Here is a 57,671-nt window from a genome sequence, read left to right on the forward strand (position 1 = left end):
CAAGTTCATCACACAAGAACAACTCAAACCACGAGGAACACCAGATGTTCTCAGCATTGAAGCCAGTGATCGCAGCGGTAGGGATCGCACTCTTTTCAACCAGTTTGCCGGCCCTTGGCGACGCACCAAAGATCAAGACCGTCAACGGCGTCGCGTCATACCCGGAAGGGTATCAGGGCACTCCGGTTCGGGCAGCGGATGAAGATCCATTTCTGTCCCCCTCAAACTCTGCACTCATCCTCATCGACTACCAACCGCCAATTCTGGCAGGGGTAAAGAACATTGATCATGAAACGCTGATCAACAACACAACCGGCCTCATCAAAACCGCCGTCATTTACGATATCCCGATCATCTTCAGCCACGTTGCCGTGGGGTTGAACGGGTATGACCCGATGATTGAAGAGCTGCAGAAGCTTGCTCCGAATGCCGTTTTTATTGACCGCACAAGCGTCAACGCCTGGGAAGAGCCAGAATTTATTGAAGCGGTGAAATCAACCGGACGCAAAAAGCTCATCATGGGCGGTCTCTGGACGGATGTCTGCCTCGCCTATCCGGCAATTGAAGCGGAAGCAGCTGGCTATGATGTGTATGTGCCAGAAGACGCCGTCGGTTCCATCACCCAGCTCAGCCACGAAAACGGCATGCGCCGCATGATTGAAGCCGGCGTTGAGCCAATCACCTGGAACGTTGTTCCTGCTGAACTGCAGCGCGACCATGCCCGCACCGACAAGCTGCAAGCTGTCACCCGCGTTTTCATGGAGCACCTGTTCAAGGTGGATCCTGATCAGACCTGGTGACCGGCAGTATTGGGGAGCAGAGGCTCCCCTTCCAACCCCATAGTTAAAGCGAGAGATCCCATGAAACTCTATTCAGCCCCTGGCACTTGCGCCACCGCCATGCACATCGCTCTTGAATGGATCGGCAAGCCTTATGAGGTCGAGCACGTCGATTTCCCGACCATGAAGTCTGAAGAGTATCTCAAACTAAACCCGTCTGGTGTTGTGCCAACACTGGTGGATGGTGACCTTGCTCTGCCAGAAGGCATGGCAATCCTCCTGCATCTGGTGGATCAGAACCCGCAAGCGAACATTGGACCAGCCGCAGGCACCACAGACAGAGTGCATCTGCACCGTTGGCTTGCCTACCTTTCCGGCACGCTGCACCCGTATTTCTGGCCAGTGTTCATGCCAATGCGCTTTACCACAGATGCAAATGGCTATGACGACGTGAAAGCCGCTGCAAAGCAGCTGGTCGACAAAGCTCTGACGCAGATTGACCAGCACCTTGAAGGCCGGGACTGGATGGTTGGCGAGACAAAATCCGTTGCAGATGCCTTCCTCTACGCCATGGCAAGCTGGGCCTATGGGTTTGAAAAGCCAACATCTGAGTACAAGAACATCGATGCTCTGGTGCGCAAACTGGCCGCTGATCCCGCTGTTCAACAAGTTCACGCAGCACAAGGGACATCCCCAAAAGTCCCTGTTGCTGCCTGATGGCCCCCCAATAACGACATATGGGCCGAAGCGCCCTCGGGTGGTGACAGTTTCTCCACCTGGGGGCGTCTGATCCGACCTTGCATGCCATCCCAAGCCAGTGAGTGAACCCATGAACACGCATTCCAACCCCATGATGGAAGTACCCGTCAACACAATGCTTTTGCGCATGGCAGCCCCCATCAGCCTTGGCAAGCTTTCCACCTTCCTGTTCCAGATCGTCGACAGCTATTTTATCGGCAAGCTGGGGTCCAATGAACTGGCGGCTCTGGCATTCTCTTCCAGTGCTTTCTTTCTGTTTGCCGCAGTGTTCATGGGGTTTTCAGTTGGCGTTTCCTCTGTCATCGCCAGGGCGGTGGGTTCCGGTGAACGCCAGAAAGCCAAAATGCTGACCATGGTGTCTCTGGCGCTTGTGGTCCTTGTCGCCGTCTCTCTCAGCTTGGCCGGGCGCGCGTTTGTTGGCCCGACATTTTCCGCGCTTGGTGCTTCAAAGGACATCCTTCCTTTGCTTGATGCGTACATGGGCGCGCTTTATCTGGGTCTCCCACTGCTGATGCTTGGCATTGTTGGCAGTGGCGCAGCGCGGGCTGTTGGCATCACCAAGCAAACGGAAGTGGTTTTTGGCATTGCCGGTGTGATCAATCTGGTCTTTGACTATCTACTCATCTTTGGCATTGGCCCGTTTCCTGAGCTGGGTCTGGCAGGGGCGGCCTGGGCTACGGTGCTGTCCTTTGGCTTCATTCTTCTGGGTGTGATGTTCATCCTCACCCGGCAAAACCTGATTGGCTTGAGCAAACTTGACGGCGCGCTGTCTGGTCTTGCGGAAATCCTGAAGTTCTCCCTTTCAACAATCTCCATGCAGATGCTTGTGCCAACCACCGGCATTTTTACAACCTTCCTGCTGGCTGATTATGGATCGCAGGCTGTTGCTGCCTTTGGGATTGTTGGGCGAATTGAATCTCTCGCCCTGATCGGCATCTTCGCCGTTTCCATGGCCGTCACCCCGTTCATTGCGCAAAACTTTGGGGCGAAGGAACATGAACGTATCGACCAGGCGATCATCTTTGCAGGCAAAGCCTCGTTTTATCTCGGCATCCTTCTGTTCGCCGTCCTCGCTCTGCTTGGCCCTTCCATCGCGGCCATTTTCTCTGATGATCCAGCAGTCATCAATTTCGTGAGCATCTACTTCAAGATTGTTGCAGTCTCCTACGCATTTCAGGGTCTTATCGCAGTCACCGTCGCCATCTTCAACGGCCTGCAGATGCCGCGCATTGCACTGAAGATTATGCTGGTGCGCACCTTCGTGCTGGTCTTCCCGTTGCTCTTCATAGGTTCAAAGCTCGGGCTCTGGTGGATCCTCGCAGGTCTCGCAGTCGGCAACATCCTCGCCGCCACCTATGCCGCTAACCTGATGCGCCAGTCCGAACGAAAATGGAACCGCCCCACCGCAAAGGCAAAACCGTGGTTGGAGTTTGGGCAGGATCTGAGGAAGCTAATTTCAATTGCAAAGAGCTAAAAGCAAAAAAGGCCTCTCGCGATGAGAGGCCTTTTGGTTTTTGTCTCAGATAACCGAGTAACGCTTAGAGCGTGTTGCGTTCATTTGCATTCACGCCTCACGCTCTAATTTCTTTACTTTCAGCGAATTCTTGTCGTTTGATTGAATTCAATCAAACGGAACGCGCTCTAGTCGTAGAGGACTGCTGCGATTTCTGGGTCGTCTATGTTGGAGGCGTCGTAGTAGTAGAAGCCGGTGTCGATGTTGGATGGGACGTCTTTGCCCTGTGAGGCCATGACGGCGGCTTTGACGGTTTCATATCCGATGCCGACCGGGTTCTGGGTGATCGCACCTGCCATCAGGCCGCTGCGGACGGCGTCTTTCTGGGCACGGCCAGAATCGTAGCCGATGATCACAACATCTTTGCTGCCCATTTCACGTACGCCGTTGGCAACACCGATGGCAGACCCTTCGTTGGTGCCAAAGACGCCTTTGATGTCCGGGTTGGCTGTCAGGATCGCTTTGGTCAGCTCGGTGGACTTGAGCTGGTCGCCGCCGCCGTATTGAACGGTGACAACTTCGATATCCGGATAGTTCTTCATCTGGTTGAGGAAGCCATCGCGGCGGTCGATGCCGGTGCGGCTGGTCTGGTCGTGCGCAACCACGGCCACCTTACCGCTTTTGCCGATCAGCTCTGCCATTTTGTCAGCTGCAAGGCTTGCTGCTGCCACGTTGTCAGTTGCGGCCAGCGCCACAGGGATTTCGCTTTCCACGCCGCTGTCGAATGCGATGATCGGAATGCCAGCGGATTGGGCCTGACGCAGCAGTGGAATAGCGGCCTGACTGTCCAGCGCGGCAAAGCCGATTGCTGCCGGATTCTTGGCCAGTGCTGCGGCCAGCATGTCGATCTGGCGATCAACCATAGCTTCACTGTCCGGGCCCTCAAAGGTGATTTCAACGTTCAGCTCAGCGGCTGCATTATCCGCACCTGCCTTCACAGCTTGCCAGAACTGGTGCTGGAAGCCCTTGGAGATCAACGGGATGTAAACCTTATCCGCTGCGAATGAAAGCGAGCTGGTTGCAAGCAATGTTGCTGAGGCCAAGGCCCCAATCAAAGTACGACGTGTAAACATAATATTTCCTCCCAATGAAATAATTTAGAGCGTGTTCCGTTGGATTGGATTCAATCAAACGATAAGAATTCGCTCCACTAAAGATGCTGGGACAAAAGCGCCCCAACCGCTTTTAAGCATGAGCTTTTTTCTTGCGGGCCATATCCGCATAGACGGCCAGAATGATGATCGCGCCGGTCACCACGGTCTGCCATTCCTGAGCAACAGAAAGCACACGCAGACCGTTGGTCAGCACCGCCATGATCAGTGCCCCGATCAGCGTTCCCATGATGGTGCCGCGACCACCGGCCAGAGACGTTCCGCCAATCACCACAGCAGCGATTGCTTCCAACTCATAGCCAAGGCCAAGGGCTGGCTGAGCGGAATTGAGGCGGGACGCGATGAGAATTCCCGCAATGCCGCAGATCCCACCTGTAAGCGCGTAAATTCCCATTTTCCAGGCATCCGTGTTGACGCCGGACAGGCGCACGGATTCCTCGTTGGACCCAAGTGCGAAGGTGTAGCGGCCCAAAACAGTTCTTCCCAGAACGTAGGAAGCTGCAATCGCAACAAGGAACAGGATCAACACACCATTCGGGATTTGAAAGCCCGGAAAGACAGCCCCGATCACGGAGCCACGGGAAATGAGATCAAACCCCGGCGTGTCGTTGAAGTAGATTGGGCGTGTGCCGGAGATGACGAGGGACAGGCCCTTCAAAATCAGCATCATGCCAAGCGTTGCGATGAAGGGTGGCACCTTCATTTTGGCAACGAATGTGCCGGAACACAGACCGCAGAGTGCGCCAGCGCCAATGGCAGCGACAACGCCAAGCGGCAGGGGCAGGCCCCAGTATGTGAGCACCACTCCGGCGATCACCGCACAGAAGGTCATCATGGTGCCGATGGACAGATCAATACCGCCGGTGATGATGATAAGCGTTGCTGCAATGGCCAGAACGCCGTTGACCGATGTCGCCTGCAAAATGGCGATCATGTTGGACATCTGCATGAAGTTTGGCGAGGCCAGACCAAAGCCGATGAGCAGCACAATCAAGCTGGCAAAGGCGAGCAGCTTCTGGTGTGCGCCGGAGCTTACAAAACGACCGATGAGGTTCTTTTGCGGGGTTAAGGTGGTGTCTGTCATTGTACTTCACTCACAATTTGCGCAGCTGGGTCGCGTTGTGTTGCAAGGCGCATAATGTCTTCTTGCGATGTTGAACTGCCACCCGGCAAAATGCCTGTCAGGCGGCCTTCGCACATCACCGCGATGCGATGGCTGAGGCGCATAACCTCTGGCAGCTCGGAGGAGATGACGATGATCGCGCAGCCCTGCTCTGCCAGTGAGTTCAACAGCTTATAAATTTCGGATTTTGCCCCCACATCAATGCCGCGTGTGGGCTCATCAAAAATGAGGATGTCGCAGTCGCGTAACAGCCACTTGGCAATGACCACCTTTTGCTGGTTGCCGCCAGACAGGAACTGAAGCTCCTGCTTGTCAGAAGGTGTTCTGATTTCCAGCTGCTTGATGTACTTAGCCGCGACCTCTGCCATGCCAGCTTCATTCAGCACGCCAAGGCGATTGCAAAACTGGTCCAAACTGGCCATAGCCACATTGGCGCGTACATCCATGCCTGTTGCCAGACCGAAGTGCTTGCGGTCCTCTGACAAATAACCAATGCCAACCTGCACGGCGTCCGACGGGCTGTTGATTTTGCATTTGTGGCCATCAACCCAGACTTCACCTGAATCCAGCGGATCAGCGCCAAAGATTGCACGGGCCACTTCTGTGCGCCCTGCCCCCATCAGGCCAGCAAAGCCGAGGATCTCGCCTTTTTTGAGCGCGAAACTGACATCGCGGATTTCGGTGCCGCGGTTCAGGCCTTTCACTTCCAGCGCAACGTCTGCCGCTGAAAGGTCCGGCACGTCCACAGCTTCCTCTTTCACCTCGCGGCCAACCATCATGGAGATGATCTCGTTGACCGGCGTATCAGCGGCAGGGACAGTGCCCACATACTCACCATCGCGCATGACGGTGACGCGATCGGAGATCTGTTTCAACTCGTCCATCTTGTGGCTGATATAGATGATACCCACACCTTCCGCTTTCAGACGGCGGATGATGGTGAACAGCTCGGCGATTTCCTTATCGTTCAGCGCGGCGGTCGGCTCATCCATGATCAGCACCTGCGAGCGATAGGAGAGTGCCTTGGCGATCTCCACCATCTGCTGTTTGGCGATGGTCAGGTTGCCAACCAGCACGTCAGGCTGCAAATCCAGCGCCATGCTCTGAAAGATGTCGCGGGTCTTCTGGTTGAGTGCAGCCTCATCGAGACGTCCAAATCTCAGGCGCGGCTCGCGGCCAATGAAGATGTTCTGCGCTGCTGTCAGATCGTTCATCAGGCTGAGTTCCTGATGGATGATGCCTATTCCGAGGTCTTGCGCTTCTCGCGGCTCTTTTGGGTCAGCCGCTGTACCGTTGATTTCAATCTTGCCGTCGTCACGGGTGTAAACACCGGAAAGAACTTTCATCAAGGTGGATTTGCCAGCACCGTTCTCTCCCATCAGGGCGTGAACTTCACCGGCACGCAAGTCAAACTGCACATTCTTCAGGGCGTGCACACCCGGAAACGTCTTTTCAATACCCGTCATCCTGACGATGGTATTCATTTTTTTCTCCCCCCAATACTGGCCTGCAAACCTCAGTGAGAACGCACAGATCCCGACTGGTGCTGCGACTGCAGATCAGCAATTTGAAATGGCTGAGGCATCCGGTTGATACCTGACTGCTTGCAGCACTCCTCCCAGAGTTCTGCCGCAGCCCCCGTTGCCTCATTTGCACGCCTCCCCCCAATCCGAAAACCGGACCCACTTGGCGGGGAAGCGCTTTAGCTCTGGATCACGCCCTTCTTGATAATGACGTTGCCATACTTGCGTGTCGTGCCTGTCACCACAACGCAGGTGGCTTTCTTTGCTTTTTCATAGAACGCAAACCGCTCAACAAAGGTGATTTCAGCTCCTGCAGGCAGAGCGCTCTGGTAGTCGTCCACCAGTCCATCCGGCAGTTGGTCGCCTTCCACGGCGGCCATCATCATCACGTTTTCGGGGTCATACTGGTCCAGCTCCCAAAGCGGCATGACGGCTTTGAGCAAATCTGTCGCTTCGCACCCATCAGCGCGCAGCACGGTGTCGCAAACGGAATAGGCCGGGAAATGCGCATCGCTGAACACGATCTCATCTCCATGTCCCATCTCGTGCAGGATCTTTAACAGGTCCGGGAAAATGATCAGGTTGATCCCTTTAAGCACTTAAGCCCCCACTCACACCATGTGCCCGCCACCGCGGGCGGGTCAAACAAACACCCAGACTTCCAGCAGGGTTGAAGAAAGCTCAGAAGTCCGCCGCGAATAAATGTACTATGAAGAACCAGAGAGGCTGTTCGCCTCGTGATTCCGTCTTCAGGCTGATGCCGTCGCATTCCGACAAACGCTCTCAGGGCCAGCCCTTTGATTTCCCGGAAAAGGCAACATCAATCCATTGCTAATTCGTGTTAGCAAACTAGCAAAGCTCGCCGTTTAATCAAGAACAATTTTCTATTTTGCCGATTTTGAGCGCATTTTAAGACACGGCCCTTGCGTCAGATTCACTTGAATTTTTGGTTGGTCAAAAGCCGGTAGTAACGCCTTCAGGCAAGCGCTCTATAATGCACGAACGACAATGATCTGGCTCCCGTGACACCCAAAGTTTATGGTCTGCCGCCGGTCAGAAACCTTTGATTCAGGAACAAAAAACAGATGCCAAAAGCCTATTGGATTGCCCGCGTCAATATCAAAAATCCTGATATCTATCGGTTCTATATCGAGGCCGCCCCGAGTGTTCTGCGAAAACACACTGGCCGCATCCTTGCGCGCGGCGAAAGGGCGGAGCAACTCGAGGGTCAAGAATACCATCGTCATGTCATCGTGGAGTTTGACAGCATGGAAGACGCGTTGAACTGCTACAACTCCCCCGAATACCAAACCGCCCGCGAGTTTCGAATTGGCATCGCTGATGTGGAAACCGTGATCGTCGAAGGCGTGGACTAACCGCATATTGGCACGAAAAAACGGGCAGGTCTTGCGACTCACCCGTTCTCATTTCAATGCTCAGATTGCGTCTGCTCAGCCCAGTTTTGGCGCCTTGAAAGCAGATTCGGTCAAGTGCTCCAGCAGCAAGCCAGATTGCTTGACGGCTTCGTCCTCATTGCCCATGGCAACCGCGCGCATGATAGCTTCATGATGATACGAGCATAACAGGTTGTCTGATTTGTCTTTGTTGGCAAACCAGAACCGGCGTGACTGGCTCTGCACGCGAGCGAGGCTATGATGGAAGTATGGGTTGTTGGTCGCTTCCGTCACGATGCGGTGGATGTCCTGCAGATTGGACAGCAGCGACTTCTCATCCTCATCCTTCGCGCTTTGCACGATGAGTGACCCGAGCGCCAGCATCTCGCGGCGCTGGTCAGTTGAGGCGCGCATGGCTGCAAATCTCAGGCAGATCGGCTCAATCTGCTTGCGCACTTCCAGCAGCTGCAATTGCTGCTCTGCGGTGATGGAGAGGAATTGAACCCCTTTGCGCGGATGGATGGCCAGCATCTCATCCTGCTCCAGCGCCTGAAGCGCCTCACGAACGGGCGTTCGGCCCAGATCCAACAGAGAGGCGAGTTTGTTTTCAGAGTACAGAGCTGAAACATCAAGCTCGTTGAAAAACAACTTTCTCTCAATTTCCGTGCGCGCAAGCTCAGCCTGAGTTTTCTGGTGAGCCACGGTTACCCCCTGTTTTAAAAGCATTATTTCTGCGTCAGTTGTATCACAGTGTAGCACAGTGCATTCCCGATTTGCCAGCGGTCTCTTCTTTTCTTTTGCTGCTATGTCAGCCGATTGGATCTTGTTTGGCGGTTTTTCACTCGGCTGCCATATCAGTTCTGGGCCCCTCCTAGATAATGTAACCTATCAGTCTTCGGCATTGTGTCATTCTGTCACGCAAAAACCACTTAGATTTCATGGGTTCTCTGTGCTTTGCAGATTTTAGATAAACTAAAAAGGCTAAAGTAATTAGGGCTTTATCATGAACTGATACTCTAAAATTCACCGAAACCCTCTGGCATGTCAGCACATCATTATTGGCATGCCAGGAGCCAATATTTCATGATATTTATCGATTTCTAAGGGTTATTACCATTGCTCTAGCTGCAAGTTTTTGCTTTTAAGGTTGCTAATATGTCAGTTTTGAGGATATGTTTCCGAAAACTGTCCTCATGGACTCAGAACTAAAGCAAACAGCCATAAATTGTGGCATACAAGGTAAGCACCCATGAAAAACTGGAAAGAGACTGCCCTAGCAGAAACCGCATCTCCTGTTCTTGCTGAAGCAGATGTTGTTGTTTGCGGTGGTGGCCCATCTGGTGTTGCTGCGGCTGTTATGAGTGCCCGCAGCGGTTTGAAGACAATCCTCATCGAGAAAAACGGGTTTTGTGGCGGCGGTGCAGTTGCCGGCCTGTCAGGTACTATCTGCGGTCTGTTCCTCACCCAGGACGACATCGAAAACAAAGACGCCAAGCAAATTGTTTTCGGTTTTGCAGAAGAGTTTCGTGCTCGCCTGCTGGCCAAAGGCGGTGCCACCACCCCACAAATCTACGGCAACACCCACGTGGTGACCTTTGATCCGCTGATCTGGCGCGAAGCTGCGGACGATCTGCTTGAGGAATCCGGCGTTCAGTGCCTCTACCACACCTATATGACCGAGGTGGTCCGCGATGGCGATGAGATCACCGCGATCCGTGTAGACTCCAAGGCAGGCAGCACTTTCCTCAAAGCAAAAGCATTCATTGATACGTCAGGAGATGCGGCTCTCGTGACGAAAGCGGGGTGTGAGTACAGCTTCGGCGATAAGGGTGCCATTCAGAACCCGACCATGATCTTCCGTCTGTCGGACGTGGTGGAAAGCGATTTCTACGATTACTTCGGCAAGAACACCATCTGCCCGCCTGACATGATCGAACAGCTGAAAACAGCTTTTGAGAGCAGAGAGTACGACACACCCCGCAACAAAGTCTGGGTGTTCCCAACCCCGCAAAAGGGCGTGTTCCTGATGAACTGCACCCGTCTGGCAGGTCAGGACAACCGGTTGCTGAACGTGGTGGACCCTGCTGACTTCACATACGCGGAAGTCTATGGCCGTCGTCAGGCACGCGAGTATCACCGCTTCTTCAAAGACAAGATCAAAGGCTTTGAAGAATCCCAGCTGATTGACATGCCACCGGAAGTGGGCATTCGCCAGACACGGACCATCAGCGGCGAAACCACACTGACAAACGACCATGTCGCAAACTGTGACAAGCCTGAGGACGGCGTGGTCCGCTCCTCCTGGCCGATTGAGATGCACGCCGGTGAGAAGAGCAAACTGCACTGGCTGATGGAAGATTACTATGAGGTTCCATACGGCACGCTGGTGCCGAAGGAGCTGGACAACGTGATTGTCGCGGGACGGTGCCTGAGTGCCGAACACGAAGCGCTCGCGTCTGCCCGCGTTACTGCCCAGTGCTTTGAGCTGGGACATGCGGCGGCTGTGGCGACAAAACAGAAAATCGACAAAGCGATCAACTACAGAGATGTCGACACAAAAGAGCTGCGCGAGGCGATGCGTGCGGCTGGCAGCGCTCTGTAAAAAGTCGGGCAATAAGGAAGGTGCCTCAAGGCACACTGGGAGTTAAAAATGGAAGACTGCAGAATTAGCCGGGTCGAGCTTTATGCTTTGGCTGATGAGAATGCGCCCCCTATTCCCTGGGCGGATAATCAGGAACCTCTGCTGTACACCAACAACATTGTACGCCTGTTCACCGAGGATGGAACCGAGGGTCTTGGCGCAACTATGAGCTACACAGAGAACTTCTTTGATCGGTGCATCATTGAATCTCTGCGTACCATCGTTCCCGGCCTCATCGGCAAAAATCCGCTGATGACTCAGGAACTCAACAACTGGCTTGGAGCACGCTGCACCTGGGGTGGACTGCCAGCGAAGTCTCCAATCGACGTTGCAGCATGGGACATTAAGGCCAAAAAGGCAGGAATGCCGCTTTACATGCTGCTTGGCGGCGCCCGGACCAAAATCAAGTCCTACGCCTCCACGCCAATGTTCGACACTGTAGAGGAATACTTCCCTTACATTGACGATTGCATTGCGCACGGCTTCACAGCAATCAAACTGCACTGCTACTGCATCTATGAAAAGGATGTGGCGCTGGTGGAAGCTGTGCAGGCCAAATACGGCTCTACCGGCATCCGTTTCATGCTGGACACAGCGACGTTCTACACACCCGCACAAGCCATGAAGATGGCCAAGTGGATGGAACGTCATGACTGGGAATGGCTTGAAGCGCCAGTTTCCGACTACGACTACAAGACCTATCAGCGCCTTGTCGCCAATACGGATCTTGAAATTTCCAGCCATGGCAACTGCCTGCTCACATTGCAGGAAGTTACGCACGCGCTGAGCACTGGGATGTGGTCAGACGTGCGTCAGGACGCGACTGTTTGCGGCGGCATTACTCAGCTGAACAAATGCTTCGCGATCGCGGCCGGCCACAGCAAAAACCTGGAAATCCAGAGCATGGGATACACCCTGACACAGGCTGCCAACCTGCACGTCGCTCTGGCTCACGACAACTGCAATTACTTCGAGCAGTTCTACCCTTACGAGGCGTTTGAACTGGCAAGTAAAACCCAAATCCGCACAGACAAAGAGGGATATGTGCACGCGCCGGCGGGCAACGGGCTCGGCGTGGAAATGGATTGGGACGCAGTGAAAGAAGCATCTTTCGCTTCTTTCGTCTTCGAATAATAAATGGGGGCATCCATGGCTAAACTACAACTGGATAAGACGAACTTCTTCGTCGGGGGCATTGCGGTACTCCTACCGACAATGGGCATTCTGGCAGCAGACATTGCTGCACCGGGCTCCGGTAAAGAAGTTATCTCTTCTTTGAAGAGCTATCTGACAAACGAATTTGGCGCGTTCTACATGTGGGCAGCGATCTTGTCGCTGATCTTCTGCCTGAGCGTTTCTTTCAGCAAGTACGGCAACATCGTACTTGGTGAGCCTGATGAAAAGCCTGAGTACAACACGATCTCCTGGGTCGCGATGATCTTCAGTGCAGGCATCGGCGCCGGCATCCTCTGGGGTGGCGCCAGCGAGTGGATCTACTACATGTCCACGCCGCCACTGGGTCTTGAGCCAGGCACAGAGCTGGCCAAAGAATGGGCGATCACCACGGGCATGTTCCACTGGGGTCCTAGTGCATGGGCACTCTACTCCGTGTGCTCCATCACCATCGGCTACTACTATTATGTCCGCAAAGACCCGGTTCTGAAAGTTTCAGAATCCTGTAAGGGCGTTTTGGGTACACGTGCAAAAGGCCCACTGGGCAACGTGGTCGACATCTTCATCATGATCGGTCTGGTGACTGCAAGTGCAACCAGCCTTGGTCTGGGCACTCCGGTTGTTGCCGCTGGCTTCTCTAAAGTGCTTGGCATTGAGCACGGTACTTCCATGAACCTTGCAGCCCTTGCAATCGTGGTTGCGCTGTTCGCTGCAAGTTCCGCACTTGGCCTGAAAAAAGGCATGGCGAAGCTGTCCAACTTCAACATCTTCCTGGCGGTTGGCCTGCTGATCTTCGTGCTGTTCTTCGGCGGCTACTTCCTGACCACCATCAAGTCCTTCACCACGTCTGTTGGTGCGCTCGTGACAAACTTCGTCCGTCTGAGCACCTACATGGAGCCATACGCAGAGAACTCCACCTTTGTGTCTGACTGGACAATCTTCTACTGGGCATGGTGGGTTTCCTACGGTCCGTTCCAGGGTCTCTTCTTCGCGAAGATCTCCCGTGGCCGTACTATCCGTGAGATGGTTCTGGGCACCCTGTTGTTCGGTTCTCTGGGCACTGCAGTGTTCTTCGCAATCTTCGGCAACTACGGTATCGGTCTTCTGGATGCAGGCATCTTTGATGCACCTGCAGCACTGGCAGCTGGTCAGAGCTCCTTCACCGTGATCATCGACATGTTTGCGAACCTGCCACTGGGCACTCTGTTCATCATTGGCCTGTGTGTTTCCGCGATCGTGTTTATGGCAACCACCTTTGATGCGGCATCCTTCTCTCTTGCAGCGATGACCACTAAAGAGCTGCCAGATGGTGCGGATCCAGCACTTTGGAACCGCCTTGTATGGGCCCTGTTCCTGGGCATCATCCCGGTGGTGATCAACCTGATCGGCGGAGACTTGGGAACTATCCAGATCTCAACGGTTGTTGGCGGATTGCTGATGGTCATCATCCTCGGCATTGTTGCGGTCTCGTTCCTCAGAGAACTGCACCGCGACATTGCCAACGGTGTCGAACTTCCAATGCGCAAAAAATAATAAAGCACATGAGGGCGCCAGCAAAAACTGGCGCCTTTCTCTTAGGAGCACATCATGTCACTGGCACTTAATCCAGCAGTCGCACCCATCAAGTCCGTCGAGTTTATTCCGGTCAATTACAAAGCCAGCAACTGGAGCCAGAACACGGTTGTCGTCAAGATTACAGACGAAAACGGTGTCTACGGCCTCGGCGAAGCTGACGGCTCTCCGGACGCAATTCTCGCTTATTCCAATATTGAAACAGAACATAAGTGGCTGACGAACCTGACCGAAAGAGTCATTGGTCGTTTGCCGATTGAAATCAATGCTATCTGGAATGCCATGTATGACGCCACGCAGTGGCAGGGCATGCGCGGCCTGGGCATGTTCGCCCTCTCCGGCATCGACATGGCGCTTTATGACCTTGCGGGCAAACAGCTCGGCGTGCCTGCCTACCAGCTACTTGGCGGCACCAACAAAGACAAGGTCCATCCGTATCTGACGCTATATCCGGCCATTCCGGTGGATGCGTCTTTGGACGTTGCTATCAAGGGCTACGCCCCACTGCTTGAAAAAGCTAAGGCACACAACATCCGCGCGGTGAAAGTGTGCGTGCCGATCAAAGCAGACTGGAACATCAAAGAAGTCGGCTATTATCTACGCGAGCTGCGCGGCATCTTGGGCTACGACACCGATATGATGGTCGACTACCTCTACCGCTTTACAGATTGGTATGACGTTGCCCGCCTACTCAATTCCATTGAGGATCTGGAGCTGTACTTCGCAGAAGCGACTTTGCAGCACGATGATCTGAGCGGCCACGCCAAACTGGTAGAAAACACCCGCTCCCGCATTTGCGGTGCGGAGATGAGCACCACCCGCTTTGAAGCCGAAGAATGGATCTCCAAAGGCAAGGTGCATCTGCTGCAGTCTGACTATAACCGTTGCGGCGGCCTGACAGAGCTGCGCCGGATCACCGAGATGGCAACTGCTCACAACGTGCAGGTAATGCCGCACAACTGGAAGACAGGCATCACCTCGGCAGCGGCGATCCATTATCAGTTCGCAGTCGGCAACGCACCTTACTTTGAGTATGTGCATCCGGACTTCTGTGACGGGGAGCTGCGCAAGTATCTGGTGACGCCGGAAGCCGAGTTGGTGGATGGGGGCTTTGAAAAGCCAACCGCACCGGGCTACGGAATCGACCTGAACCAGCAATTTATGGCGAACCTGTGATGACACTCTTCACTCAGCACCCCTCTGCGGGCTGAAGATACACACAGGAACGTTCTCCGCCCCGCCTCCATCTCGCTTTCCAGCCTCGCGTATCTGCAAAGCGTACCCAGGGGCGGAGAATCTCCTCCTGAGCCATTCAGGAAAATATTTCCCCTGGGTAGAGACGTACCCTGCCCACAACTCACCCTGGTCAAGCCCCATTGACCGGGGTGTTTTATGAGCTCACTTCAGCATACACACTTCCCTATAGGTCAACTTGCCGGATTAGCCCCGTTAATTTGATAAAACGTTCCACCAAAATCACGCATTTTCACGTATATACAGGCATCTCGCCATCAATCTCACAGTTTCGTGAATTGATAAATTCTTCGAATCAACAAATATAATTAAGTATTAAACATCTCTTTATTAGAATAAATCAGAAGAAAAACATACTACAATTATTTGATCAACTGGTCAGTTTTTAGAATTATTTATCAGTAGGTAAACTTATTTTACCCAAATATATTAATATTTTGAATTGATATATTTGAAAGATTCAGATGTTTTATACCTAAAATAATATATTTTGCATTCTATTCACACATCGAGAGTTCGTCAATGATTCAACCAGTAGATGTGTTGATACTACTTTCTTCTGTGAATCCAAAGATCATTTATATTGCCTTTCAGTGCATCCCTCATACGTTTAGATGGTTTACTACTACTATTACTCTAGGGGAGATAATATGTTTAGAGATAATCACGTTGAAGAGGCAAGAGTTATTGAAGGGGGTGACGCGCCATATAGCACGACGACCCCATACTCTATTTCATCGGGTGACACTTTTGAGGGAACGCTGAGTTTTTCTGGCGATAAAGACGCAATTAAACTCGAGGTACAGGCTGGAGTAACTTACACAATTTCAATGGAAGGCATCGGAAGTGGGGGCGTTTCCGATACATACCTTTACCTTTACGATTCCAACACAAACGAAATCGCGACAGACGATGATGGCGGCAGCGGACGCAACTCCGAAATCACCTTCACCGCAACATCCAGCGGCACTTACTACATCGGTGCAGCATCCTATCAGGACCGTTACACCGGAGACTACAGACTCTCCGTTGACGCAGACGGCGGCCCAACTGACCCACCGACTGATCCAAACGCATTTACCAACGACCAGATTGCAAGCCAGCTGACCGATGGGTACTGGAACAACTCAGGTCGTGGCCGTCGTGCGTTTGACGTGAGCCCGGGCGAGTCTCTCACCGTCAACCTCAATGGTCTGAACTCTTCTGGCCGTGAGCTTGCAACCAAAGCTCTGGAAGCCTGGACAAAAGTCACCGGTATCGACTTCCAGACTGTCAACTCCGGCGCTCAGATCACATTTGACGACAACGACAGCGGCGCTTACGCAAACTCGACAACACGCGGCAGCACCATCGTTTCTTCAACCGTGAATGTGAGCACTGACTGGGTTGCGCGTTATGGCACCGGCCTGGACGGTTATGCTTTCCAGACCTACGTGCACGAAATCGGTCACGCTCTCGGTCTGGGTCATGCTGGCAACTACAACGGCAGCGCGACTTACGGCGTGGACAACCACTACTCCAACGATTCCTGGCAGGGCACAATCATGTCCTACTTCGATCAGGTGGAGAACACCAACGTAGACGCTAGCCGTGCCTACGTCGTCACGCCAATGATTGCAGACATCCTTGCTATGCAGGACCTGTACGGCACAGCAACCGACCTGCGCACTGGGTCCACCGTTTACGGTGAAAACTCCACCGCTGGCGGTTACTATGACGACATTGCAGACCTGAACCCAGCCACGTTCACCATCATGGACAATGGCGGCAACGACAGCATCAACTTCAGCTCTGTCCGCGCTGACCAGAAAATCTCTTTGGTGGCAGAGACTTACTCTGACGTGAACGGCCTGACCGGCAACATGACCATCATGCGTGATACCGTTATCGAGAATGCTTATTCTGGCTCAGGTAATGATGAGCTGATTGGGAACGATGCCGACAACGGTCTCTATGCCAATGCTGGTAACGATACTCTCGAAGGTGGTCTCGGTGATGACACCCTTTCCGGTGGTTCTGGTCGTGATACCTTCGTGTTCAACATCAACTGCGGTGCAGACACGATCGTTGACTTCTCCAATGGCCTTGACTTTATGAGATTTGAAAGCGGTGCAGACAGCTTTGCAGACCTTACGATTCAAGACACTGGTGCAGACACACTCGTCAGCTACGACGGTGGTTCCATCACCCTTTCAGGTGTTGATTCCAGCCTCATCAATGCAGACGATTTCACGTTTGTATAAGAGGTAGAAAAATGTGCGACCTGCCGCAATGGCAGGTTGCATAATTATTTAATCAAATCATAAGTTTGCGGTATTTCCCTCATTTTCAATGCATGAGCAAAATTAAGCGTCTTACCCCTTTCAAATAGTGTGCGATTTACATACTATGGAGACCACAATTTTTGTTGGGGCATAACCACGAGTTTTGTAGCGTAACAGGCGTCCTATCGTTCGTTGGGAGGACGTGCCGCGCACTGAAGTTTGGGGCCAGGTGGTTTCGGGAGTATCTATGAGTACATCGAAGAGTGGGCAGCCAAAGCGCCCTATGGTGGCTGAGGCGTTTGCGGCGTCTCGGTCCGGGTATGCGGGCGTTGGGGTCTTGAGTCTGGTCATCAACCTGTTGATGCTGACGGGTCCGATGTTCATGCTGCAGATCTATGATCGCGTGCTCGCCAGCCACAGCGTGCCAACACTGGTGATCATCGCCAGTTTTGCCGGTATCCTTTATCTGTTCTTCGCCCTGCTGGAAGGCATCCGTGCCCGTGGCCTGTCGCGTATTTCTCAGGAAATTGACGCCCGCCTGTCGCGCACCGCGTTCCTTGCCAACCTGCGCGTACCACTGCGCATGGGCAACAGCGGCAAAAACGTAGACCCGATCCGCGATCTGGAAACCATGCGCCAGTTCTGGGGTGGTCAGGGTCCAGCCGCGCTCTTTGATATTCCATGGATGCCTATTTATCTGGGTCTGGTGTTCGTGCTGCATTTCTGGCTCGGCATGCTGGCACTGGCTGGCGCAGTCATCATCCTCTCTCTGGTCCTTGCCAACGAGTTCATGAGCCGCGATCCCTCCAGGGAGCTGGCCTCACAAAACGCACAGCGCAGCAACACCCGCTCCGGTGCTCGCCGCAATGCGGAAGTGGTGCGCGCCCTTGGCATGAGTTCCACACTCACCAACAAGTGGGATGAAACCAACGCCCGCTTTTATGATGCCCAGACCAAGGCAGGCGACCGTGCCTCCTTGTTCGCCACTGCCATCAAAGCCTTCCGCTTTCTGCTCGGCTCTGCCGTTCTGGCAGTGGGTGCATGGCTTGCGATCCTTCAGGAAGTCTCCCCTGGTGTTATGATCGCAGCTTCCATCATCACCTCCCGTGCTCTGTCTCCTGTGGAGCAGGCTGTTGGCCAGTGGCGCGTGTTCATCGCAGCCCGTCAGGCCCGCACCCGTTTGGAGAAATCGCTGGAAGGTCTGGATGAGACCCCGCCAGAAACCGAACTGCCACTGCCAAGCAAGACCCTCAATGTACAGCAGATCGCAACAGCCCCTCCCGGTGCTCGCGCAGTCACACTGGCTGGCGTCAACTTTGAGCTTAAAGCAGGCGATGGCATGGGCATTATCGGCCCGTCTGGATCTGGCAAAACCAGTCTGGTCCGTGCACTTGTGGGCGTTTGGCCAATCTTGCGCGGTGCCGTTCGTCTGGATGGCGCTGAGCTGGGCCAGTGGTCGGAAGATCGTCTGGGCACAGCAGTTGGCTACCTGCCGCAGGATGTGGAACTGTTTGACGGCACCATTGCCGAAAACATATCCCGCTTTGCGCCAGAACGCGATGACGAGAAGATTTTGGAAGCCGCCCAGCTTGCCAACGTACATGAGCTGGTCACCAGTCTGGCTGACGGTTATGACACGCAGGTTGGCGAAGGCGGGGCACTGCTTTCTGCCGGACAGCGCCAGCGTGTGGGTCTGGCTCGTGCGCTTTATGACAGCCCGTTCCTGATCGTGCTCGATGAGCCCAACTCCAATCTGGATTCAGAAGGCGAAGCTGCGTTAACCCGCGCTATCAAGCTGATGCGTGAGACCGGCAGCATTGTCATTGTCGTTGCCCACCGTCCAAGCGCGATCTCAGCTGTTGATCTGTTGCTTGTTGTGAAGGATGGCCAGCAGGCCGCCTTTGGCCCGAAAGACGAAGTCCTGCCAAAAATCAGCGCCCCTGCTGGTGTGCCAGCACCCGGTGCAAAACCGGCCCCCGGCGCACAACCAGCCCCAGCTGCTGCAAAAACAGGACCATTGAGCGTGGTGCCACATGCCTGAGCAAACAACCCTTTCCACCATTCAGACCTCTCGTAAGAAACACATGCGCTGGGGCCTCGTCCTTGTGGGTGTTCTTGTGCTCGGCCTTGGCGGCTGGTCCTCCGTTGCCAAGATCAACAGCGCAGTGATCACCTCCGGCTCCATCGCTGTCGATGGACAGGCCAAGAAGGTGCAGCATCAGGAAGGCGGCATTGTTGGCGAAATCCTTGTCAAAGACGGCGATGAAGTCAAAGCCGGTGACGTGCTGTTCCGTTTAGATGAAACGGTAGTGAAAGCCAATCTGGCCATCACCCGCAAGCGTCTTCATCAGATGCAGGCGCAGGAAGCCCGCCTTTCTGCCGAATGGCGCAATGACGCTCAGGTCACCTTCCCGGAAGTTCTGGTTGAGCTGGCAAAGACCGACAAGATTGCCGCCACCGCTCTGGACGGTGAGCAAGCCCTGTTTGCTGCCCGTCAGCAAGGCATCAAGGGCCGCAAGAAGCAGCTTGGCGAGCAGATTGCTCAGCTGGAGCAGCAGATTGAAGGTCTGCAGGTGCAGCGCGATGCTAAAGCTGAAAGCATTGATCTTGTCACGCAGCAACTCGCCGACTTTGCTTCTCTTTTGGAAAAGCGCCTGATCAACGCCTCTCAGGTCACCGCCATCAAGCGGGAACGGGCCGAGCTGGTTGGTGATCGTGGCGGGCTGATCTCTCAGGTCGCCCAGACCAAGGAAGCCATCAGCGAAAAGCGCGTGCAGATCCTGCAGCTGGACGAAGAGTTTTTGGAAAAAGTTCTGTCTGACCTGCAAAACATCCGCTCGCAGATTGCCGAGCTGGAAGAGCAGGAAGTGGCTGCGCAGGACCGCCTCAAGCGCATTGACATCCGCGCGCCACAATCTGGTTATGTGCATCAGCTCAACGTTCACACTGTTGGCGGCGTGATCGCACCGGGTGACACGCTCATGCTGGTGGTGCCGGAAGACAGTGATCTGGTGATTGAAAGCCGTGTTCAACCGGTCGATGTGGATCAGCTGCAAGTGGGACAGGACGCTTATGTGCGCCTTGCTGCTTTCGACCAACGCACCACACCAGAGCTGGGCGCAGCCGTGCTCAATGTCTCCCCGGATCTGACCCGTGATGAAGTCACCGGCGAGCCGTTCTATCTGGCACGCCTGAAGATCCTGGAAAGCGAAATGCCAAAGCTGAACGGCCAGACCCTCGTCCCCGGCATGCCCGTCGAAGGCTTCATCCAAACCGGCGAACGCACCGTCCTCTCCTACTTCATAAAACCAATGCAAGACCAAATCGCCCATGCACTGAAAGAGAAGTAAGGAACCCCTTACTTCCTCGGAAGGCGGCTTCATTGATTTTTGAGGTCGTGAGGACTAGAATATGCACCGGAGTGGAAAGGGAGCTTACGCCCCCTTCCCTTTTCTTATTTGAAAGAGACTCGGAGTTGCATTAGCCAGCTGTTCCGAGTCTTTTTCATTTTAAGCGTGAGTGAAATGGGGAATAACCTCATCCCATCACCTCCGGTTTAAAGGCATGGCTGTTGCCTCAGTCGGATAAGCCTATCTTGTCCGATGCATTGGCTGGCACAACACAGCTGCTTTCGCCCTCAAAGAGCTTCCAGCTTAGCATCGAACATTGCGAACTTTATCTCCCTGATTTTGGGGGTTATTTCCAATCGCCTAGTAATTGAGAAACATTTAGAGTTTCGCCTGAGGGAAAGGAAGTGGCACTCAAAATTGAGTTCTATTTCTTGAGCTCACATTTAACTCTATTATTTTTGCGGAGACACTCAGATTTTCTCTGCTTGGCAGTGACGATTTTAAAACCCTTAACTCGCTCACCAAAAGCCTGCTCTAGAGCTTTTTTAAGTTTATTCTGCCAGCTCTTCTGAAAAGACGTGCCGTACCCACCATGTGGGATTACTGTAATAGTGCCGGGGGCAAAACTTCCCGCAAATGTAGCATCACCAATAGTGAGCGTGCGAGTTCTATTAGCAAACCTGCCATAAGATTCGAAAAGCGCATAACGACCTCTGCGAGGCTCCGCCGCAGGTCGCATTATGTAATACTCACCTTCATATTCAAATGAGACACCGAACCCCCTAAAATACAGTTTACTTGGATCAGAGGTTTTTTTTCGGGTGCAATCTTCGAAAAACTTACCACCCTCAATACGACAAAATGTATCATTCATTATAAGATCGGTATCGGCATAGCGCCAAATAACATAGCTATTTTTCTTTTCTAATGGAAAAGCATCAAGAGCAAATTTGTAACTCGTAACAGTGCCACATGCACCTAGTAGCAAGGCTACTAATCCAATAGCGAACCATTTCCGCATGCCATTCTCCTTTTAACTTTAAGCTAAAAGGCACATAACTAACAAATTCGACTCAATCAACAAAACCCAAACGCTTAACACAACTTACTCAATACAATTCCAATATACACATATCATAAATTGATATTTATTATACTTCTACTTATAGTACTTAAAATTAATCTATCCTATACAGCTTACAAAAGCATAAAATTTAGAAAACACTGACACCAACACAACTGAGATCTATCTTCATAACGATTATTAGATGCTCAATGAAGGTCGATGATCGTCAAGCAAAACGGTGCGACTTACTTTTTTAGTACAAAAAAAAGCGGCTCTAGGAGTCGCTTTTTCTGTTCTTGTGAAGGCCCTCGCAAACTCGCGAGAGCCTTCTTTTTGCTTAAACGAGCATTTCGCTTGGGCTGCTGAGGTCCAGGCCGATGACGAGTGGGTCATGGTCGGACGCGCCGTACTGGTCGTCAGTGTAGAAACCAGCGTCGGTGAAGCGGCTGTCGTAGCTGAGCAGGTCTGGCTCATCAGCATTGATGTGCCACTCAGCAAGGCCGGTCACCTGATCAGCAAGGCTGTCGGATGCCAGAGCATGGTCCAGAGAACCGCGCTGACCATCAAACACGAAGCTGTACGCTTCATCGCCCAGGTACTGAGACAGAAGATCGGTCATGTCGCCGCCCTCTACCAGTTCCTGTACGGAGTCGCCTTTGCCGTAGGTGTTCAAGTCACCGATCACGAGGATGTCCGGATCAAGACCTGCACCTGCATATTCCGTTCTCAGCCACTCATGCAGCTCTTTTGCTGCATCTTCACGTGCCTGAGCCCAGAAGGCCTGCCCATCGCCCTGATCGTAGTTTGGATCAGCGATCAAGGCATCCAGATCTGCCTGTACCTGGTCAACATCAGCTGCCGGAATGGTACCTGCATCCAGTTTACCCTGAATGTCTTCCACCAGATCGCTCAGGCCGCTTGGACCCTTGGACTTGTAGTGGTTAACCGCGAGGGTAAAGCGCTCGCCGTTTGCATCCTCAAAAGTGGTTGCAACGGTTGGGCGGTTACGCTGGAAGTCACCTACATATGAACGATCAGCAAAGTCCTGCAGACGATCCGCAATCGCGTATGTCGCATCCGCACTTGTTTCCTGATAGGTGTAGGTTTCTGTCTCAATGACAGTCAGCTTGCCTGGACGGTAGATCATACCGGTGGTGATGGCATCAGACCCAATCGGAGCCCCGTCAGTCGGGTTCACGAAGGTGTAAAGCTCATCAGTCCGGCCCTGAGCGGTCAGTTCCGCATTCAGTGCATCAACAAGAGCGCTGATTGCAGAGGCATCATCAAAGCCGTTGTTCTCCAGTTCCTGAAGACCAAAGACATCCGCATCGATATCAAGCATTGCCTTGACGATCTTGTCGGTCTGACGGGCAAGATCTGCCTCAGAGCTCGCACCGCGCTGACCAAGACTGGTGAAGTAGTTCAGCACGTTGAAGCTGGACACTTTCAGATCACCGCCCACATCAGCAGGCTGGTCAGGACGGGCACCGGAGTTGGTGCTTTCATCGATGGAAATCTGGCCGTCAACGATCAGAGTATGACCATCAAAGCCTTCGGTGAGAATGCCTTCGATCGGCGCGTCGATCTCTGTGCCAAGACGCAGAGTTGCCCCTTCAGAGAAGTCATCACCACTATCCAGATACCCATTGCCATTGTCGCCGTTTTCTTCGGTAACTGGCACGTAGGTGAACTCGTCAGGGTTCTGCTCAGAAGAACCATCATCGATAAGGATGCGGTTGTTCTGGTTCATTTCCTGATGTTCGATGATCTGGTCAAGCTCATCCTGCGGATCGTACAGATGGGTTGCCTGATACTGGGCGCCAGCGGAAACTGTTATCTGACCGTAGCGGTCAAAATTGAAGTTTTCGATGACTGTCAGGGCATCGTCTGTACCGGAGCCAACGCTGACGCGCATGCCTTCCAGAGCTTCCAGGTTCTGCTGGCTTGTTGGAGACAGAAGTACCTGCATGTATTCTGGCAGATCATTGCCGGAAGACAGGATGCTCAAATCACCAATGTTTGTCAGCTGTGTCTGGCCACCAAACTCTGCAACAGTACCACCGAAGGACACTTCATCACCAACTGCAACGGTTGGAGCCGCGCCGGTGTAAACGAAGATACCTTCTGAGGTAGCGGAGTTGCCGTCGCTGTCAGTTGTTTCTTCCTGCAGATAGAAACCACTGCTGGTCACACTTGTTACAAGCGCGCTGACGTAAACGAACTCACCAACCATGCCGGATTCTGCACCGTCACCCTGAATGGTGGAGATGAGCGTAGGCGCGGTATCGTCGTTCACAACAGTGCTGGTTACGCTCTTGGTTGTGATCTTGCCACCCGTTGGGTTGCTCAAGGTCACAGACAGGGCTTCGCTCAGCTCGGTTGTTTCATCGCCAGTGATGTTGACTGTGATGGTCTTGGTGGTTTCGCCAGCTGCAAACTCGATGCTGCCAGATGGCAGAGTGCCACCGAAGTCAGCTGCATCAACATCGCCGCCAACAGCAAAGTCAACAGTGCCAGCCTCAGACAGATCACCATCACGGGTCACTGTGAACTCGAAGGAGGTTACGCCGCTGTCGCCTTCAGCTTTGGAGTCAGCTTCTGCTGCAATAGCGTAGGTTGTGGACGTACCGCCGCCACCTGTGGTGTCGCCTTCCAGCTGCAGGTTCTGCAGAACGAATGCTTCATTACTGCCGTTTGCAGAGCCTTCAACGATGATGGTCAGCTCGGAGCCTGAACCTTCCAGATCAGCAACAAGTGTTTGCAGCTGGTTGGTAAGAACAAGGCCAGAGTTGGTTTCAACCATTGGATCATTCAGATCAACAACCTTACCGCTGGCAAGAGTGTAAGACTGAGCACCGTCATTGTCAGAGGTGAAGGCGAACAAAGTTTGCTCTTCGCCACCATCAATGGAGTAGCGGATGGAGATGGTGTCATCAGACTCGAAGTCACCCATTGCACCAGCATCCAGAGACAGGCTGATATTGCTGTAATCTGAGATGTCGAAGCGCCAGGTCGCGACCAGTGGGTCGCCATTAGGATTATCGTCGTTGACGGTATCGGTCAGACCGAAGAACTCACCAGTGTTGGAGACTTCATCGATAACGCCGATTGCATCATTCTCGAAGCTGCCATTGGTGGAATCGACCAGCGAGAACGGAGCGTCGGCAGCGGTGTACTTGCCAAAGCCGTCTGCAGGACTGGTGAAGTCTGGTGCAGTGCTGGTGTACTCGATCAGACGATCATTCTGTGAGTCCACCATGTCAAACGCGAAGGTTTCGCGCACAACAGCCGGGTTGCCCAGGATCTTCAGGTTTTGCAACGCAAACGCTTCAGAACTTCCGTCTGACTTGCCTTCAACGCTGATGGTCAGCTCAGAGCCAGTGCCTTCCAGATCAGACACGAGGGTCTGCAGCTGGTTGGTCAGCACAACGCCTGCGTCTGCATCAGTGAGCGGATCATCCAGATCAACAGTCTTGCCGCTGGCGAGGGTGTAGGTCTGTGCACCGTCATTGTCAGAGGTGAAGGAGTACAGAACCTGCTCTTCACCACCATCAATGGAGTAGCGGATCACAAAGGTGTCTGTGCCTTCAAAATCACCCATTGCACCAAGATCAAGGGAAAGACCCAGATCTTTGTAGCCTGCAATGTCGAAGGTCCAAGACGCTGTCAGTTCACCATCATTGTCATTGTTGATGCTGTCGGTTACGCCGAAGAACTCACCAGAGTTGGTGGCTTCATCGATGATACCCAGAACGTCATTCTCAAAGCCGCCATTGGTGGAATCGACCAGTGAGAACGGCGCGCTGTCTGCAGTGAACTTGCCGAAGCCATCAGCAACGCTGGAGAAATCAGGCGCAGTGTTGGTGAAGCTCACCAGGCCCTGATTTTGAGAGTCGACCATGTCGAACGCGATTACGTCACGCACAACTTCGTTTTCGTCTTCAACAGTGACGGCAACACTCTGCGTGTCGGTGCCGCCATCAGCGTCGGTGACAGTGACTTCAACCTGATAAACGTTGTCGCCATCAGCATCTGCTGGGGCTTCAAAATCAGGTGCTGTCTTGAAGCTCAGCTGACCGGTTTCAGCGTCGATTTCAAACAGCTCTGCATCAGTACCAGAAACGGAATAGGACAGATCTGTGTTGTCTACGTCGGTTGCAGATGCAGTCGCCACCTCAGTGGTGTTTTCTGCAACGGAAACGTCAGAAGCGACAGATAGAACCGGAGCCTGATTGGAACCAGTCACGGTCACAGTAACGGTGACGTCTTTGGTGCTGCCATTGCCGTCGGTGACTGTGTAAGTAAAGGTATCTTCTGCAGTCTCGCCTTCACGCAGGCTGTCAAAAACATTGCCTGGGTTGTAGGAGACCTGACCGTTCTCAAGAGAGACGGTTGCGCCAGAAGCGCTGCTTGCGGAAACTTCAGTGATTGTCAGCGTGTCGCCGTCATAATCCTTGTCGTTTTCCAGCAGAGTGGCAGCCTCAATCACAAGACCCTCATCGCCGGATGCAACAGCATCTTCACCAGCGCGGATCTCGTTGTTGCGACCATCCAAATAGTAAGTGTAGTCATCAGCTGCGAAGTGAACTGCCTCGACATTCATCAAGGTGTCTTTTTCAGAGCCGTCATTTGCAATGACTTTGGTCTTTGGATTCCACCAGCCACCACGCTGCTGGAATGAATAGTCATCGATTGAGCCTTCATAAACGGCTGTATCGAAACCACGACCACCATTGATGCTGTCATTGCCTGCACCACCATGGATGACATCGTCGCCACCAGCTGCGCTGATGCGATCGTTGCCTTCGCCAGCAAAGATAAGGTCATTGCCCTTACCTGCCCGGATCCAGTCATTTCCAGCATATGTGGAGATGGTATCGTTACCGTTGAAACCCCAGACCCAATCAATACCGTCGGTACCCGTGATGACGTCATCCCACCACGTGCCAAAGTTTACGCTGATCGAGTAGAAGTTAAATCGAGGAAAGAAATTGAACATGTATCAACCCCGTTACAGTTCATCTTATCCGAGTCCGTCACTCTCCTCCCAGTTTTGAGCCGGGAGCCAAGACGAACGATTATTTTTTGCTAGATGCCCGAAAGATTTTCTGGAGCATGCATCGACAGTTTTCTCGATGTGGAGGGTGACGTAAAGGACGTATTGATCAATTTTTCACTTTTCGCATATTATTTCGAATAATATTTTCTTTTGTGAATTTTTTTTCAACTTCGCGTTGCATATCAATGTCAAGGCGACAGGAAGTTACCCAGTGCTGTGCATAACTCGGGATGCTTTTAAACACAGTTTGGCTCCTGCGCGACTCATATTTCACAAAGGCGCACTGCGAATCCATAGATACAATTAAAATTTAATTATCAAAATCACGATTTTTGCGGGTTCATGGCGAGGGGCAGGCACCTGCTTGAGCAAAATCATACCAATTCTATATTTTATCTCATTTAGAGTATCATTTTCTAACTTGACTTATCTTTGTAGTATGTAGTTTCTTATATTCAATCTTTTCAGCAAACTAGGCGAATTTAGAGTGTGTTCGCCATAACAAAAATCTGATGAGACGGAATAAAGGGACGGGGCAAGCATGTGTAATTTGATCGATAAAATCAGAAAATCAGTGATCGGTGAAGACGCAGCCATTGCCACGGCATTTGGTCGTAAGCCATTGGTTTATGCGGATTACACAGCCTCAGGTCGTTCGCTGAGCATGATTGAGGATTACATCCGCGATCACGTTCTGCCTTACTATGCCAACACCCATACAGAGACCTCCTACACAGGTGCACAAACCACAGCGCTGCGCGAGCAGGCCCGTCAGCAGATCCGTTCGTCAGTTAACGCCACCGACGATCATTCCGTGATCTTTTGCGGCTCCGGTGCAACCTCCGCGATCCATAAACTGATCGATATTCTCAACCTGAAACTGCCTGCAGACCTGAGCGCACGCTACAAGTTTGAACAGCAGATACCGGCGAAAGAACGCCCCGTCGTCTTCATCGGCCCTTATGAACATCATTCCAACGAACTGCCATGGCGCGAGAGCATCGCGGACGTGGTTTCCATTCCCCTTTGCGAAGGCGGTCAGGTCTGTCTGGATGATCTTGAGAAACAGCTGATCAAATACGCAGATCGGCCCCTCAAGATTGGCAGCTTCTCGGCGGCCTCAAATGTCACCGGCGTCAAAACCGACGTCGACGCCGTCGCCCGCCTGCTTCATAAGCACGGCGCGCTCTCCTTTTGGGACTACGCCGCGGCGGCTCCATATGTAGGCATTGATATGGCTGGTGCTCAGGATGAACACGGCGACTGCGCCAAAGACGCTATCTTCCTGTCACCACACAAATTTGTCGGCGGACCGGGCACACCGGGCGTTTTGATCGTCAACGACGCAATTCTAAAGAACCGAGTGCCAGCAATGCCGGGCGGCGGCACCGTCATGTACGTAACACCGGAAGACCATCGTTATGTGGCTGACGCAGAACGCCGCGAAGAAGGTGGTACACCAGCTATCATTGAATCTGTGCGGGCGGGACTGGTGTTTAAGCTTCAGCAAGCCGTTGGTACCGATGAGATTGAACGTCGGGAAGAGAGCTTTGTCTCCAGAGCTGTGGCACGTTGGTCAAACTGCGAGAACATCGAGATACTCGGCAACACTGCGGCGCCACGCCTGTCTATCACCTCGCTGAAGATCACCCATAAAGGCAAAGACCTGCACTACAGCTTCATTGTGGCGCTGCTCAACGACCTGTTCGGCATTCAGGCTCGTGGTGGTTGCTCCTGCGCAGGTCCATACGGTCACACCTTGCTTGGCATGGACATGCACTACAGCAAAGCACTGGAGGAGCAACTGGTGGAAGGACACATGATCCTGCGTCCGGGTTGGATCCGCCTCAACTTCAACTACTTTATTGATGAAGACACCTTCGAATATCTGGTGCGGGCTATTGAGTTGGTTGCGGAGCATGGCTGGAAGTTGCTGCCATTCTATCGCTTCGACCAAAACGGCGCTGTCTGGCGCTACCAAAACCGAAAAACAGAACTCGCAGCATCTCTCGAAACACTCGATTTCAACGCACTGCCAGAAGCCGCAGAAAAATCAGAGCGCCCTTCTCTGGCTGAGACAATGAAAGCAGCTGAAGCCGAACTTCTGCGTAACCACAGCACTGAGGAACGCTACAACGTCATTCAGCCGCAAAAAGTAGAAGAACTCCGCTGGTTCGTCCGCCCACAAGACGTTGCCGTCGCATAAGAGTAAGTCAAGGCGGCGGAGACAACCCGTCGCCAGTTACCTCTCACAAATACTTCACCCAGTCTTCGTAGCGGCGGTCTACATTTGGGGTGCTCATGGCCCTGGTCCAGGCGATGCCAGCGGAGTTTCGGGCTTCGGATGGGGTCATGGAGAAGCGTTTTTTGAAAGCGCGGCTGAAGGTGCTCTCGTAGGTAAAACCGAAGGAAAACGCGATTTCCGAGTTGGAGCGGTGGGCATTGCTGTTGCTGATGAGTGCCATCATTGCGCCCTTGAGACGTTGCTCCAGAATGAAACTTTTCACACCGCCGTAATTGCGGAACATCTCATATAGCTTTGAACGTGAGATACCTGCTTTTATGGCCACAGTTTCTGGTGACAGATCCGGGTTCGACAGGTGCTCACTGATTGTTCGTTTTGCCAGCATAATTTGTGCGGCATGGCTGTTTGCCTCCATCAGAACCACACCTTCAGACGTGCTGTTCAAACAGGCCGTAACGAGTGAAATCGTTGCCGGGTTAATATCTGCAGCTTGTGACAAGCTCAGTTGACCCGACAACTCTTTCAACGTTTTAATATGACTATAAAGAAGCTGAACCATGGGCTGCGCGGCAGGCAATCTCCGCATATGCTGCCCATCTGGATAAACCAGCTTAGGTTCGAGCAACTCCCTGGGAATAATCAGGGATAGGTTTGAAAATGTATTGGTCCAGGATTTTGATGTCCTGGCTAAATCAAAAATGATGAGGCCATCCTGTGCGACAGAATGTTGTGCACCGTCATGCTCGAAAATCATGTCTCCTGTTTCAAACAGTTGGATCATGAAGTGGTCCATCCCATCTTTTGCGATAGTCAGCTCACTCCTTTCCCAAAACTGCTTTCTGCTTTTTGTCCGGGCCAGAATAATTTGCCCGAACATATGCGCATCTACTTCTGCAGTGAATTCATCAGACCTGACGGCATGGTCTGCTTCCACCTGAAACATGAAGGAGATACTTTCCTTCCAGAGAGGGAAGCGCTCATCTGGCGCAACGCCATCAACGGAAAACACAGCCTGAGGAATAGGCTGAGAAATCTCCGCTCTTGGCGCTCCGTCAATGAGATCCACCTCACTCAAAATATGTCCTCGTAAAATCAACTCAATTTATACGTGCTTTTACTAAAACCTTATAGCAATTATATACATCTCCAAGAGCCCCCCGAACAATGACGTGGCGTCCAGATCATTGTGCATTTTGTTTGGAACTTCCTGAAAACTGAGTTTTTTCCTGAGAATCTTGCATTGATGCATGAAGCGAGCACAACGTGCGGGGAAGACGACGGCATTAGTTTCCGGCCCAATGGCTCTCATTCAGGTGAACGTAATGTGATTAAACTGGGAACGGAGCTGTCTTGTATTCCCCTTTCCAAACTCACACCTAAAGAAGTGCTCACTGCACATATCTCGATTTGTGCGTTTCCCCATCGAGCTTCTTAAGGATCTCCCAATGGCCCTGGATACATCTGTTCCTCCTGCCTCCTCGTTCGTAACCGTATTGCCCACACTGCTGCTGGCCGGTGTCATTGGCGAAACCGCCTTTGAAGCTTATGCCTGGTTTGTCTCACCGCTTCTGTTTGGGCCTGTTCTGGAACCTGCGTATCTCGTTACAGCACTGGCGAACAAGTTATTCGGGCTCTCCATTCCATACGGCCTTGCCTTCCTGATCCACTTTTCCGTTGGCGCAATTGTCTTTCCGCTTGCTGTGCTTGCAGTGCATCAAGTGACCAGACTTCGGTTTTGGATTTCTGGCGTGGTTGCTGGTGTGCTCCTCTGGTACATCGCGCAAGGTATGCTCGCGCCCTTTATTGGCAGAAGCTTCATGATGGACTTTGGCGCTTATACGCAGTCCTCATTCCTCGGACATGTGGGCATGGCCGTTGTGATGGCTTTGGTTTTTATGAAGGTGTCTGAAGGCCGCAAAAACCATCGCTAACACCAAGACTTGGAGAGAGTGCAAGGCACCCTCTCCTTCTGCTCCACCTAAACCGCGGCGGAGTACTTCAGCCGGATGACCAACTGCTGCGTATCCTCATTAAAGTCTTCATGCATTTCCTCAAAGCCGTAGCGAGCATAAAAGCCACGCCCGATTGGATTGTGCTTAAAGACTTCCAGTTCAACGCTGTCATGAAGCGAGGTGGCCTTGTCCATCAAAGCCTTCCCGAGCTTGCGCCCGTGAAAGTCAGGATGCACAAACAGTCCGCCCACTTCATTGCCAAGCAATGAAATAAATCCGACGACAGCGCCGTTCATTTCAGCAACCCATGTCTCTGCATTAGGCAGATACATGTTTCGGATGTTGTCGGTTTCATGAGCTAAAAAGCTATCGTTCAGAAAAGGGTGAGCGAGTTTGCTGGCCTTGAGCCAGACGTCAACAATGGACTCGGTGTCGCGAGTTTCAAATTTGCGGATCATTTCTATGTCCTGAAGAGTGCCGTTAATCGGCGCTTGATGTTCGGAAAAAGAAGGCGTGCAGAACCAGCCGTACAAATGGCACGGTCTTAAGGTTGAAAGCATGCATAGGGGTTCTTCGTTTGAACCCTCAGATCCGGGACATCAAATCTCCTCTGAAACACATTAGGAATACGCAGCCTAAACCTCAGGGGCTCAATGTCAAGGCAACTCAGATTTCCAAGTTCGACGTGCTGCTAAGGGTGCAAATATCTGCGCCTTACCATCTCATGATTTCCGGAAAATATTAGCCGGCTTCGGGACTTGATGGTGAAGACGCAACCGTTGCCCGTATCCCATTCCGGACGCGCCTTCGCCACCGAACAGGCTCGTTTCACCGTCAAAAACGGGTAAAAAACATTCCAGAGGACAGTTTTAAACATATTATTGAGCCAAAAAGGCAAGTTTATTCGCTCAGTGAACTGAGTGAAAACCTTCCCTATAGTGGACCCTAATCCTCTGAGTTCTCTACTTCCTTGATTTTCGTTAGGTCCTTTTTGCTTTCAAAAGGACAACTGCAAGGTGCCAATTGCGCAAAAACACTTGCGTTAGATCAACGTCCTTCATCTACGCAACAGTACGATTGGGTTGATCGTGGGAGAGGTCTGTAAAAATGTCTACTACAATAGTTAGCAGTGAAGTGGAGAAGCTCGCTGAAATTCCCTTGCTTAAACGGTTGAGTACCGAGGCAAGAGAACAGCTGCTTCGGGGTGCCACCAAAAAATCTGTCTCGCGCGGTGAGATGATTTTTTTTCAGGATGATAAGGCAGACGCGTTCTTTATCGTGCTGGAAGGATGGGTCAAAGTTTTTCGCGCGACAAGCAGCGGTGATGAAGCCGTTGTAGGGGTCTTCACCCGTGGGCAAACCTTCGCTGAAGGAGCTGCCTTTACAAACTCAAACTATCCAGCCTCTGGTGAAGCGGTTACGGATAGTGTGGTGCTTTGCATTCCAGTGGCCCACCTGGCCAACTCAATCGCAGCAGATCCGAACATCGCGCTGGCAATGATGTCGTCTTTGTCCATGCATCTGCATCAACTTGTGTTGCAGATTGAAGGACTGAAGACGCATACCGGTGCACAGCGTGTTGCCGAATTCTTGCTGAACCTCAGCACAGAACCTGCTGGTTCCTGCACATTGGTGTTGCCCTACGACAAAGCACTCATCGCGGGTCGTCTGGGTATGAAACCGGAAAGCCTGTCTCGCGCGTTCCAGAAGCTGAAAAGCTATGGCGTCGAGGTCAAACAGAACCGGGCAATCATTTCCAACGTTCAGGTTCTGCGCACATTGGTAGAGCAGGAACGCACAGTGGTCATGCATTCAAGCCACGGCTAAGATATTGCGCTAAAATGATTTTATTCGCTTGTCCACGCCTGGGTTTTCATCCCTCATAGGCTTGTTTGATGAACTCGCCAAGATGTTGTAGTTCCTCTCCCCGTGGTGAGCTTTTTCGCCATACAAGCGCTATTTCTCTTGGCAGTGCCTTATCTACATCGATGAGGCACACATCATAGTTATCCGTCAGTCCTGCAGTAATCGCGACGTCTGGCAGAAGTGTAGTTCCCAGCCCTTCTGCCACCATACCCACCAGAGTGGAGAGGCTAGTCGCCTCAAATGAACTGTCTTGAACCGGGCCGTCGGGTAAAAATGCAGACAGGGCATGCTGTTGTAAACAATGCCCTTTTTCCAGCAACATCATCTTGGTATCTGTCAGGTCCTGCCCTTCTACATGTTGCCGGTTTGCAAGCGGATGTTGAGGTGTGACAGCCAGTTTGTATCCATCTTCAAACAATGGAAAATGAACAAGGTCGCCAATCTCAAATGGGAGTGCCAGCAAAACGGCATCCAGATGCCCGCTCTGTAATGCAGCCAACAGGTCATGGGTGATGCCCTCTTTGATAAAGAGGCGAAGTTCCGGAAACTTCTTCCGAAGCTGCGGCATAATCCCAGGAAGCAGATAAGGTCCAACTGTAGAAATCACCCCCAGTTTCATGTCTCCAGACAGGAACTTAGAGTTTGCCGCAGCAAAATCTACAAAGGCTTTTGTATCGAGCAGGATGTGACGTGCGCGATCAGCCAGTGAGTTGCCCAGAGGTGTAATCGTGACAGAACGCTTGGTTCGTTCCGCCAGATGAACACCAAGATTCTGTTCCAGCTCTTTGAGCGCTGTGCTCAGAGCTGACTGGCTCACATTACATTTTTCTGCTGCCTTCCCAAAATGTTGCTCTTCAACAAGTGCCACCAGAAATTCCAGCTGGCGAAGGCTTGGTAGATGACTCATATGCTTTATAGATCACTGTATTATCATTAATCAATTTCACTAATTAATGTAGATCGATATTGTGCATTTATCAAATCAATTGAGCCCGAGGAAAATAAATGTCAGAAGAAACTATCATCACATTGCCGCAGCTGAACACACCAGCACCAGATTTTACTGCTCCGACGACTGATGGCACCAAATCATTGAGTGATTACAAAGGCCAATGGCTGGTTCTCTTTTCACATCCAGCTGATTTTACGCCTGTCTGCACAACCGAATTCATTGCTTTTGCGAATGCAGCAGAAGACTTTGGCAAGCTCAATACAGCATTGCTTGGCCTGTCTATCGACAGTCACTACTCACACATCGCGTGGATGCGAAACATCGAGGAGAAGTTTGGCGTTCACATACCCTTCCCGATCATTGCCGACCTCTCAATGGAAGTCGCCAAAGCCTACGGCATGATCCAGCCTGGAGCCTCAGACACTTCTGCTGTTCGCGCAACTTTCATTATTGATCCTGAAGGAATTCTGCGGGCGATGGTTTACTACCCAATGACCAACGGGCGTTCAGTTGATGAGTTCCTACGCTTGATCAAAGCCTTGCAAACATCTACCGAACACGGTGTTGCAACTCCAGAAAACTGGCAGCCTGGTGACAAAGTAATCGTGCCACCGCCAGCAACAGCGGATCTGGCTGAAACACGTAAATCAACTGGTTATGAATACGTTGACTGGTACTTCTCTAAGAAAGATGTGCCTGCTTAATACGAAATCTGTGACGGAGTTCAGGCGATCAAATTGCCTGAACATCTCACTCAAAAATCAGAGTTATCTCAGAACAGCCCTTGTAGGCTGTGCGGGCAAATCTCGTAGCACTGAAACTCTTTGGTTAGCGAAGCCACGAGTTAAGCCAATTTCTTGCAGATAGCTGACCAGGTGCTGAGCCAATGCATGCTCGCAGCCAATTACCGGTGCAAGTTTACATCCCGCAGGAGCGCTCCCCATAATTTTGGAGATATCTTCCTGGCCGTGTAGGCCTCCACTGGCAAACAGCGGAACAACGGTTGCATCTTCGGAAAGCGTCAGGACAGCCTTTTCGACGAAAGGTTCCTCGGAGAGGAATACCACGCGAAGTTGCTTGTAACCGTAACGAGCTTCCAGACGCTCTTTGAGTTGAAGCGCGCAAAGCCGTGATTCCGGTCCGACAGTCGAGCCATGAGCAACAATTAGCACTTCCCGGTCGAGTTCCGGCTTTAACAACGTGCTTTTGCTGTTTGGTGCCAGAGTACTTTGAATACTCTGTGAAACCAGATCAGGTAGGAAGGGCAATACACCAAGCGGGGCTAACAGCTTGATATACTGCCCATCTCGGTTCAGATTTTGCCATGCACCTTCTTTCTGTTGTTGCAGGTTTGGGTCCAGCCCCAATCGGCGAGGCAGGACTGTTTTGCAGAAGTAGCCGTTACTTAAGAGGAGAGGAAGCACAAGCACGCGCTCGTGCGGGAGGCTTTCGACTACTTCCTGTAGCGGCGGGGTTCCTTTCATCACCCCACTCACCACATCCAGTTCGGGCAGTAAGGGCGCGAGAGCATTTTTCAGGCGAACGTGGCCTGGTGTATTGTCGGCGCCCTTGCCGCCCAAATCTCCATGAGCAGCAAGAACAAGTGCCAGGTCGCTAGTGGCTTGTACCAGCGGAGAACGTGATCTTGTTCCAGACATTGTACTTTCCAGATGGCTTACTCATTGGAATGCGCTTCACTTCTTCAAGCGTTTTCGCATCATAAATGATGATCATGCCGTCATTTTCCCAGATAGAGAGAATGGCGTGGCTGCCATCACGGTCAAACTCGATATGAGCAGCGGTTTTACCCGGGAGCGGTTTCAGCGTCTTTACGATCTCAAGCGTTTCTTTATCGATCACGTACATCTGGTCCTTGTTTGGACCAAAGAACACGTCCGCCCAAGCGTACTTGGAGTTTTCGTGAGATCGCATGAAGAAGCCCGGACCCGCCGTATCAAGTGTCTTCAATACGGACCAGTTGGACATGTCGATCACAGAAATCTTGCTCTCGCTCAGATGCGGCGTCACCATCACTGGTTTCCCCTGCCACTCCCAGCTGATGCCGGAGCCTAGATGCGGGAAGCCGGGTAGATCGATTTTGGCAATGGTCGCGCCTTCATCCATGTCCACCACGACACCGCTCTTCCCGTCCCGAGACGATCCCATCAGGTGTTTGTAGGACTGGTCGAAGAAGAAATCGTCCATCGGCGCATCAACCTGAATACGGCGCAGAGCGAACAAACCTTCGGAGGTTGGCTTCGCACCATCCTTGCCGTAGTTTTCGGCATCGACATAGGCATCAAACTCAGGCTCTGCCTTTGGATTGGTTGCCACTTCCCAGACTTCAGGCACATCCTTCATGGCAACAACGAAGCTGTCACGTTCTGGTGCCTGATAAACTGCAGAAACACGTGTGGTTTCGCCGCCCAAAGACTCTGCATCAAAGATCTTCTCAACGGTGAGGTCCTCAGCAGACAACATCACCAGAGAATGTGGCAGGTAGTTCGCCAGTGCAATGTGCTTGCCATCGCGGGAGAGCGCGATGTTGCGGGCATTGATGCCGCCGCGCACTTCGCCAACCACTTTCAGCGCCCACATATCGTACTTGGTGATCCAGCCATCACGGGACATGAAGAACACGTAGTGTCCGTCCGGTGTGAACTTAGGGCCGCCATGCAGTGCAAACTGGGTTTTGAAGCGGGTGAGCGGCTCAAACGTATCGCCATCCATGACAGTGGCGTAGTGATCCCCGGTCTCCACAACCACAAACAGGTTCAGCGGATCGGATTCATAGACCGGCTTTTCAACGGGCTTGTAGTCCTCGTTGAACACGCGGGTCGCGTTGATTTCCTTTTCACCCCACACCGGCATCGCGCCCAATGGGGTCTTTACTAGGTTCACCAGATCAGCAACCTGCTGATCGTTGAGCTGATCACCGAAGGCTGGCATCTGGGTGTGAACACGACCATCCTTGATGGTCGACGTCGCAGCACTTACGCGCAGACGCTTCAGGCTTTCCGGAATGAGCGCAGGGCCGATGCCGCCTAAGCGGTCGCCACCATGACACTCTGCACAAAGCTCCTGATAGGTGCCCTTTGTGGCATCAGAGACCGGATAGAGCTCAAGCTTTTTACCGCGTGCTTCCGCAGCGCCTGCCAACATGCAGGTTGCCAGCAAAACTCCGGCGAGTTTAGGCATAAACGTGTTTGGCTTCATGACGAGCTCCCCGGAATGGTGTTGTTTCAACGCGCTGGTGGTTTGCATCCCCAAGGCCGATCTCTTCATCCGTCAGGTAACAGGATGGATCTTCCGCCCAAGGGTCGCCCGTCAGCTGCAGCGCGCGTACGCGCGTGTTGCCATTACAGATGTTGAAGTATTGGCAAGATCCGCAGCGGCCTTTGATCTGGCGCGGGGTCTGCTTCAAACCAGCCATGACCGGATCGGATACATCCTGCCAAATCTCCGAGAACTTGCGTTCTTTCACGTTGCCGATTGTGTAGTGCCACCAGAAGCTGTCCGGATGCACTTTGCCGGTGTTATCGATGTTGCCGATGTTTACACCAGAGGCGTTGCCACCCCAGCGCTCCAGCATATCTTCCAGATACCCAGCTTTTTCCGGCATGTTCTCACGCACCCACTGCAACAGGTAGATGCCATCCGCATCGTTGTTGCCGGTCACGTATTCGTTAGACTTGCCAGCCAGCACATCTTCCCACGCCTTTTCAATCAGGTGGGTCATGGCTTTACGGGTCACGTTCAGGTGCGCATCTTCACCACGGTTTTTGTTGCCGCGGCCTGCATACACAAGGTGAGACAGGTAGATCTTGTCTACTTTCTCGCGGGCGCACAGGTCCAGATAGTCATCCAGCGTATCGGCGTTGTCTTCTGTCAATGTAAAGCGCAGGCCAACCTTCACGTTTTCCTCGCGCAGGTAACGCACAGCCTGCAAGGACAGGTCAAACGCGCCATCCATGCCGCGGAAGTCATCATGCACCTTGCCAATGCCATCCAGTGAGATGCCGACATAGTCGTAACCGATCTCACCAATCTTACGCGCCATATCTTTGTCGATAAGCGTGCCGTTGGTGGACAGGGCGGTATAGAAGCCAAGCTGCTTGGCATGGGCCGACAGCTCCAGCATATCCGGGCGCATCAGCGGCTCACCACCTGAGAAGATGATAACCGGGACGCGGAAGCCCTTCAGGTCATCAATAACCTCATAGGCCTGCTTGGTTGAAAGCTCGCCGGGAAAATCTACATCGCCTGAGGTTGTATAACAGTGCTTGCACTTCAAATTACAACGGCGGATCAAGTTCCAGATAACAACCGGACCAGCAGGTTTACGCGCTGGTGGAAGTGGATACGGATCCGCTAGAGCTTTGAGATAATGGGTCAGACGAAACACGCGGGCTCTCCCCTCTGCGACGAAGTCTAAGTCCTGTTTTTTTCAGGGTTTTTGTCGAAAACAGGACATCATTTCCATTGCATGATGTCCCTATGAGCGCCTCTATTTCCTTGACTAAAGTCAGACACTCTTCGCGAGTCTTTCCATGCACCATGGCAAAGACATTGTACGGCCATGTAGGTAGCCATCTTGGGCGTTGATAGCAGTGGGACACAAAGTCCAGAGAACCCATCATTTGTCCAATGCGTTCAACGTCCTCATCAACGATATTCCAGACGGACATGCCGTTGGCACGCATGCCAAGGGCGCGATGATTTGGCACAGCCGCAATACGACGAATTGCACCGTTTTCTTTCATGGAAGCAACGCGTTCCAGCACCAGTTCTTCACTCACGCCAAGCTGGTGGGCAATCTGCGCATATGGCTCGGAAACAAGCGGCAAACCTTCTTGCAGCGCAGCCACCAGAGCACGGTCAAATTCGGAGAATTCTTCGATACTATGCGTGCTCATACTGGAACCTTAAACTCAATGAAAAACTCGCGTTCTTTCGGGAACAGCCGGACCGGGATTCCGGTCAGCTCTTCAATGCGTTTCCCACAACTCTCAATTTCGTCAGGGGTTTCCGTGGCAAGCACGAACCACATGTTCAGCTCGTGATCACGGGCATAGTTGTGCGCCACCTCTTCCAACGAGTTCACCTGTTCAGTCACCTCGTCATAGCGCTCTTCCGGCACAGCCATAGCGCACAGACAGAAGGCCCCGCCCATTTGAGCAATGTCGAACATTGGCCCGAAACGAGTGAGGATACGCGTCTTAAGCAGCCATTGCAGGCGCTCAAGTAGCAAGTCTTCCGCAATGCCCAGTTCCTCTGCAACCGCTGCATACGGCTTTGAGATAACCGGCAGACCATCCTGCAAACGGTTAATCAACTTGCGGTCCAGATCATCCAGATGCACCTTGGCAGGTTCATTCAGGTGGGCGATATCTGTACTCATGCACTTACTCCAACACTGCGAGACAGACGGGCACCACGCTGCTTGAAGCACTTGGTGGAGAACAGCACGTCGCTGCTCATCACGTGCTGCGTGGCCGTGGTGGAAAGCCGGTTGATGACCTTCAGCGCCTCTTCACGGCTGTTCGCATGAGTCATGGTGTACAAGTTGTACGGCCAAAGCGGCATCTCTCTGTTGCGCTGGTAGCAAAGGCTCACCATCGGGTCAGCAGAGAATATGGCACCAACGTCATCAATATGCTCATCGCGAACATTCCAGACCGTCATCGCATTCGCCTTGTAACCGATGGACCTATGCCGCACGACCACGCCGAACCGACGAATGATGCCAGCATCCTGCAGCACCTTCAGCCGTTCAAGCACGGTGGTTTCCGAGCGCCCCAGCTTCAGCGCAATGCGCAGGAACGGGCGGTCCGAAAGAGGAATGCCATCAGACAGTTTTTCCAGCAGGTTAATGTCACCGGGCTCCAGAACCGACATATCGACCGGCGGGAGTACGGGGGTCTTCTTTTCCAGCCGCTGCTCTGTCAAAGAAAACCCCAGATCCAGGTGGAAAGCCTTTTCCATCCGAAAAGCATGAACCACCAGATTGGTGTTCTGCTCAATACGGGCGAGCGTGGCCTCTAACGTCGCCCGATCCCGTTCAACAACCACGAACCAGATGTTGAGATCATTCTCACGCAGGTAGTTGTGGTTGACCCCCGGTTCATCGTTGATGAGCTGCGCCGCCGTTTCCACAAAGTGTGGAGGCGCTGACACCGCGGCCAGACAACTTGCGCTCACTGTATTTGGAGCCAGTACCGCGCCAATGCGCGAAATGACGCCATTTGCGACCAGCCGTTCGTAACTGCTGATCGCGTCTAAAGCGTCCACCCCGGTTTCCCGGGCTATGAGATTGAATGGCTTAGGAACAAGCGGAAAATTATGCTGCCACTTGTCCACCAATACGAGATCAATATCACTCAGCTGTGCGCTCATATCGCAAACTCCCCAATCGCTCGGGCGGCCAGTGCCGCCCTGGGAAAGCCGGGACCTAAAGCCCCAGCTGGTGTGCACGTGAAGTAAAGAAGATGCCGCTTGGTTTTTCTGCTGGCAGAACCTCTTTCAGGGAGAAATCCGTTGTGTCGTAGACATGAATTTCATTCTTGTCACGAACGGACATCCAGACTTCGTTGCCGCGCGGAGTGAACTCCATATGCAACACGCCCGGTCCTGGCTTCATCGTTTTGATGATCTTGCGTTCCAGAATATCGATCACCTGAATGGTGTCGTTGTGTGGAGGCGCAAAGTTCACCCAGATCTGACGACCATCAGGACGCGCCATGGCAAACACCGGCTGACCATGCACTTTCACGCGATCGACTTCAGTGAAGTCACGCTCATCCATGAACAGCACTTCGTGGCGACCTATGGCAGGCAGCGCATACATGCCGTTGGCTTTCGCCCAGCCTTCCAGATGGGGCATCTTGTAGACTGGAAGAGGCTCTTCGCCTTTGCCGTAGCCATCCATGATGCGCTCGACTTTCAGCGGCTCTTTCCAAAGGTCTACATGGGCCAGACCATCTTCACCAAACAAACCAACGATGTAGTGGCGGCCATCGCCCGTAACCAGTGCATCGTATGGGAAGATGCCGATGTCTTCGAGTTTGGTGATCTCAGGCTTCAGGCTCTTGGAATAGTCCAAAATCCATGTTTGCTCGCCATCCCAAAGGGAGAAAGCAAAGCGACGACCAGGCAGATCCACAAGTCCAATCGTTTTGGACTGGTTACCAACTTCGTCATAAATCGCAGGCACTTCGGAGATCAGCTCCAGAGTTTCCGCGTCAAATACATTCACGCCGCCCGGCTTGTAGTTGGCGACGGCGATCAGCTTGCCATCATCGGAAATGGCGCCGCCGATGGAGTTGCCAGCCTGCATAACGCGGCCAACAAGCTTGCCAGAGAGCATATCCACTTTGGACAGGCCACCATCGCGGCCAAACACATAGGCGTAGCGCTCGTCTCGCGAGTAAACGACAGAGGCGTGCGAGAGATTGCCCAAACCCTCTACCTGAGCCAGCACAGTACGGTCTGTGCTTTCGACAATCAGGGCTGTTCCTGTGGCTCGTTCGATAATCAGACCCAGATCGCCCGTGGCGCGCAGGTCTTCAGAACTGGCTGCAGAAGCAAATAAAAGACCCGCACCTAAGGCTGCGGCAGCAAAAAACGTCTTCACTTGAATGCTCCTGTTTTAAGACCTTCCGCAATGAAGGCCGCTTCAGTTTCGGTGAGGAAGCCGCGCCATGGTGGCATTGCCGTTCCCGGCAATCCGCCAAGGATCACTTCCTGAATGACTTCAGAGTCCATATGTTCCAGATTTTCTGGAAGGATTGGCCCTCCAAGACCGCCCTCAAGTGTCAGACCGTGGCAGGACCCGCAGTCCTGCTGCACGAAATCTGTCAGCTTTTCGCGATCAATGATCTTGATGGCCTCTTCGTCGGCAAGAGCTCCAAGGGGCGCTCCAGTCAGCAACGGAAGCGCCAGCACCCCAGCCTTCAGAAAAGAACGCAGCGGGTTTTGCGCACTCCGCTCTGTCTTAGCCATTGATAACCTCCAGATGAGGTCTATCGCCCCATTTTGCCTCACTGCCGGAGAAGGACGGCAGCTCCAGAGAGTCTTTCAGACCCACAACATCACCAATCATGAACAGTGTCGGCGCTGGTAGTTTAGCTGCCTTGGCCTGCTCACCAATTGTGGTGAGTGTGCCGAACACTTTCTGCTCTTCCGATGTGGTGCCCTTCGAGATCGCAACAGCAGGCATATCTGCAGGCATGCCGTGCTCTACGAGCTTGGTAGAAATCTCGGCGATGGCGGCAAGGCCCATGTAGATCACGAGGGTGGTGTTAGGGTCCGCAAGGCTGGCCCAATCCAGATCGAGGGGTACATCTTTCTGGCAATGCCCGGTTACGTATCTTAGCCCCGTTGCAAGGCCGCGATGCGTGAGTGGCAGGTTTAGGCTTGAGGCACAGCCTTGCGCAGCTGTGATGCCTGGCACGACTTCATAGTCGACGCCGGCAATGACCAGTTCAGCAGCTTCTTCACTGCCGCGGCCAAAAATAAACGGATCCCCACCTTTAAGGCGCACAACACGCTTACCTTCTTTGGCGAGATCAACGAGTAACTGGTTGATTTCTTCCTGAGGAATAGGATGGCTCTTCGGCTTCTTCCCGACAGGATAAAGAGCTGTCTTAGGCGGAACCAGATCCATAATTTCCTGAGAGACCAGACGATCGTAAACAACGACTTCAGCGTCCTGAATGCGCTTCAGAGCTTTCACTGTCAGGAGATCCGGATCACCCGGTCCTGCGCCAATCAGACTGACCTTACCAATGCCTCTCATAACTCATTCCTCAAATCGAAACTGGCGAAAATAGAGGGACAATCCGCGCCCCTCTGGTGATCTGGAGTGTTGCCGAACCGATGTCTTTTAAGGTGTTAGAGACATAGAACTTGCCCCAAGGAGCAATCAGGGGTTCGTCTTTGATGGCACTTTCACAATTGAGAGTGTTGTCATCAAATGCTGCTGGCTTCTTACGAGCGCTTACAGCCACGGCGCTGACTGCGCATTCCTGCGCGATACTGGCCAAAAAACGGAGAATTGATTTAAACGACACCATAAACTCCAATAGAAACGAACCTTACCCGGCATCGTTATGTAAGCTTGCCCTCGAGCTTCTTACATTGACCATCGTCAAGTTATTGTGAGCGCCTCATGAAAGGCTATTATTCGCATATATTTCAATGGGTTGATGTGTGTAGAAATTTCACTGAAATGCAACCGCATGTGGTGATATCCCAGCTAAATTGACATAGGTCACGCAAAGGCAAAAAATACGTAGACTTCCCACAATAAATAATCGTTCTAAATTGGAGAAAGAGATTCCGTTTCAGGCATTTACTTCCCGGCAACGGCAAGTTGGCACCCGTCCAGAGCTGCACGGAGTGCGCGTTTAGGGAATAAACGTAAGGTCAGATTGGAACCGACCTTTTTACCTAACGGAACCTTAACCCCGTTGCCAAGCAACGTTTCCACCACTCCCCCATCCTCAGTAGGTTGAAATCAAAACCAACAAGCACTTGAGTGCTGCCGACGTGAGGAACCGCTACATGAGTGAGGCGAAGCCCTTTTCCTTCCTGAGCCCTATCAAAAACCCGCCAGCTTACGTAATGGATCCTGAAAAGAAGCATCTGGAAGTTACTCTGGATGTTGAATACGACACCAACAATGTTTTCAGCTTTGAAAAGCCTCACAACGTCCCAACCTACACCCGAGTGTTCACAAGCGATCTTACCAAAGAGGTTGGAAACACTCTGACTGGCCCAACCATTGAGGTCAGGCCGGGTTCAAAGCTGCAGATCCACACACACAACAAGTTGCCGGAGCAGGACCAGACCGAGCCGGATGACATCAACTTCCCTTACGGGTTCAACAACTACAACATCCATACACACGGCCTGCACGTGACGCCAGAGTCGCCCGGAGATAACGTCTGCATGACCATTCGCCCCGGCGAAGCCTATGACTACGAGTACGACATTCCAGCGGATCACCCTCCGGGGGTCTACTGGTATCACCCGCACAAGCACGGGTCCGTGGCCTTGCAGGTTGGCAGCGGCATGGCTGGTATGATTATCGTGCGTGGCGCGTTTGATGATCAGCTCAAAGAGATGGGTGTGAAGGAATACTGCATGGTGTTCCAGAACATTGCCGTCAACGCTGAGGGCAAGGTGGAGGACCAGAAGCAGGTCGCCAAGTTCCCCAACAGTGAATACAACATCACGGTCAACAGCCAGTATTGCCCGATCATCAAGGTAAAGCCGGGAGAGCTGATCAATCTGCGCCTGTTGAACGCGACCACACGCTCGTCGATCAACTTCGAGTGCCCGTTCTTCGGGCAGATGTTTATCTACGGGTATGACGGCAACCCCACTGACAACTACCGCAGACAGGGGGGCATCAGCCTTGCCCCTGCGAACCGCGCGTCTATCCTGCTGAAAATCAGCGAGGCGGCCACGCCCGGAGCTTTCTATTACGTGCAAAATGACTCGGTCGAATACCAGTTTATTCCGCATTACAAGTACCACAACAACCCGCCACTCTTTGCCATTGAGGTGGAGCGCGGCGAAGAGATCGGCGCAGCGATCTACATGCCGAGCGAAACAGCTGAGCGCACCACTCCACCGCCTTTCCCTGAAAGCCTACGTGGTGGACTGCTGGAACCAATTGGCCCAGAAGAAGTAACGAACAAACGCACGCTGACCTTCCAGGCGAATACGTTGGACAATCCCGACAAGTACTACCGCGGGGTGAACGTCACCATCGACCACGGCCAGTTTGGCGGCTGTGAGGTGGTCAATCATTGGGTTGAACTGGACGCCGTGGAAGAATGGACGCTAGAGAATGAAAGCGAGTTTCCGCATCCCATCCATATCCATGTGAACCCCATGTATGTCTTTGAGATTCAGGGCGAAGACCCCTTGGATTACACGCTGGAGCTTCCATTCTGGGCAGACACCATTCAGGTTCCGCCTCATGGACATGTGAAATTTCGCATGCGGTTCAAGGACTTCGTCGGCAAGTATCCTTTGCACTGCCACCTGCTCTACCATGAAGATGGCGGCATGATGCAGCACGTAAAAGTCGTCAGAGATCTGAAAGAAAAAGACGACTGGAACAACAACCAATAACGGATTGAGACAACATCGGGTTCACATGACTGAGGTACACGGCATCAGCCCTGACAACGAGCGGAAGCCAAAACGAATGCGCAGCTTTTCTCTGAGCCATTTTCTGCTTACCAATCCTATTGGTTATGGAGTGATGCTCGTGCTTCAGCTGGCTGTGGTAGCGATGATCACGCGGCCCGACACCCTTCATGTATTTGAAGTTGCTTTCGTTCTCGCCATATTCTTTGCAGGCATGGTCAGTCTGCAAAACGCAGGTATGCCCAGCTACCTCTTCACGTATTTCTGGAGCGGGTTTGTTTATGGCGGGTTCGGTATGATTTTGGGCCACCAGATCGACCTGTCCATTGATCAGAACCTGGCAATGCAACAGATGAACAGCCTGACACTGGCTGCTGTTTATCTGAACTGGATGACCCTCATCATGGTGGGCGCTTGTATTGTAACCTGCTTTTTCGCGGATCACTGCAAAGGGCATCCGGCTTCCAAAAGCGCAAAAACCTTCATACACGTCTTCGCAATTTCCATGATGATGTTTGGCGTTTACGTAGGCCATGCACTCAACCTGATACTGCACCGGAACACGTTTGACCGGTTCTATCTACAAGTCCTTGCCATGAGCATCTTCTTCACCATCGGCTATTACTGCGCTCTCAAGTGTCATGACTTGCTTCGCGACAGAAAGAAGGCCTGAGTGGCCCTCTTTCCTTTTGCTTACCCAACCTTCTGCGGTGCTGAATACCGCTTCTCCAGCTGTGCCTGTATCATCTCAAAGACGAAACTAACCGCCCAATAGATCAAAGCCGCACTGATCAACATTTCAAAGTGTTTGAACTCGGAGCGCCCAAGCGTCCGTGCCAGATACATGAGTTCCATAATGCCCATGGCAGACACCAGCGAGCTGTCCTTGAGCATAGAGATGAAGTTGTTGCCCGTTGGCGGAATGATGATGCGGATTGCCTGGGGCAAAACCACCTTCCACATAACTTGCCAAGGCTGCAAGCCCAGAGCGGCGGCGGCTTCTGACTGTTGCCGTGGAACCGCCTGTATGCCCCCTCGGAAAATCTCCGTCATATAGGCCCCGTAACTGAGCGACAAAGCCAGAATACCTGACGGGATTGCATCCAGTGTGATTCCAAGTTGCGGCAAACCCAGATAAATCAGATAAACCTGCAACAACAACGGCGTACCGCGAAAAAACGAGACGTAGAACGTTGAAGCCGCATAGGCTGGACCTGAGTTGGACAGACGGGCAAGTGCGCCAACAAATGCCAGTAAGCTGGCGCAAATGATGGACGCAAACGAGACAAAGAGCGTGTAGAACAGCCCCTTGTAAAGCAGGATCGGCAACCGCTCGATAATGAACGGAAACGACAGATCAAACGAGTAGAAGAACCCCAGAAACAGCGCCAGAAGCTGCGCCCAATAGATCGGCACTTGCACCTTCATTGGCAGTTTGGAGACGAACACAACGTCTGCTGTGATCATGGCAGAAATCGCGAATGCGGCCAGCACGGAAGCAGTATCAGGGGCCACATCAAGGTTCAGAAGGGTCGTCAGGTATTGGCCAACGCTGCTCAGGTCAAATGCCATGAGCAAGGCTGCCAGTACCGCGAAGAAAGCCAGGCGCCGGGAGGGCGCATGACTAAACAGGTTTACGAGCAATGTCATAGGACCAGCCGCACTAGTGCGTCGTGGTTACAAGGTCAGCCCCAAACCATTTCTTGGAAAGCTCAACCAATGTGCCGTCAGCCCGCATTTCCTCAATGATTTCGCCAACCTTTTTGGAAAAATCAGGATCATCACGAGACGTCACAACCGCCAGAGGCTCAAAGAACACCGCCTCTCCCAGAATACGGATCGGATAGTTCGCCTTGATTGCTTCCAGAATGGTTGGGACCGACGTGATGCCAGCATCCAAACGCTTGCCATCTCCCAAACGCAGATCATCCAGTACGTTGCTATCAGCCTCATAGGTGCGGACTTCACCCGGTGTCACCGCAAACTCAAAGGCAGGCGAGTAAGCCGGGTCCAACTTCAACTCGTGCTGAAGATAGTACTCGAAGGTTGAACCAGTGCTGGCCCCGATGCGCTTGCCATTCAGCTCCGAAATCGTCTCATAAGACGCGTCTTTATGTACGTAAAACGCAGCCGGTGTGTAATAGTAAACCGCTGGAAAATCGAGCACTTTCGCACGAGCGGGTGTAGGCGTCATAGAGCCAATGGACATCTCCCAGCGTCCGCCCCACTTGCCGGATGTAATGGCCTCCCAAGCCGGGTTCAGAAACTCTGCCTTTGCGCCCATACGTTTGGCAACTTCCTTTGAAACATCAATGTCATAACCTTCAAACACACCATTAGCATTCAGGAATGAAGCTGGCGGATATCCGGAGTTGGTCGCGACACGGATCACCTTGCTCTCCATGACGCGGTCCATCACTTCGCCGGAAAGTGCGGGTTGAGATAAGGCCAGCAAAGACACGCTGACAACCGAGCCAATACTCGCGATTGATTTAATAATATTCATTTACCCCTCCAAATAATAATATTATCCGGGTGATCCTAGGCAACAGAACCAAGGTAAACAAGAGATTCTCATTTATTCATATATGAATACATTTCAGTTTCACTGAGTGAAATCTATAGGACTAATCTATTTATTCTTCTGATTGCCCATTTATTAGATAGTATGTGCGATGACTCATAATAGTCATCGCACATACATCTTCATCTATTGGTATTGAACCGTGCTGCCTTCTGCGATGACATCAAGACCTGCTTCATGCCTCTCCATCGCCTGCACCAATTTCCAGATCGGTTCAAGGAACAGCCCAAACGTGGAGTGATGAATGGGCAGGACACGTTTCGGCTTCAGGCGATCCACCATGTCCACCACATCTGCGGCATCCATGCTGATCTTCCCAAGAGCGCCCGTCACACCCACCCCGCCAACATGCGGCACAAGAACATCAATGGCACCAAAGGCTTGGACTTTGGCCATCACATCATCTACCGGGAGGGTGTCACCGGTCCAGTACATGGTCCTGCGATAATCACCGGCCACAAACTCAAAGAAGTATCCATTACCCGGCCCCAGGATCTTCAGGATCTCCGCATTCTCAGAATGCTCAGCGGGAACTGCCGTGATGGTGATCTGACCAGACTTAGTCGGGAACACCATTTGCTCGCCCCATGGCAGAGCGGTGATATTGGAAAAGCCCTTTTTTACAAACACTTGTTTGTCATGCTCTGTCGTGATCATCGCCATGTCAGAAGCGATTTTCGCCTCTGCTGCTGCATCAAAATGGTCTGGATGGGAATGACTGATCAGTGTTGCGGTTATCGCTCTAAGATCAAACTCGGGTAACACCCCAAATCTTGGCTGCGGTTTGATATTGGGTCCCTTTACAAGGTCAAACATCTCATTCGGGTTCGGCATCACAATCGCCTGCTTCCCAACACCAAAGGCTGGATCCGTGAGGAGCGTCACTCCATCAAAGCTGATGAGCATTGTGGCGCCGCCAAGCCACTGTATCTGCAGTATTTCCTCTGGTGAACCATTCGCTTTTGCATGTGCCAGTGCAGGCAAACCAACAGCAGAAACCAGTGCTGTTGTTCCACTCAAACCAAGAAATTTCCGTCTGTCCATCTTATCACCTATCTCTATATGGAGCATAGGGCTAGCAAACTCTGAGTGGCTGGAGTATTCAGATAATACTGTCATCATTAAACGATATAATTGCATAATGACGAACATCATCCAGTTGCAAACCTTCGTTGACGTCGCTCGCCTGAACTCCTTCACTGAGGCCGCAGAGCATCTGAGTATTCCCCGTTCAACGGTCACAGCTCGCGTGCAAGCGTTGGAGGAACGGCTCGGCGTGCAATTGCTTCACCGCACCACACGGCGGGTTTCTTTGACGCTGGAGGGTGAACGATTTTTGCAGCAGTGCGAGCCAGCTTTGGAAGCGCTTCTACAAGCTGAAAGCGACCTGCTAGAAAAAGACGAACTCTCTGGAAACATTCGCCTTTCCGTCCCAACAGATTATCCGGTAGAAACGTTAGAAGCGCTGCTGAACAGCTTTGGCAAGCTGCATCCCAAGGTCTCGTTTTACGTTGATATGAGCGACAGTCCGGTGGATCTCGTGGCAGATCACTTCGATCTCGCCATCCGCGCGCGGCATCCGGGAGACGAAACCCTGATCGCGCGGCGCTACACTTATGACCCTGTTGGACTGTTCTCCCGCAAACCGCACAAGCTCATCACAGAAGACAACATTGCCTCCTTTGCTCTCCGAGATCCGGGAGGCTTTCTAGCTAAGTTCTCGGTGGGTACAACATCGGCTCACACAATCGAGACCACTAACTTCAGTTTGACCAAACAACTCGCATTATCAACGGATTGCGTTGCTGTGCTGCCAATTTCACTTTGTGAGCATGAGGTAGAACAAGGCCGGTTACACCACCTAAAAACCACACTGCAGATCCCTGAGGTGCCGCTTTACATTGTAACCCCAGCCCGAAAGCACAGACCGAAACGCACACGGGCTTTTATCCAACACATCATAGAGTGCGCAAAAGCCCACCGGTAAGACCAAATGGCTTATGGGCGCAGGCTGAGCAATTCGTTAGTATCCCTGCAGATTTTAGTGACTGATTGCATGGGACGAGAGAGTATGGCGCAGGATACCCTTTTAAAAGAACAGCTTGGTGGTGTTTTGAGAATAACGCTCAACCGCCCAGACAAACTCAATGCCCTCTCACCAGAGATGCGTCAGGACTTGCTCTCCGCGTTGAAAGAAGCCCACACCAGCTCAGAGGTGCGCACGGTTATCCTCACCGGTTCAGGCCGCGCCTTTTGCACCGGGCAGGACCTCAACGACATCCTGCCCGACAGCACTGGCGAAAAGCCGGATTTGGGCGATGTTCTAACACAACATTACAGCCCGATTATTCACGCAATCCGACAGATGGAAAAGCCGGTTTTGTGCGCTGTGAACGGCGTTGCCACGGGTGCCGGAGCTGGTCTCGCCTTTGCCTGCGATATGGTGTTTGCCGCCAAGAGTGCTAAATTCATACACGCTTTCAGCAAGTTAGGTCTTGTCCCTGGTGCTGGTGCGTCCTTCCACTTGCCGAGGATGGTGGGCGAGGTGCGTGCCAAGGGGTTGATGCTGACTGGTATGCCGCTGACTGCGGACCGCGCAGCAGATTGGGGCCTGATCTGGGGAGCCATTGAAGACGACCAACTTCAGGGTGAGGTACTAGATGTTGCAACTAATCTTGCAAAAGGCCCAACATCGGCGTATGCCATGACCAAACATCTCATTCATGCATCAGCTGATAGCACGTTGGAAGACCAGCTTGTGCGGGAAGCGGAGATGCAGCGTCGGGCTGGAAATTCGGAAAACCATGCCGAGGGCCTAAACGCGTTTCTTGAAAAACGCTCACCTGTTTTCAAATAGCGCCCGTATTCTTCTCGTGTGGTTGCGGCGCCTCCCAAAATCATAATTGAGGATATATATGGGCATTATTGCACTCGATCACGTCCAGATGACCATGCCAGCAGGGCAGGAAGACGCGGCCCGCGCTTTCTTCATCGGCCTGCTCGGTTTTACCGAAGTCGAAAAACCTGCGTCTTTACAAGGACGTGGCGGCGCCTGGTTCACTGCAGGCAGCGTTAACCTGCATGTTGGCGTGGAAGATCCGTTCACCCCAAACAAGAAAGCCCATCCCGCCTTTTTGTTTGATAGCCTTCAGGAAACGGTTGATCGTCTGGCCGCAGCAGGCGCTGTGTTGAAGGACGACAAGCCATTGCCGGGCTATATCCGCAAGTTCACCGAAGACCCGTTTGGCAACCGCATCGAGTTGATGCAGAAGACGGCATGACTGCTGGCGCTGCACGCCAGACTAGAATTCATATTTCTGCTTTAGACATTGATAAATAAACAGAAAATCTTCGAGTTTTCGAAAACCTCACGATATCCTGTGTGTGTTAGAGGGTGAGTTAATCAAGCAAGCTCACCTCGGCACAGGAGCCTCGGCAGATGACCATTCTCGGTTTGCAACACATCAACCTTCCCATCGCGCCTGACGGGGATAAGCTCGCCCGCGAATTTTACGTGGACCTGTTGGGCTTTGAAGAAATTGAGCGGCCTGAGATAGCGCGGCACCAACAAGGTGGTTGGTTTTCAGTAGGTTCTGTCAATCTGCACCTGAGCGTGCAAGACCCGTTTGTGGCCAACAAGGTGGGGCATCCGGCCTTTGTAGTGGATGATATCATGAAACTCACAGAGCACCTGCGGGATGCGGGCTATGAGGTTTCAGAGGACCCGACCTTCATTGGTTTCCTGAGAAGAACCACCCATGACCCCTTCGGCAACCGCGTTGAACTGATGCAACCCGAGGACATGGTGCAGCACAAACTATAGCTTCTTCAGCTCCTGCAACAACGCGTTGGTGAGGCCGAGCAACTTGCCCTCCGGCAGAATATCTTCGTGGTTCCACGTCACCGCAACCTGCCAATGCACTCCGTTCAACCCTTTGAGATCATAGGTAAAATTAAGAACACCGATCTCGCTTCCAGCTTTGAAAGCAATGCGTTGCCAGTCGGTCTTTTCCGCCAGGCCAGGGTTGAACTGCATCGCCTTGTCATCTGCTATTTCGCCGATCACATCGCAGAGTTCTTCCGCGCTTGCATACCATTCCACTCCGCTGAGATATGGGTCGGCTACATCCTCAATCGCGGGCAGTGAACGTTCCTCGATTTTCTCCAGAATTTTCCGGCGCTTAGCAACACCCGCCTGACCATATCTCTCGGCAAGATCACGATCCGCCTTGAGTTGATAAAACTGACGAGATGTCAGGAACGGCGTCCGTTCTTCCCGCGTTTCCAGTGGCTTAGTGCCGATAAGGTTGAGAACAACATCAGCAGCGGAGTTATCAGAGGCCGCCATCATGTGCTGTGCAACCACCTGCAGGGTCACCAATCCGCCGCTCATTTTGGCGTAAAGACTGCTAACCGGATGGGATTCCAAGTCTTTTTCCAGCCGAACTTTCTGGTTCCACTTCAAGTCACCGCTTTTCACGCGGCGCACCAGTTCCTGCATCACAAACAGCTTGTAAGCTGGGCCAATCGCCAAGGGCTGATCTGCATTTTTGCTGAAAAATTCTACGCCATCTTTGCGAATGAGAAAGCTGGACGATCCAGCAATCTCTTGCATCAGAGATAGGCACTCATCAAGGTTTTCAACCTGATACAGTGCAGGCTTAATGAATAAGCCTTTGATTTTGCCAGATTTTTCCCGCTCCAGTAGGACGACGATCTTAAAGTGCGTTGTTTTGACGAGAAATGCGTTGTTTTGCGTTTCTTTGCTGATTTCTTGCGCTGCTCCGTAAGCGGCAAGTGCATCCTCCAAAGACCGTTTCAGCCCCTGTTCTCCAACCAGAGAAAGGAAGCCGGTCGAGAACATGGAAAGGTCATCGCCGTTGCCATTCCAGAGTAGAAACAGCAGGTCCATATCAGACGTGTTGCGCAGCGCAATCATCTCCGGCGTGATCCGCTTGGCAGGGGAGAGGTTCTCCAGCGCATCCTTTAGGCTCAGGATTGGATCAAGAAACATCTCTTTCAGGGTGCGCATTTCAAATCGCCTCAGGTCAACCAGCTGGAATCGTCTCTCTTCTCTTAAAGTGAGCCTGTGAGATTGGCAAAGCCTGTCTTCCCTCTTCTGCAATAAGCCACAGTTGGGCGAAGTGAGAGGTTGATGCTTAGCCACCTCAGAACAATTCATACCTCGGTCTATAACCAACCAGATCTGCCGGAATAAACCGGGTGCGGAAGCTGTTAGGTTTGGCCCGCATGCCCTTTCGAAGATTCCCGAGCACTCTATGAGGTTGGTATTGTGGAGATCAGTGTCGTTCTTCCGGTTCACAATTGCGGCAAATATCTGCTGCCTGCATTGCAGAGCATAAAGTACCAGAGCTTCCCTCATTTCGAAGTGCTCATGATCAACGATCACTCTTCTGATGGATCGGAAGATGTGTGTGCAGACATCGCCTCTGTTGATGACCGGTTCAAGCTGTTGCATTCCCCCCATTTCGGCATGGCTGGCGCCCTCAACTTTGGCATCTCACAGGCCAGCGGTGTTTACATCGCCCGTATGGATGGCGACGATCTGTGCAGACCAGAGCGGTTTGCCAAGCAGATTGAATTCCTTAAAGAAAACCCGGACATTTCGTTTCTCGGCACATTCGCAGATCATATCAACGATCATGACAGGGTCATGGGGGCCTTTGAGTTCCCAGAGGATGATTTCGAGATTAAAGCGCAATTGGATCGCGGCCTGAACACCTTCGTTCACCCCTCCATGATGATGCGACGCCGCGCACTTGTAGACCTTGGAGGCTATCGCGAGATCTTCACGATCTGTCAGGATTATGACCTCTGGTTACGGGCGCAGGACAGGTACTCTTTCGCCAACTTACCAGAGAGGCTTGTTGCCTATCGCGGGTTTCCGGATAAACGTGATCTGACCAACAGGTTCTGGAAGCATTTTTACATCACCCGCCTTGCAGAAATCAGCGTGCAGCAACGCCGCGCCGGGCACCTCGATCCGGTGGACCAGATGGCAGATGAGTTTGATCTGGAAGCCGTTGATGAGCGGTTGGTGCGCGAGCGCCTCATCTCCGCACGACAGGATTATTACTGCAACAAAAAGGCCTTTGTAGATCGCAAATCATTGAACTCAATGGATATCGATCAGGTCAAAGCCTTCCTGCTCAACAATAAGGAAAAGTTCAATAAAAAAGCCCTGGGCCAGGCCTTCGGGCTTCTGTTTGATCAGGCCATGCGGATTGAAGACACTGAAAGCGCAGAGGTTCTTTACAAACTCCAGCGCGAAATCTCAAAGAGCAGGCACCTCAAGTCCCTGCTCTCCAAACCCAACAAATTCGTCAAATATGCATTGAGGAAGCGGTTGGAGGAGGAGGCATAATCTCGCTACACATCTTCGTTTCACAAGCCTGCATTTTTGAAAGGTTACTTGCCTATTGCCCAAGCCTTCCGAGTAACGGTAAGGCTCAAGCCACGCAAACTCTTTTCAGCTGCAGTTACTACTCAATAGCTACTTCTTTCCCTTTTTCGCCCCTGAGCTATCTTTGCTCTTTCTGCTAAACGCAGCCTTTAGCCTTTCACGCTTGGATTTTTGAGCTTTCGGGAACTCCTCCTGCATCTTGAGTGCTGCCGCTTGCATCTGAGGAACCGTCGCACGGGCCTCCACTAACTTGCCTTCCCTGATTTGCTTACCCAGCAAAGCGACAAGTGCTTTAAAGTTATCTCTGTTGGCTCGATACTGGTTACGTTGCTCTACTGTCTTCAGTTCTTTTTCTCTGGCATTTAAAGCAACAAGCGTCTCACATGCTTTGTAAGCTGTATTGTCTAACTCGTAGATTTCATCCTTCAACGCCTTTTCGCGCTTCTGCTCTTCAGTAAGGTCTTCATCTGAGTTCGCGCGCAGCTGTTCTTCAGCAACTCTCTCTACCTCGGCAGCTGCTTGCCGCTGCTGCATAGCAGCCAAATCATCTTCAAAAGTTCCTTTTTTCTTCTTCCCCAGAGCGGCCTTCATCTTCTCGCTTCTGGATTTCGGGAACTCATCTTCCATCTTCTGAACGGCTGCCTGCAGCTCTGGAATGATATCGCGGATAGGCTTGATATCTTGACGACCGATATGTTTGTCGACCAGTGCCATAAGCTTTTTCACTTCAGCGCTATTCGAAACAAAGGCATTACGTTGAGGCCGGGTTTTAAGGTTTTCATCTTTGGCATTCAAATCAGCAAGTGATTGGCTCGCCATATCGACAATATGCTCAAACCCTTCAATTTCTTTCCGAGTCACTGCGGCTTGCTTGAGACACTCATCAAGGCTGTCGAAGTAAACCTCAATCTTTTCCAGTTCAGCTTCGCCCTTGGGATCATCATCCTCATAATAGAAACCTGAGGCAGTCAGCAAGCACTCTCGCAGATTAGCGATGGTGCCTTTATAGAAATCCTTTTCACCCAGATCCTGGAATAAACCTGTATTGTCTTCATATTTGGTTATGCGAGGATTATAGGCTTTGATGCGTTCCAGAAGGTCTGACTTTGGGTTAAGTTCACCCTCAATTGCGTCAGCGCCTTTCAGCTGCTCCATCTGCTCTCTGGCTGCCTGGAAAAGGTTGTCCATAACATCCAGATCCTGATCAATGGCGCGCAAGGCGACTTCGACGACCTTCTTGTCCATATTGGCAAGCGCGATGAGGCCCACCTTGAAGGTGTCACACTGTTCTTGAGCATCCGCATAGGTATCAGCGAAGTCCGCATAGTGGCCTTCGACCTCAGGATTCTCTCGGGCCCACTTATCAAGCTGTTTCAATTGGCTAAATTTACGGCGCACAACCTGCAATAACTCGTGTCTGCGGCCTGAGGCATCCGTTTGCGCACCGCCCTCACCAGCATCCGGCATGCCAAGTAACGTCCTCATTTTACCAAGCGCAACTTCAACGCCTGCCAACATATCGTCGGCAGCCTTTTTATCGCAGTTGGACAGAACAACCTGATCCTGTGTGAGCAGCGTAAAGGCTTCGTTGTTTGCCTTGTAAAATTCTGCAAACTCATTTGGCTTTTTCTTCAACTCACCTTTTCGGGCCGCGAGCGTGGCAAACGCGCTCTTTACGTTCTTTATGCGGAATCTTACGTCCGCCCCAATACTCTGTATTTCAGCTGCTGCAGCAGCAAACGCTTCCTGCATATCAGCAATTTGACTATTGAAAGCGTTCAACGCACCCACACTCACGGCCATGCTATTGTCAGCCATAGCCACATTGAGCGCTTCAAGTGCTTTTGAAGCGCGCGCGCGGACCTTATCGAAGGTTCCCAGCTCAACGCTCCAAGCCACAATCTCTGGCCGGCGCTTCACCAAGTCCTGCAGTTTCGCATTAGCTTCCTTCGCTTTGACATTAATGCCAGAAATATCATTATTTCGAACTTCCTGAGCTTTAGCAAAGAGCTGCTGCATCTGCACCAATGCAAACTTGGCAGAGGAAACATATTGCTGAAGTTGCTCGCAATGCGCTTCTTTATCCTCTCTATTCTCCTGAGAACAAGCCATTCCATCTTCTTGGTATGACAGAGCACCCTGATAGACTGTCTCAAACTCCGCTCCATTGACGTCCTGACATATCGGACGCCAATTGGCATTACTTGTATTGATGGCTGTTTTCAGGCTATTCAGATCTTCCCTCAACCGGGCCAGACGTTGCTCCAGAACATCGCCAGCGCTTTCCTTCTCAGCCGAAATGATTTCCGCTGTTTCAGCGTCGTTATGTCCTTGAGCGGTCAGGGCAACTTTCTTCATGCGCATATGCATGGTTCGCCCTGTTTCGATCAGGCTATCAAGCTTTGGCAGCGCTTTTTTAACGTCTGAATCAAGCCAAAGACCCTGATAAATATCCTGAGCTCCATCAAGGGCAGATTTCGAAAGCTCAAAAGCCTCCTCAAACTCGGTCGAATGTTTCTTGGACCAACCAGTCTGGTCTTGTTTATGATCTTCCTGAAGTTTCTGATGTATATTGAAAATTGCATCGCCGCGCTCGTTGAGCGCCACCTCTTCTGCAAAGACATCACCAAGAGCTTCGACATCCTCAAAGGCATGCGCCCCTTTTGAAACCAGACCGAACTCCACCTCATCAGCAGTGGCTTTCTTCGCAGTCTTGGCATTCTTCGGCGCCTCGAAGCACTTGGGCATGTTGCCGATAGCAGTTTTCATCTGTTCGATGGCTGTCTTAGCGTCAGAAATACGATTTTCGGAGAGCAGAAGCTTGGCGTCCTGCCCCAGAGTCTCCACCATGGTCTGGTAGCTCAAAAGATCAGAAAGCGGCTCTTCATAAGAGATCTGTTTACGCTGTTTGTAATAGGTACCAGCTTCCTTGAGCAGAGCGGTGACTTCCTGCACGTAGCCGTCCAGCTTGAGAGCCGTTGAAACACCACGATCAAGTGCCTCGCTCATGCCCTTCATGCTGAGCTTTGCATTATCAAGGAAATCATTTGCCACATCGATGTCTTCCCCTTCAGCAGCACGTTCCGCTTCATTCAGGTAATCATCGGTTTTCTGCTCAAAATTATCGAAGATTTTGCGCTGTTCCTTATCGATGATCAGATGAGCCTTTTCCGTAAGACTTCCGAATTCTACATAGGACTGCGCTACTGCATTCTGAATGCCTTCCGCGGTATCAAGCGATACCTCAAGCGCCTCGGGCACTTCATCTCCATAGGAGGAAACAGTATCGGCCTCAGAAGGATCAATACTGCAAATTTTGAGCATAGCATTCGCCCATGCATCAACCTGACTGGACTGTTTTGGAGTACCAGCAGTTTCATTTGAACCGGAAGGGATATCGGAACCAGCCATAACGGACCTCTTGGCGCACTAAAATAAGTTAATGCGGGATATCACTTACGCCATGAGATTATGTTTCACTATTCCCCCTCTATCGAGCGAATATTTAATAAAAAGAAATCGTGCAATGAAATTGCTTTAAACACTCATCACTAAAATACGAGACAAACGAACAAATAAGAGAAGCCGCTAACGATCTTTAACCGCCTCAAGGGGTGCATTCTGTAACGTTAGAAGTCAGAAAGGTGACACGTTCACGCCACCATTGTTTAGCCTAACCACCAAACTTAAGAGCGTTCACCGCTGTAAGTACGTTCTCAGGGATCCCAACGCCCGGATTACTGGCGAAAAGTTGCACGGATGGAGCCGTTCCAATTCCATTTTGCGCATCGTAGAGAATTACGAACTTCTTGACGAACTTGTCGACCTCTGCAGGATTCTTAAATTTCTTAACATCGAATTTTTCATTAATGACCGCGGCTTGATTGTCGATATTTGTTCCGA

At 52.1% G+C, this 57,671-nt stretch carries 48 protein-coding genes (1 of these 48 only partly in view); 22 read left to right on the forward strand and 26 right to left on the reverse strand.

What is annotated here, in order from left to right:
• Window positions 1-44: 44 nt before the first annotated feature.
• The 3 genes from PsAD5_RS16585 to PsAD5_RS16595 all read left to right on the forward strand — a co-directional run bounded on the left by PsAD5_RS16585 (window position 45) and on the right by PsAD5_RS16595 (window position 3,012).
• Window positions 45-800, forward strand: coding sequence for a hydrolase (locus tag PsAD5_RS16585; RefSeq protein ID WP_063292878.1), 756 nt, complete (start codon window positions 45-47; stop codon window positions 798-800).
• Between the two features lie 60 nt (window positions 801-860).
• On the forward strand, window positions 861-1,496 hold the full coding sequence (locus PsAD5_RS16590) for a glutathione S-transferase family protein (protein WP_063292879.1): 636 nt from the start codon (window positions 861-863) through the stop codon (window positions 1,494-1,496).
• Between the two features lie 112 nt (window positions 1,497-1,608).
• Complete coding sequence (locus tag PsAD5_RS16595; protein ID WP_063292880.1) at window positions 1,609-3,012, forward strand: MATE family efflux transporter; 1,404 nt, start codon at window positions 1,609-1,611, stop codon at window positions 3,010-3,012.
• Between the two features lie 167 nt (window positions 3,013-3,179).
• Here the strand turns inward: PsAD5_RS16595 and PsAD5_RS16600 are convergent, their stop codons facing one another.
• The 4 genes from PsAD5_RS16600 to fucU form a co-directional block, all read right to left on the reverse strand.
• Window positions 3,180-4,124 carry an ABC transporter substrate-binding protein gene (locus PsAD5_RS16600; protein WP_057461523.1) on the reverse strand — a complete coding sequence of 315 codons (945 nt, stop codon included), beginning with the start codon at window positions 4,122-4,124 and terminating at the stop codon, window positions 3,180-3,182.
• Between the two features lie 112 nt (window positions 4,125-4,236).
• Window positions 4,237-5,247, reverse strand: coding sequence for an ABC transporter permease (locus tag PsAD5_RS16605; RefSeq protein WP_063292881.1), 1,011 nt, complete (start codon window positions 5,245-5,247; stop codon window positions 4,237-4,239).
• Entirely contained in the window at window positions 5,244-6,770 is a 1,527-nt protein-coding gene (locus PsAD5_RS16610) for a sugar ABC transporter ATP-binding protein (protein WP_063292882.1), read from the reverse strand. The genes PsAD5_RS16605 and PsAD5_RS16610 overlap by 4 nt, the downstream gene beginning before the upstream one ends.
• A gap of 218 nt (window positions 6,771-6,988) precedes the next feature.
• A complete protein-coding gene (gene fucU / locus PsAD5_RS16615) occupies window positions 6,989-7,408 on the reverse strand; it encodes an L-fucose mutarotase (RefSeq protein ID WP_063292883.1) in 420 nt (139 codons plus the stop codon).
• Window positions 7,409-7,894: 486 nt separating this feature from the next.
• On the opposite strand from fucU, the gene PsAD5_RS16620 reads away from it, so the two are divergent.
• The gene (locus PsAD5_RS16620; protein WP_063292884.1) at window positions 7,895-8,185 is read left to right on the forward strand and encodes a DUF1330 domain-containing protein; all 291 of its coding nucleotides are present in this window, start codon (window positions 7,895-7,897) and stop codon (window positions 8,183-8,185) included.
• A 75-nt stretch (window positions 8,186-8,260) separates the two neighbouring features.
• On the opposite strand, the gene PsAD5_RS16625 is transcribed toward PsAD5_RS16620, so the two are convergent.
• The gene (locus tag PsAD5_RS16625; RefSeq protein WP_057461538.1) at window positions 8,261-8,905 is read right to left on the reverse strand and encodes a GntR family transcriptional regulator; all 645 of its coding nucleotides are present in this window, start codon (window positions 8,903-8,905) and stop codon (window positions 8,261-8,263) included.
• A 547-nt stretch (window positions 8,906-9,452) separates the two neighbouring features.
• On the opposite strand from PsAD5_RS16625, the gene PsAD5_RS16630 reads away from it, so the two are divergent.
• The 7 genes from PsAD5_RS16630 to PsAD5_RS16665 all read left to right on the forward strand — a co-directional run bounded on the left by PsAD5_RS16630 (window position 9,453) and on the right by PsAD5_RS16665 (window position 20,457).
• Window positions 9,453-10,805 carry an FAD-dependent oxidoreductase gene (locus tag PsAD5_RS16630; protein ID WP_063292885.1) on the forward strand — a complete coding sequence of 451 codons (1,353 nt, stop codon included), beginning with the start codon at window positions 9,453-9,455 and terminating at the stop codon, window positions 10,803-10,805.
• 48 nt (window positions 10,806-10,853) lie between these two features.
• Window positions 10,854-11,978, forward strand: a complete 1,125-nt coding sequence (locus PsAD5_RS16635; RefSeq protein ID WP_063292886.1) for a mandelate racemase/muconate lactonizing enzyme family protein — start codon at window positions 10,854-10,856, stop codon at window positions 11,976-11,978.
• 15 nt (window positions 11,979-11,993) lie between these two features.
• Window positions 11,994-13,550 (forward strand): BCCT family transporter, encoded by a 1,557-nt coding sequence (locus tag PsAD5_RS16640; protein WP_208986548.1) that lies wholly within the window; start codon window positions 11,994-11,996, stop codon window positions 13,548-13,550.
• Between the two features lie 54 nt (window positions 13,551-13,604).
• Window positions 13,605-14,765, forward strand: a complete 1,161-nt coding sequence (locus tag PsAD5_RS16645) for a mandelate racemase/muconate lactonizing enzyme family protein (protein WP_063292887.1) — start codon at window positions 13,605-13,607, stop codon at window positions 14,763-14,765.
• Between the two features lie 728 nt (window positions 14,766-15,493).
• Entirely contained in the window at window positions 15,494-17,086 is a 1,593-nt protein-coding gene (locus PsAD5_RS16655) for a M10 family metallopeptidase C-terminal domain-containing protein (RefSeq protein ID WP_063292889.1), read from the forward strand.
• A gap of 268 nt (window positions 17,087-17,354) precedes the next feature.
• Window positions 17,355-19,148, forward strand: a complete 1,794-nt coding sequence (locus tag PsAD5_RS16660; protein ID WP_063292890.1) for a type I secretion system permease/ATPase — start codon at window positions 17,355-17,357, stop codon at window positions 19,146-19,148.
• On the forward strand, window positions 19,141-20,457 hold the full coding sequence (locus PsAD5_RS16665; protein WP_063292891.1) for an HlyD family type I secretion periplasmic adaptor subunit: 1,317 nt from the start codon (window positions 19,141-19,143) through the stop codon (window positions 20,455-20,457). The genes PsAD5_RS16660 and PsAD5_RS16665 overlap by 8 nt, the downstream gene beginning before the upstream one ends.
• 424 nt (window positions 20,458-20,881) lie before the next feature.
• On the opposite strand, the gene PsAD5_RS16670 is transcribed toward PsAD5_RS16665, so the two are convergent.
• A complete protein-coding gene (locus tag PsAD5_RS16670) occupies window positions 20,882-21,478 on the reverse strand; it encodes a hypothetical protein (protein ID WP_063292892.1) in 597 nt (198 codons plus the stop codon).
• Between the two features lie 382 nt (window positions 21,479-21,860).
• Complete coding sequence (locus tag PsAD5_RS16675) at window positions 21,861-26,522, reverse strand: ExeM/NucH family extracellular endonuclease (RefSeq protein ID WP_063292893.1); 4,662 nt, start codon at window positions 26,520-26,522, stop codon at window positions 21,861-21,863.
• A 601-nt stretch (window positions 26,523-27,123) separates the two neighbouring features.
• On the opposite strand from PsAD5_RS16675, the gene PsAD5_RS16680 reads away from it, so the two are divergent.
• Entirely contained in the window at window positions 27,124-28,788 is a 1,665-nt protein-coding gene (locus PsAD5_RS16680) for an aminotransferase class V-fold PLP-dependent enzyme (RefSeq protein ID WP_063292894.1), read from the forward strand.
• Window positions 28,789-28,831: 43 nt separating this feature from the next.
• On the opposite strand, the gene PsAD5_RS16685 is transcribed toward PsAD5_RS16680, so the two are convergent.
• The gene (locus tag PsAD5_RS16685; RefSeq protein ID WP_244272100.1) at window positions 28,832-29,893 is read right to left on the reverse strand and encodes a helix-turn-helix domain-containing protein; all 1,062 of its coding nucleotides are present in this window, start codon (window positions 29,891-29,893) and stop codon (window positions 28,832-28,834) included.
• Between the two features lie 379 nt (window positions 29,894-30,272).
• On the opposite strand from PsAD5_RS16685, the gene PsAD5_RS16690 reads away from it, so the two are divergent.
• Window positions 30,273-30,758 carry a hypothetical protein gene (locus tag PsAD5_RS16690; RefSeq protein ID WP_057463301.1) on the forward strand — a complete coding sequence of 162 codons (486 nt, stop codon included), beginning with the start codon at window positions 30,273-30,275 and terminating at the stop codon, window positions 30,756-30,758.
• A 47-nt stretch (window positions 30,759-30,805) separates the two neighbouring features.
• On the opposite strand, the gene PsAD5_RS16695 is transcribed toward PsAD5_RS16690, so the two are convergent.
• Window positions 30,806-31,237 carry a GNAT family N-acetyltransferase gene (locus PsAD5_RS16695; RefSeq protein ID WP_063292896.1) on the reverse strand — a complete coding sequence of 144 codons (432 nt, stop codon included), beginning with the start codon at window positions 31,235-31,237 and terminating at the stop codon, window positions 30,806-30,808.
• 649 nt (window positions 31,238-31,886) lie between these two features.
• Here PsAD5_RS16695 and PsAD5_RS16700 point away from each other — a divergent pair.
• Entirely contained in the window at window positions 31,887-32,606 is a 720-nt protein-coding gene (locus PsAD5_RS16700; protein WP_208980901.1) for a Crp/Fnr family transcriptional regulator, read from the forward strand.
• A 46-nt stretch (window positions 32,607-32,652) separates the two neighbouring features.
• On the opposite strand, the gene PsAD5_RS16705 is transcribed toward PsAD5_RS16700, so the two are convergent.
• A complete protein-coding gene (locus PsAD5_RS16705) occupies window positions 32,653-33,552 on the reverse strand; it encodes a LysR substrate-binding domain-containing protein (RefSeq protein WP_063292897.1) in 900 nt (299 codons plus the stop codon).
• Between the two features lie 98 nt (window positions 33,553-33,650).
• Between PsAD5_RS16705 and PsAD5_RS16710 the strand changes: the two genes are divergently transcribed.
• Window positions 33,651-34,301 (forward strand): peroxiredoxin, encoded by a 651-nt coding sequence (locus PsAD5_RS16710; RefSeq protein ID WP_063292898.1) that lies wholly within the window; start codon window positions 33,651-33,653, stop codon window positions 34,299-34,301.
• 63 nt (window positions 34,302-34,364) lie between these two features.
• Here the strand turns inward: PsAD5_RS16710 and PsAD5_RS16715 are convergent, their stop codons facing one another.
• From PsAD5_RS16715 to PsAD5_RS16760, 10 genes are read right to left on the reverse strand one after another with little or no spacing between them, the layout of a single operon-like run.
• Window positions 34,365-35,255, reverse strand: coding sequence for a CbiX/SirB N-terminal domain-containing protein (locus PsAD5_RS16715; protein WP_084405990.1), 891 nt, complete (start codon window positions 35,253-35,255; stop codon window positions 34,365-34,367).
• Window positions 35,212-36,813, reverse strand: coding sequence for a nitrite reductase (locus tag PsAD5_RS16720; protein WP_244272095.1), 1,602 nt, complete (start codon window positions 36,811-36,813; stop codon window positions 35,212-35,214). Before PsAD5_RS16720 ends, PsAD5_RS16715 begins: the two co-directional genes overlap by 44 nt.
• A complete protein-coding gene (gene nirJ, locus PsAD5_RS16725) occupies window positions 36,788-38,002 on the reverse strand; it encodes a heme d1 biosynthesis radical SAM protein NirJ (RefSeq protein WP_063292899.1) in 1,215 nt (404 codons plus the stop codon). The genes PsAD5_RS16720 and nirJ overlap by 26 nt, the downstream gene beginning before the upstream one ends.
• Window positions 37,938-38,513: a siroheme decarboxylase subunit beta gene (gene ahbB, locus PsAD5_RS28065; protein WP_057463307.1), complete on the reverse strand. Its 576-nt coding sequence runs from the start codon at window positions 38,511-38,513 to the stop codon at window positions 37,938-37,940. Before ahbB (PsAD5_RS28065) ends, nirJ begins: the two co-directional genes overlap by 65 nt.
• A complete protein-coding gene (locus PsAD5_RS28070) occupies window positions 38,510-38,998 on the reverse strand; it encodes an Lrp/AsnC family transcriptional regulator (protein ID WP_063292900.1) in 489 nt (162 codons plus the stop codon). The genes ahbB (PsAD5_RS28065) and PsAD5_RS28070 overlap by 4 nt, the downstream gene beginning before the upstream one ends.
• Complete coding sequence (ahbB, locus tag PsAD5_RS16740; protein WP_063292901.1) at window positions 38,995-39,993, reverse strand: siroheme decarboxylase subunit beta; 999 nt, start codon at window positions 39,991-39,993, stop codon at window positions 38,995-38,997. The genes PsAD5_RS28070 and ahbB (PsAD5_RS16740) overlap by 4 nt, the downstream gene beginning before the upstream one ends.
• 55 nt (window positions 39,994-40,048) lie before the next feature.
• Entirely contained in the window at window positions 40,049-41,230 is a 1,182-nt protein-coding gene (locus PsAD5_RS16745) for a cytochrome D1 domain-containing protein (RefSeq protein ID WP_063292902.1), read from the reverse strand.
• On the reverse strand, window positions 41,227-41,598 hold the full coding sequence (locus PsAD5_RS16750) for a c-type cytochrome (RefSeq protein ID WP_063292903.1): 372 nt from the start codon (window positions 41,596-41,598) through the stop codon (window positions 41,227-41,229). The genes PsAD5_RS16745 and PsAD5_RS16750 overlap by 4 nt, the downstream gene beginning before the upstream one ends.
• A complete protein-coding gene (gene cobA, locus PsAD5_RS16755; protein ID WP_057463311.1) occupies window positions 41,591-42,394 on the reverse strand; it encodes a uroporphyrinogen-III C-methyltransferase in 804 nt (267 codons plus the stop codon). The genes PsAD5_RS16750 and cobA overlap by 8 nt, the downstream gene beginning before the upstream one ends.
• A 10-nt stretch (window positions 42,395-42,404) precedes the next feature.
• Window positions 42,405-42,668, reverse strand: coding sequence for a hypothetical protein (locus PsAD5_RS16760; protein ID WP_153041399.1), 264 nt, complete (start codon window positions 42,666-42,668; stop codon window positions 42,405-42,407).
• Between the two features lie 493 nt (window positions 42,669-43,161).
• Here PsAD5_RS16760 and PsAD5_RS16765 point away from each other — a divergent pair, with 493 nt between their 5' ends.
• Together PsAD5_RS16765 and PsAD5_RS16770 are read left to right on the forward strand one after the other, a co-directional pair.
• The gene (locus tag PsAD5_RS16765; protein WP_063292905.1) at window positions 43,162-44,742 is read left to right on the forward strand and encodes a multicopper oxidase family protein; all 1,581 of its coding nucleotides are present in this window, start codon (window positions 43,162-43,164) and stop codon (window positions 44,740-44,742) included.
• A gap of 25 nt (window positions 44,743-44,767) precedes the next feature.
• On the forward strand, window positions 44,768-45,433 hold the full coding sequence (locus PsAD5_RS16770; protein WP_063287952.1) for a hypothetical protein: 666 nt from the start codon (window positions 44,768-44,770) through the stop codon (window positions 45,431-45,433).
• Window positions 45,434-45,453: 20 nt separating this feature from the next.
• Here the strand turns inward: PsAD5_RS16770 and PsAD5_RS16775 are convergent, their stop codons facing one another.
• The 3 genes from PsAD5_RS16775 to PsAD5_RS16785 form a co-directional block, all read right to left on the reverse strand.
• The gene (locus tag PsAD5_RS16775; RefSeq protein ID WP_063292906.1) at window positions 45,454-46,410 is read right to left on the reverse strand and encodes an amino acid ABC transporter permease; all 957 of its coding nucleotides are present in this window, start codon (window positions 46,408-46,410) and stop codon (window positions 45,454-45,456) included.
• A gap of 13 nt (window positions 46,411-46,423) precedes the next feature.
• Window positions 46,424-47,266: a transporter substrate-binding domain-containing protein gene (locus PsAD5_RS16780; protein WP_063292907.1), complete on the reverse strand. Its 843-nt coding sequence runs from the start codon at window positions 47,264-47,266 to the stop codon at window positions 46,424-46,426.
• A 204-nt stretch (window positions 47,267-47,470) separates the two neighbouring features.
• Entirely contained in the window at window positions 47,471-48,388 is a 918-nt protein-coding gene (locus PsAD5_RS16785) for an MBL fold metallo-hydrolase (protein ID WP_208980900.1), read from the reverse strand.
• A 97-nt stretch (window positions 48,389-48,485) separates the two neighbouring features.
• On the opposite strand from PsAD5_RS16785, the gene PsAD5_RS16790 reads away from it, so the two are divergent.
• The 4 genes from PsAD5_RS16790 to PsAD5_RS16805 all read left to right on the forward strand — a co-directional run bounded on the left by PsAD5_RS16790 (window position 48,486) and on the right by PsAD5_RS16805 (window position 51,167).
• Entirely contained in the window at window positions 48,486-49,331 is an 846-nt protein-coding gene (locus PsAD5_RS16790; RefSeq protein WP_063292908.1) for a LysR family transcriptional regulator, read from the forward strand.
• Window positions 49,332-49,415: 84 nt separating this feature from the next.
• Window positions 49,416-50,201, forward strand: a complete 786-nt coding sequence (locus PsAD5_RS16795) for an enoyl-CoA hydratase-related protein (protein ID WP_063292909.1) — start codon at window positions 49,416-49,418, stop codon at window positions 50,199-50,201.
• A 58-nt stretch (window positions 50,202-50,259) separates the two neighbouring features.
• Window positions 50,260-50,625, forward strand: a complete 366-nt coding sequence (locus PsAD5_RS16800; protein ID WP_063292910.1) for a VOC family protein — start codon at window positions 50,260-50,262, stop codon at window positions 50,623-50,625.
• Window positions 50,626-50,783: 158 nt separating this feature from the next.
• Window positions 50,784-51,167, forward strand: coding sequence for a VOC family protein (locus PsAD5_RS16805; RefSeq protein ID WP_057462329.1), 384 nt, complete (start codon window positions 50,784-50,786; stop codon window positions 51,165-51,167).
• Here PsAD5_RS16805 and PsAD5_RS16810 read toward each other — a convergent pair.
• On the reverse strand, window positions 51,162-52,376 hold the full coding sequence (locus PsAD5_RS16810) for a serine hydrolase (protein WP_063292911.1): 1,215 nt from the start codon (window positions 52,374-52,376) through the stop codon (window positions 51,162-51,164). The two genes, PsAD5_RS16805 and PsAD5_RS16810, sit on opposite strands and share 6 nt — an antisense overlap.
• A 261-nt stretch (window positions 52,377-52,637) precedes the next feature.
• On the opposite strand from PsAD5_RS16810, the gene PsAD5_RS16815 reads away from it, so the two are divergent.
• On the forward strand, window positions 52,638-53,729 hold the full coding sequence (locus PsAD5_RS16815) for a glycosyltransferase family 2 protein (protein ID WP_063292912.1): 1,092 nt from the start codon (window positions 52,638-52,640) through the stop codon (window positions 53,727-53,729).
• Window positions 53,730-53,858: 129 nt separating this feature from the next.
• Here the strand turns inward: PsAD5_RS16815 and PsAD5_RS16820 are convergent, their stop codons facing one another.
• Both PsAD5_RS16820 and PsAD5_RS16825 read right to left on the reverse strand, forming a co-directional pair.
• Complete coding sequence (locus tag PsAD5_RS16820) at window positions 53,859-57,179, reverse strand: hypothetical protein (protein ID WP_063292913.1); 3,321 nt, start codon at window positions 57,177-57,179, stop codon at window positions 53,859-53,861.
• A gap of 262 nt (window positions 57,180-57,441) precedes the next feature.
• Window positions 57,442-57,671 carry the end of a DUF1217 domain-containing protein gene (locus tag PsAD5_RS16825; protein WP_063292914.1) on the reverse strand. The gene runs 874 nt beyond the window's last position, so only the last 230 of its 1,104 coding nucleotides appear in the window; the start codon falls outside the window, past its right edge; its stop codon occupies window positions 57,442-57,444.

Origin of the sequence: Pseudovibrio sp. Ad5, from assembly GCF_001623095.1 — a bacterium.
Classification (GTDB): domain Bacteria; phylum Pseudomonadota; class Alphaproteobacteria; order Rhizobiales; family Stappiaceae; genus Pseudovibrio.

Coding starts and splice junctions, on each gene's coding strand:
- PsAD5_RS16585 (WP_063292878.1), top strand. CDS start 45: ATGTTCTCAGCATTGAAGCCAGTGATCGCAGCGGTAGGGATCGCACTC.
- PsAD5_RS16590 (WP_063292879.1), top strand. CDS start 861: ATGAAACTCTATTCAGCCCCTGGCACTTGCGCCACCGCCATGCACATC.
- PsAD5_RS16595 (WP_063292880.1), top strand. CDS start 1,609: ATGAACACGCATTCCAACCCCATGATGGAAGTACCCGTCAACACAATG.
- PsAD5_RS16600 (WP_057461523.1), bottom strand. CDS start 4,124: ATGTTTACACGTCGTACTTTGATTGGGGCCTTGGCCTCAGCAACATTG.
- PsAD5_RS16605 (WP_063292881.1), bottom strand. CDS start 5,247: ATGACAGACACCACCTTAACCCCGCAAAAGAACCTCATCGGTCGTTTT.
- PsAD5_RS16610 (WP_063292882.1), bottom strand. CDS start 6,770: ATGAATACCATCGTCAGGATGACGGGTATTGAAAAGACGTTTCCGGGT.
- PsAD5_RS16620 (WP_063292884.1), top strand. CDS start 7,895: ATGCCAAAAGCCTATTGGATTGCCCGCGTCAATATCAAAAATCCTGAT.
- PsAD5_RS16630 (WP_063292885.1), top strand. CDS start 9,453: ATGAAAAACTGGAAAGAGACTGCCCTAGCAGAAACCGCATCTCCTGTT.
- PsAD5_RS16635 (WP_063292886.1), top strand. CDS start 10,854: ATGGAAGACTGCAGAATTAGCCGGGTCGAGCTTTATGCTTTGGCTGAT.
- PsAD5_RS16640 (WP_208986548.1), top strand. CDS start 11,994: ATGGCTAAACTACAACTGGATAAGACGAACTTCTTCGTCGGGGGCATT.
- PsAD5_RS16645 (WP_063292887.1), top strand. CDS start 13,605: ATGTCACTGGCACTTAATCCAGCAGTCGCACCCATCAAGTCCGTCGAG.
- PsAD5_RS16655 (WP_063292889.1), top strand. CDS start 15,494: ATGTTTAGAGATAATCACGTTGAAGAGGCAAGAGTTATTGAAGGGGGT.
- PsAD5_RS16660 (WP_063292890.1), top strand. CDS start 17,355: ATGAGTACATCGAAGAGTGGGCAGCCAAAGCGCCCTATGGTGGCTGAG.
- PsAD5_RS16665 (WP_063292891.1), top strand. CDS start 19,141: ATGCCTGAGCAAACAACCCTTTCCACCATTCAGACCTCTCGTAAGAAA.
- PsAD5_RS16670 (WP_063292892.1), bottom strand. CDS start 21,478: ATGCGGAAATGGTTCGCTATTGGATTAGTAGCCTTGCTACTAGGTGCA.
- PsAD5_RS16675 (WP_063292893.1), bottom strand. CDS start 26,522: ATGTTCAATTTCTTTCCTCGATTTAACTTCTACTCGATCAGCGTAAAC.
- PsAD5_RS16680 (WP_063292894.1), top strand. CDS start 27,124: ATGTGTAATTTGATCGATAAAATCAGAAAATCAGTGATCGGTGAAGAC.
- PsAD5_RS16690 (WP_057463301.1), top strand. CDS start 30,273: ATGGCCCTGGATACATCTGTTCCTCCTGCCTCCTCGTTCGTAACCGTA.
- PsAD5_RS16695 (WP_063292896.1), bottom strand. CDS start 31,237: ATGATCCGCAAATTTGAAACTCGCGACACCGAGTCCATTGTTGACGTC.
- PsAD5_RS16700 (WP_208980901.1), top strand. CDS start 31,887: ATGTCTACTACAATAGTTAGCAGTGAAGTGGAGAAGCTCGCTGAAATT.
- PsAD5_RS16705 (WP_063292897.1), bottom strand. CDS start 33,552: ATGAGTCATCTACCAAGCCTTCGCCAGCTGGAATTTCTGGTGGCACTT.
- PsAD5_RS16710 (WP_063292898.1), top strand. CDS start 33,651: ATGTCAGAAGAAACTATCATCACATTGCCGCAGCTGAACACACCAGCA.
- PsAD5_RS16715 (WP_084405990.1), bottom strand. CDS start 35,255: ATGTCTGGAACAAGATCACGTTCTCCGCTGGTACAAGCCACTAGCGAC.
- PsAD5_RS16720 (WP_244272095.1), bottom strand. CDS start 36,813: ATGAAGCCAAACACGTTTATGCCTAAACTCGCCGGAGTTTTGCTGGCA.
- ahbB (WP_057463307.1), bottom strand. CDS start 38,513: ATGAGCACGCATAGTATCGAAGAATTCTCCGAATTTGACCGTGCTCTG.
- PsAD5_RS28070 (WP_063292900.1), bottom strand. CDS start 38,998: ATGAGTACAGATATCGCCCACCTGAATGAACCTGCCAAGGTGCATCTG.
- ahbB (WP_063292901.1), bottom strand. CDS start 39,993: ATGAGCGCACAGCTGAGTGATATTGATCTCGTATTGGTGGACAAGTGG.
- PsAD5_RS16750 (WP_063292903.1), bottom strand. CDS start 41,598: ATGGCTAAGACAGAGCGGAGTGCGCAAAACCCGCTGCGTTCTTTTCTG.
- cobA (WP_057463311.1), bottom strand. CDS start 42,394: ATGAGAGGCATTGGTAAGGTCAGTCTGATTGGCGCAGGACCGGGTGAT.
- PsAD5_RS16765 (WP_063292905.1), top strand. CDS start 43,162: ATGAGTGAGGCGAAGCCCTTTTCCTTCCTGAGCCCTATCAAAAACCCG.
- PsAD5_RS16770 (WP_063287952.1), top strand. CDS start 44,768: ATGACTGAGGTACACGGCATCAGCCCTGACAACGAGCGGAAGCCAAAA.
- PsAD5_RS16775 (WP_063292906.1), bottom strand. CDS start 46,410: ATGACATTGCTCGTAAACCTGTTTAGTCATGCGCCCTCCCGGCGCCTG.
- PsAD5_RS16780 (WP_063292907.1), bottom strand. CDS start 47,266: ATGAATATTATTAAATCAATCGCGAGTATTGGCTCGGTTGTCAGCGTG.
- PsAD5_RS16785 (WP_208980900.1), bottom strand. CDS start 48,388: ATGGACAGACGGAAATTTCTTGGTTTGAGTGGAACAACAGCACTGGTT.
- PsAD5_RS16790 (WP_063292908.1), top strand. CDS start 48,486: ATGACGAACATCATCCAGTTGCAAACCTTCGTTGACGTCGCTCGCCTG.
- PsAD5_RS16795 (WP_063292909.1), top strand. CDS start 49,416: ATGGCGCAGGATACCCTTTTAAAAGAACAGCTTGGTGGTGTTTTGAGA.
- PsAD5_RS16800 (WP_063292910.1), top strand. CDS start 50,260: ATGGGCATTATTGCACTCGATCACGTCCAGATGACCATGCCAGCAGGG.
- PsAD5_RS16805 (WP_057462329.1), top strand. CDS start 50,784: ATGACCATTCTCGGTTTGCAACACATCAACCTTCCCATCGCGCCTGAC.
- PsAD5_RS16810 (WP_063292911.1), bottom strand. CDS start 52,376: ATGCGCACCCTGAAAGAGATGTTTCTTGATCCAATCCTGAGCCTAAAG.
- PsAD5_RS16820 (WP_063292913.1), bottom strand. CDS start 57,179: ATGGCTGGTTCCGATATCCCTTCCGGTTCAAATGAAACTGCTGGTACT.